General features: G+C 49.0%; 54 protein-coding genes and 5 tRNA genes (1 of these 59 running past the window's edge). 25 read left to right on the top strand and 34 right to left on the bottom strand.

What is annotated here, in order from left to right:
* Positions 1-379 precede the first annotated feature (379 nt).
* The 3 genes from nhaB to AC27IB_RS14570 are packed head-to-tail and all read left to right on the top strand — an operon-like array spanning position 380 to position 3,050.
* Positions 380-1,960, top strand: coding sequence for a sodium/proton antiporter NhaB (nhaB, locus tag AC27IB_RS14580; RefSeq protein WP_487121804.1), 1,581 nt, complete (start codon positions 380-382; stop codon positions 1,958-1,960).
* Between the two features lie 11 nt (positions 1,961-1,971).
* On the top strand, positions 1,972-2,499 hold the full coding sequence (gene dsbB / locus AC27IB_RS14575; protein ID WP_296043723.1) for a disulfide bond formation protein DsbB: 528 nt from the start codon (positions 1,972-1,974) through the stop codon (positions 2,497-2,499).
* Positions 2,496-3,050, top strand: a complete 555-nt coding sequence (locus AC27IB_RS14570; protein ID WP_487121802.1) for a GNAT family N-acetyltransferase — start codon at positions 2,496-2,498, stop codon at positions 3,048-3,050. The genes dsbB and AC27IB_RS14570 overlap by 4 nt, the downstream gene beginning before the upstream one ends.
* A 244-nt stretch (positions 3,051-3,294) precedes the next feature.
* Here AC27IB_RS14570 and AC27IB_RS14565 read toward each other — a convergent pair whose 3' ends face one another.
* The 16 genes from AC27IB_RS14565 to AC27IB_RS14490 all read right to left on the bottom strand — a co-directional run bounded on the left by AC27IB_RS14565 (position 3,295) and on the right by AC27IB_RS14490 (position 18,175).
* On the bottom strand, positions 3,295-4,101 hold the full coding sequence (locus AC27IB_RS14565; RefSeq protein WP_487121800.1) for a DUF2971 domain-containing protein: 807 nt from the start codon (positions 4,099-4,101) through the stop codon (positions 3,295-3,297).
* A gap of 89 nt (positions 4,102-4,190) precedes the next feature.
* Entirely contained in the window at positions 4,191-4,544 is a 354-nt protein-coding gene (locus tag AC27IB_RS14560) for a hypothetical protein (protein ID WP_487121798.1), read from the bottom strand.
* A gap of 437 nt (positions 4,545-4,981) precedes the next feature.
* Entirely contained in the window at positions 4,982-5,215 is a 234-nt protein-coding gene (locus tag AC27IB_RS14555; RefSeq protein WP_296043531.1) for a hypothetical protein, read from the bottom strand.
* An 83-nt stretch (positions 5,216-5,298) separates the two neighbouring features.
* Positions 5,299-5,793 carry a YcgN family cysteine cluster protein gene (locus tag AC27IB_RS14550; protein WP_487121796.1) on the bottom strand — a complete coding sequence of 165 codons (495 nt, stop codon included), beginning with the start codon at positions 5,791-5,793 and terminating at the stop codon, positions 5,299-5,301.
* Position 5,794: 1 nt separating this feature from the next.
* Positions 5,795-6,460: a fumarylacetoacetate hydrolase family protein gene (locus AC27IB_RS14545; protein ID WP_296043538.1), complete on the bottom strand. Its 666-nt coding sequence runs from the start codon at positions 6,458-6,460 to the stop codon at positions 5,795-5,797.
* 1 nt (position 6,461) lies between these two features.
* Positions 6,462-7,448 (bottom strand): lytic murein transglycosylase, encoded by a 987-nt coding sequence (locus AC27IB_RS14540; protein WP_487121794.1) that lies wholly within the window; start codon positions 7,446-7,448, stop codon positions 6,462-6,464.
* Between the two features lie 10 nt (positions 7,449-7,458).
* Entirely contained in the window at positions 7,459-7,752 is a 294-nt protein-coding gene (locus tag AC27IB_RS14535) for a YcgL domain-containing protein (RefSeq protein WP_487121792.1), read from the bottom strand.
* Between the two features lie 5 nt (positions 7,753-7,757).
* The gene (gene rnd, locus AC27IB_RS14530) at positions 7,758-8,915 is read right to left on the bottom strand and encodes a ribonuclease D (RefSeq protein ID WP_487121790.1); all 1,158 of its coding nucleotides are present in this window, start codon (positions 8,913-8,915) and stop codon (positions 7,758-7,760) included.
* Between the two features lie 61 nt (positions 8,916-8,976).
* Positions 8,977-10,629 (bottom strand): long-chain-fatty-acid--CoA ligase FadD, encoded by a 1,653-nt coding sequence (gene fadD, locus AC27IB_RS14525; protein WP_487121788.1) that lies wholly within the window; start codon positions 10,627-10,629, stop codon positions 8,977-8,979.
* A gap of 121 nt (positions 10,630-10,750) precedes the next feature.
* Positions 10,751-11,596 (bottom strand): alpha/beta fold hydrolase, encoded by an 846-nt coding sequence (locus tag AC27IB_RS14520; RefSeq protein ID WP_487121786.1) that lies wholly within the window; start codon positions 11,594-11,596, stop codon positions 10,751-10,753.
* Positions 11,597-11,758: 162 nt separating this feature from the next.
* Complete coding sequence (locus tag AC27IB_RS14515) at positions 11,759-12,454, bottom strand: Slp family lipoprotein (RefSeq protein WP_487121784.1); 696 nt, start codon at positions 12,452-12,454, stop codon at positions 11,759-11,761.
* 279 nt (positions 12,455-12,733) lie between these two features.
* Positions 12,734-13,036: a hypothetical protein gene (locus tag AC27IB_RS14510; RefSeq protein WP_487121782.1), complete on the bottom strand. Its 303-nt coding sequence runs from the start codon at positions 13,034-13,036 to the stop codon at positions 12,734-12,736.
* Positions 13,037-13,137: 101 nt separating this feature from the next.
* Entirely contained in the window at positions 13,138-13,818 is a 681-nt protein-coding gene (gene tsaB / locus AC27IB_RS14505; RefSeq protein WP_487121780.1) for a tRNA (adenosine(37)-N6)-threonylcarbamoyltransferase complex dimerization subunit type 1 TsaB, read from the bottom strand.
* 3 nt (positions 13,819-13,821) lie between these two features.
* On the bottom strand, positions 13,822-15,759 hold the full coding sequence (gene yoaA / locus AC27IB_RS14500) for a DNA repair helicase YoaA (protein ID WP_487121778.1): 1,938 nt from the start codon (positions 15,757-15,759) through the stop codon (positions 13,822-13,824).
* A gap of 65 nt (positions 15,760-15,824) precedes the next feature.
* The gene (locus AC27IB_RS14495) at positions 15,825-17,141 is read right to left on the bottom strand and encodes an alpha-amylase family glycosyl hydrolase (protein WP_296043567.1); all 1,317 of its coding nucleotides are present in this window, start codon (positions 17,139-17,141) and stop codon (positions 15,825-15,827) included.
* 134 nt (positions 17,142-17,275) lie between these two features.
* Entirely contained in the window at positions 17,276-18,175 is a 900-nt protein-coding gene (locus AC27IB_RS14490; protein ID WP_487121776.1) for a sulfite exporter TauE/SafE family protein, read from the bottom strand.
* A gap of 139 nt (positions 18,176-18,314) precedes the next feature.
* Between AC27IB_RS14490 and AC27IB_RS14485 the strand changes: the two genes are divergently transcribed.
* Together AC27IB_RS14485 and AC27IB_RS14480 are read left to right on the top strand one after the other, a co-directional pair.
* On the top strand, positions 18,315-18,809 hold the full coding sequence (locus tag AC27IB_RS14485) for a DUF2244 domain-containing protein (RefSeq protein ID WP_296043574.1): 495 nt from the start codon (positions 18,315-18,317) through the stop codon (positions 18,807-18,809).
* Positions 18,810-18,885: 76 nt separating this feature from the next.
* On the top strand, positions 18,886-19,740 hold the full coding sequence (locus AC27IB_RS14480; RefSeq protein ID WP_487121774.1) for a TraB/GumN family protein: 855 nt from the start codon (positions 18,886-18,888) through the stop codon (positions 19,738-19,740).
* A gap of 9 nt (positions 19,741-19,749) precedes the next feature.
* On the opposite strand, the gene AC27IB_RS14475 is transcribed toward AC27IB_RS14480, so the two are convergent.
* The 8 genes from AC27IB_RS14475 to AC27IB_RS14440 all read right to left on the bottom strand — a co-directional run bounded on the left by AC27IB_RS14475 (position 19,750) and on the right by AC27IB_RS14440 (position 27,103).
* The gene (locus tag AC27IB_RS14475) at positions 19,750-20,688 is read right to left on the bottom strand and encodes a GGDEF domain-containing protein (protein WP_487121772.1); all 939 of its coding nucleotides are present in this window, start codon (positions 20,686-20,688) and stop codon (positions 19,750-19,752) included.
* Complete coding sequence (locus tag AC27IB_RS14470; protein WP_296043582.1) at positions 20,678-21,208, bottom strand: methanogen output domain 1-containing protein; 531 nt, start codon at positions 21,206-21,208, stop codon at positions 20,678-20,680. The genes AC27IB_RS14475 and AC27IB_RS14470 overlap by 11 nt, the downstream gene beginning before the upstream one ends.
* Positions 21,209-21,422: 214 nt before the next feature.
* Positions 21,423-21,668 (bottom strand): hypothetical protein, encoded by a 246-nt coding sequence (locus AC27IB_RS14465; RefSeq protein WP_296043585.1) that lies wholly within the window; start codon positions 21,666-21,668, stop codon positions 21,423-21,425.
* A 203-nt stretch (positions 21,669-21,871) separates the two neighbouring features.
* Entirely contained in the window at positions 21,872-23,959 is a 2,088-nt protein-coding gene (gene fusA, locus AC27IB_RS14460) for an elongation factor G (RefSeq protein WP_487121769.1), read from the bottom strand.
* A gap of 154 nt (positions 23,960-24,113) precedes the next feature.
* The gene (rlmM, locus tag AC27IB_RS14455; RefSeq protein WP_487121767.1) at positions 24,114-25,199 is read right to left on the bottom strand and encodes a 23S rRNA (cytidine(2498)-2'-O)-methyltransferase RlmM; all 1,086 of its coding nucleotides are present in this window, start codon (positions 25,197-25,199) and stop codon (positions 24,114-24,116) included.
* Entirely contained in the window at positions 25,196-25,585 is a 390-nt protein-coding gene (locus AC27IB_RS14450) for a DUF423 domain-containing protein (RefSeq protein ID WP_487121765.1), read from the bottom strand. The genes rlmM and AC27IB_RS14450 overlap by 4 nt, the downstream gene beginning before the upstream one ends.
* A complete protein-coding gene (locus tag AC27IB_RS14445) occupies positions 25,582-26,211 on the bottom strand; it encodes an alpha/beta family hydrolase (RefSeq protein WP_487121763.1) in 630 nt (209 codons plus the stop codon). Before AC27IB_RS14445 ends, AC27IB_RS14450 begins: the two co-directional genes overlap by 4 nt.
* The gene (locus AC27IB_RS14440) at positions 26,204-27,103 is read right to left on the bottom strand and encodes a transcriptional regulator GcvA (protein WP_296043599.1); all 900 of its coding nucleotides are present in this window, start codon (positions 27,101-27,103) and stop codon (positions 26,204-26,206) included. Before AC27IB_RS14440 ends, AC27IB_RS14445 begins: the two co-directional genes overlap by 8 nt.
* 219 nt (positions 27,104-27,322) lie before the next feature.
* On the opposite strand from AC27IB_RS14440, the gene AC27IB_RS14435 reads away from it, so the two are divergent.
* The gene (locus AC27IB_RS14435; RefSeq protein WP_487121762.1) at positions 27,323-27,601 is read left to right on the top strand and encodes a hypothetical protein; all 279 of its coding nucleotides are present in this window, start codon (positions 27,323-27,325) and stop codon (positions 27,599-27,601) included.
* A gap of 79 nt (positions 27,602-27,680) precedes the next feature.
* Here AC27IB_RS14435 and kdsA read toward each other — a convergent pair whose 3' ends face one another.
* The 6 genes from kdsA to hemA are packed head-to-tail and all read right to left on the bottom strand — an operon-like array spanning position 27,681 to position 33,806.
* Positions 27,681-28,532, bottom strand: a complete 852-nt coding sequence (gene kdsA / locus AC27IB_RS14430) for a 3-deoxy-8-phosphooctulonate synthase (protein ID WP_296043604.1) — start codon at positions 28,530-28,532, stop codon at positions 27,681-27,683.
* 14 nt (positions 28,533-28,546) lie between these two features.
* Positions 28,547-28,921 carry a SirB2 family protein gene (locus AC27IB_RS14425; protein WP_296043606.1) on the bottom strand — a complete coding sequence of 125 codons (375 nt, stop codon included), beginning with the start codon at positions 28,919-28,921 and terminating at the stop codon, positions 28,547-28,549.
* A 48-nt stretch (positions 28,922-28,969) separates the two neighbouring features.
* The gene (locus tag AC27IB_RS14420) at positions 28,970-30,511 is read right to left on the bottom strand and encodes a DUF3369 domain-containing protein (protein WP_487121760.1); all 1,542 of its coding nucleotides are present in this window, start codon (positions 30,509-30,511) and stop codon (positions 28,970-28,972) included.
* Positions 30,512-30,564: 53 nt separating this feature from the next.
* Positions 30,565-31,428: a peptide chain release factor N(5)-glutamine methyltransferase gene (prmC, locus tag AC27IB_RS14415; RefSeq protein WP_296043611.1), complete on the bottom strand. Its 864-nt coding sequence runs from the start codon at positions 31,426-31,428 to the stop codon at positions 30,565-30,567.
* A 2-nt stretch (positions 31,429-31,430) separates the two neighbouring features.
* The gene (gene prfA, locus AC27IB_RS14410) at positions 31,431-32,516 is read right to left on the bottom strand and encodes a peptide chain release factor 1 (protein ID WP_296043612.1); all 1,086 of its coding nucleotides are present in this window, start codon (positions 32,514-32,516) and stop codon (positions 31,431-31,433) included.
* A 24-nt stretch (positions 32,517-32,540) separates the two neighbouring features.
* Positions 32,541-33,806 (bottom strand): glutamyl-tRNA reductase, encoded by a 1,266-nt coding sequence (hemA, locus tag AC27IB_RS14405; protein ID WP_487121757.1) that lies wholly within the window; start codon positions 33,804-33,806, stop codon positions 32,541-32,543.
* Between the two features lie 113 nt (positions 33,807-33,919).
* Between hemA and lolB the strand changes: the two genes are divergently transcribed.
* The 6 genes from lolB (at position 33,920) to AC27IB_RS14375 (ending at position 39,626) form a co-directional block, all read left to right on the top strand.
* A complete protein-coding gene (lolB, locus tag AC27IB_RS14400) occupies positions 33,920-34,522 on the top strand; it encodes a lipoprotein insertase outer membrane protein LolB (RefSeq protein WP_296043615.1) in 603 nt (200 codons plus the stop codon).
* Complete coding sequence (gene ispE, locus AC27IB_RS14395) at positions 34,507-35,364, top strand: 4-(cytidine 5'-diphospho)-2-C-methyl-D-erythritol kinase (RefSeq protein WP_487121755.1); 858 nt, start codon at positions 34,507-34,509, stop codon at positions 35,362-35,364. The genes lolB and ispE overlap by 16 nt, the downstream gene beginning before the upstream one ends.
* 20 nt (positions 35,365-35,384) lie before the next feature.
* Positions 35,385-35,460: transfer RNA gene (locus tag AC27IB_RS14390), tRNA-Gln, on the top strand.
* 32 nt (positions 35,461-35,492) lie between these two features.
* A complete protein-coding gene (locus AC27IB_RS14385) occupies positions 35,493-36,440 on the top strand; it encodes a ribose-phosphate pyrophosphokinase (RefSeq protein ID WP_123326992.1) in 948 nt (315 codons plus the stop codon).
* Between the two features lie 128 nt (positions 36,441-36,568).
* Entirely contained in the window at positions 36,569-38,503 is a 1,935-nt protein-coding gene (locus AC27IB_RS14380; RefSeq protein ID WP_487121752.1) for a sensor domain-containing diguanylate cyclase, read from the top strand.
* Between the two features lie 64 nt (positions 38,504-38,567).
* Positions 38,568-39,626 carry a mechanosensitive ion channel family protein gene (locus AC27IB_RS14375; protein ID WP_487121750.1) on the top strand — a complete coding sequence of 353 codons (1,059 nt, stop codon included), beginning with the start codon at positions 38,568-38,570 and terminating at the stop codon, positions 39,624-39,626.
* A gap of 1 nt (position 39,627) precedes the next feature.
* Here the strand turns inward: AC27IB_RS14375 and AC27IB_RS14370 are convergent, their stop codons facing one another.
* The gene (locus tag AC27IB_RS14370; RefSeq protein ID WP_487121748.1) at positions 39,628-40,668 is read right to left on the bottom strand and encodes an alpha/beta fold hydrolase; all 1,041 of its coding nucleotides are present in this window, start codon (positions 40,666-40,668) and stop codon (positions 39,628-39,630) included.
* A 234-nt stretch (positions 40,669-40,902) separates the two neighbouring features.
* Here AC27IB_RS14370 and AC27IB_RS14365 point away from each other — a divergent pair, with 234 nt between their 5' ends.
* From AC27IB_RS14365 to AC27IB_RS14320, 10 genes are all read left to right on the top strand, one after another.
* Positions 40,903-41,295: a hypothetical protein gene (locus tag AC27IB_RS14365; RefSeq protein WP_487121746.1), complete on the top strand. Its 393-nt coding sequence runs from the start codon at positions 40,903-40,905 to the stop codon at positions 41,293-41,295.
* A 158-nt stretch (positions 41,296-41,453) separates the two neighbouring features.
* Positions 41,454-42,089 carry a 50S ribosomal protein L25/general stress protein Ctc gene (locus tag AC27IB_RS14360; RefSeq protein ID WP_487121744.1) on the top strand — a complete coding sequence of 212 codons (636 nt, stop codon included), beginning with the start codon at positions 41,454-41,456 and terminating at the stop codon, positions 42,087-42,089.
* 5 nt (positions 42,090-42,094) lie between these two features.
* The gene (pth, locus tag AC27IB_RS14355) at positions 42,095-42,682 is read left to right on the top strand and encodes an aminoacyl-tRNA hydrolase (RefSeq protein WP_487121742.1); all 588 of its coding nucleotides are present in this window, start codon (positions 42,095-42,097) and stop codon (positions 42,680-42,682) included.
* Positions 42,683-42,706: 24 nt separating this feature from the next.
* A complete protein-coding gene (gene ychF / locus AC27IB_RS14350; protein WP_296043638.1) occupies positions 42,707-43,798 on the top strand; it encodes a redox-regulated ATPase YchF in 1,092 nt (363 codons plus the stop codon).
* Positions 43,799-44,053: 255 nt separating this feature from the next.
* Positions 44,054-44,130: transfer RNA gene (locus tag AC27IB_RS14345), tRNA-Met, on the top strand.
* Positions 44,131-44,176: 46 nt separating this feature from the next.
* Positions 44,177-44,261, top strand: a tRNA-Leu gene (locus AC27IB_RS14340).
* Positions 44,262-44,263: 2 nt separating this feature from the next.
* Positions 44,264-44,339, top strand: a tRNA-Gln gene (locus tag AC27IB_RS14335).
* A gap of 46 nt (positions 44,340-44,385) precedes the next feature.
* Positions 44,386-44,461: transfer RNA gene (locus tag AC27IB_RS14330), tRNA-Gln, on the top strand.
* Between the two features lie 78 nt (positions 44,462-44,539).
* Positions 44,540-45,469: a CE1 family esterase gene (locus AC27IB_RS14325; protein WP_487121740.1), complete on the top strand. Its 930-nt coding sequence runs from the start codon at positions 44,540-44,542 to the stop codon at positions 45,467-45,469.
* Positions 45,470-45,635: 166 nt separating this feature from the next.
* Positions 45,636-47,039, top strand: a complete 1,404-nt coding sequence (locus AC27IB_RS14320) for an alanine/glycine:cation symporter family protein (RefSeq protein ID WP_296043641.1) — start codon at positions 45,636-45,638, stop codon at positions 47,037-47,039.
* Positions 47,040-47,074: 35 nt separating this feature from the next.
* On the opposite strand, the gene AC27IB_RS14315 is transcribed toward AC27IB_RS14320, so the two are convergent.
* Positions 47,075-47,623: a carboxymuconolactone decarboxylase family protein gene (locus tag AC27IB_RS14315; protein WP_296043643.1), complete on the bottom strand. Its 549-nt coding sequence runs from the start codon at positions 47,621-47,623 to the stop codon at positions 47,075-47,077.
* A gap of 108 nt (positions 47,624-47,731) precedes the next feature.
* On the opposite strand from AC27IB_RS14315, the gene AC27IB_RS14310 reads away from it, so the two are divergent.
* Positions 47,732-48,319 carry a TetR/AcrR family transcriptional regulator gene (locus AC27IB_RS14310; RefSeq protein WP_487121737.1) on the top strand — a complete coding sequence of 196 codons (588 nt, stop codon included), beginning with the start codon at positions 47,732-47,734 and terminating at the stop codon, positions 48,317-48,319.
* A 34-nt stretch (positions 48,320-48,353) separates the two neighbouring features.
* On the opposite strand, the gene AC27IB_RS14305 is transcribed toward AC27IB_RS14310, so the two are convergent.
* Both AC27IB_RS14305 and AC27IB_RS14300 read right to left on the bottom strand, forming a co-directional pair.
* Positions 48,354-48,530 (bottom strand): hypothetical protein, encoded by a 177-nt coding sequence (locus tag AC27IB_RS14305; protein ID WP_296043646.1) that lies wholly within the window; start codon positions 48,528-48,530, stop codon positions 48,354-48,356.
* The gene (locus AC27IB_RS14300; protein ID WP_487121735.1) at positions 48,530-49,702 is read right to left on the bottom strand and encodes an FAD-dependent oxidoreductase; all 1,173 of its coding nucleotides are present in this window, start codon (positions 49,700-49,702) and stop codon (positions 48,530-48,532) included. Before AC27IB_RS14300 ends, AC27IB_RS14305 begins: the two co-directional genes overlap by 1 nt.
* Positions 49,703-50,019: 317 nt before the next feature.
* Here AC27IB_RS14300 and miaB point away from each other — a divergent pair, with 317 nt between their 5' ends.
* Positions 50,020-51,456, top strand: a complete 1,437-nt coding sequence (gene miaB, locus AC27IB_RS14295; protein ID WP_296043650.1) for a tRNA (N6-isopentenyl adenosine(37)-C2)-methylthiotransferase MiaB — start codon at positions 50,020-50,022, stop codon at positions 51,454-51,456.
* Positions 51,457-51,472: 16 nt separating this feature from the next.
* Positions 51,473-52,387 carry the 5' portion of a PhoH family protein gene (locus AC27IB_RS14290; RefSeq protein WP_296043652.1) on the top strand. It continues 138 nt past the right edge of the window, so only the first 915 of its 1,053 coding nucleotides appear in the window; its start codon is at positions 51,473-51,475; the stop codon falls past the right edge of the window.

Below are 52,387 nucleotides of genomic sequence, written 5' to 3'. Positions count from 1 at the left end.
TCGCCGCAAACCGGCGAGTCACACCTAACTCAGGGAGTTACGGCTGATTGTAACAGTTTTAAAGGCGAAAACAGCATAAGAAACTAGCCCTAAAGCGATAGTTTTGCCGTTTTGAGCATTTAATTTTGACCAAATCGATAAACAATTTTCAGTTAGCGCACTTTTTAAACAGCTGTGCGCATATGGTCTGAGTTACGTCGCTTTCTACTTCCTGTCGTGATAGTTTTCGGTTAGTCTTTGCAAGCTTAGACGAAAAGTGTCCTAAAAACAGACATTCACATTCAAACTGTCACCCTTGGGGTGACAAAAAATTATAAAACTCGTCTATTATTAGCTGAGAACAACAAATTAAGCCTGTGATAAAAAAGGAAATTACTCCATGCAAACCTCTATGACCATGGCGATCTATAAGAATTTTCTGGGGCATGCGCCAGACTGGTACAAAAAAACCATTATTGGTTGTTTAATTGCTAACCCTCTGATTTTCATGCTCGATCCCTTTCTGGCCGGCTGGTTATTGATTATCGAGTTTATCTTTACTCTCGCCATGGCGTTGAAGTGTTATCCCCTCCAGCCCGGCGGGTTGTTGCTTATTGAAGCGCTTTTTATCGGCATGACAACCCCGCAACATATGATGCATGAGATAGAGGTCAACCTCGAGGTGCTACTGCTGCTGGTGTTTATGGTGGCCGGTATCTACTTTATGAAAGACCTGTTGCTGTTTCTGTTCACCAAGCTGGTGATTCGGGTTCGCAATAAAACCGTGCTCTCACTGGCGTTTATTATTGCCTCGGCCTTTCTTTCGGCGTTCCTCGATGCGCTAACCGTGGTGGCGGTTATCATTGCTGTAGGCCTGGGTTTCTATACCATTTACCACAAGGTGGCATCTGGTAAGGAATTTCATCACGACCACGACCACACCTCCGACGATAGCGTGGCGGATTTAGGCTCAAACGATTTGGACGACTTCCGCGCCTTCCTGCGCAATCTGATGATGCACTCGGCTGTTGGTACCGCACTGGGTGGCGTAATGACCATGGTTGGCGAACCGCAAAACCTGATCATCGCAGATAAAGCCGGTTGGAACTTTGTGGAATTTTTCATCCGTATGTCACCCATCACTATTCCGGTATTCCTGATGGGGATCCTGACGACCGTAATGCTGGAAAAAACCAAAGTGTTTGGCTACGGCGCCAAGCTGCCAGACGCAGTGCGTCAAATTCTGGTGGATTATGATAAGTCGATGGACCAGGCCCGCTCGGTGCGCGATAAAGCTCGTCTTGGTGTACAAGCTCTGATTGGCGTGTGGCTGGTTGTCGGCCTGGCAACGCACATGGCAGCGGTGGGCTTAATCGGCCTCTCGGTTATTGTACTCGCTACCTCCATGAGCGGTGTAATTGAAGAGCACGCACTGGGTAAAGCTTTCGAGGAGGCGTTGCCTTTTACTGCCCTGTTATGCGTATTCTTTGGTGTGGTTGCGGTTATCATTGAACAGGGATTATTTGCGCCGGTTATTCACTGGGTTCTGGATTTTGAGGGAACCACGCAACTGGTCATGTTCTATCTGGCGAACGGCGTACTATCGATGGTCAGTGATAACGTTTTTGTGGGCTCGGTATACATTACTGAAGTGAGCACGGCACTGGCCAATGGCGAAATTACCCGTGACCAGTTTGATTTGCTGGCGGTTGCTATTAACACGGGGACTAACCTGCCCAGTGTTGCCACACCAAATGGACAGGCTGCGTTTCTGTTCCTGCTGACCTCTGCGATTGCACCGTTACTGAGACTGTCTTATGGCCGCATGGTGTTCATGGCACTGCCTTATACCGTTGTGCTGGCAATTGTAGGCTTACTGGCTACTTATTGGGGCTTAGCTGACGCCACCCAGTGGCTTTACGACATGCACCTAATAGAACACCACACTGGTGTTCCCGGTGCCGATAACAGCGGCCACTAGGAGCAGTATAAATAATGGGCTTGTTGAATGGACTAAGTAGCTGGGCAGAACAAAAATCTGCCTGGCTGGTGCTCTTCGCCACCTCACTGGCACTGGAGTTCACAGCGCTGTATTTTCAACACGGCATGGGGCTGGAACCCTGCATAATGTGTATTTATCAACGTACAGCAATGTGGGGCATTGTGCTGGCAGGCCTGCTGGTGTTGCTATTCAACCACCCGCTCACCCGTTTGGTAAGTTATGGATTGTGGGGATACAGTGCAGTAAGAGGCTTTATGATAGCTTCTGAGCACATTGAAATTATCGAGTCGGACGATCCGTTCTTCGGTACCTGCGAAATCTTCCCTAATTTCCCCGAGTGGGCACCACTGCATGAGTGGCTACCTGCCATTTTTGCAGCCCGTGGCGACTGTCTCGAAAACAGCTGGCAGTTCCTGTCGATGGGAATGGCCGAGTGGATGCAAATTATATTCGGCGCTTACTTCGCGGTATTGGTGGTAGTGCTGTTAGCCAGAGTTATCGATAAGAAACTCTTTTGATCGACCTTACTACCCTGCCAGTCAGGCTGGCCCCCATTTTTACCGATGCCGGGCCAGTCAAAATTATTCGCGCTCACCACAAATATGCACTGGCCTTATCTGAAGCCGGCAAACTCGCTTCTTCCTCCGTAAAGCCCTGGATGGGATCTGGTTTAACCCCCACTACCCTGCGTCATGCTGAATCGCTCATCGAGACATTCGAGCAACAACGTAAAATTGGTTACGGCATCACCTACCTGCTGATGTGGAACGAACAGTGCCTGGGAATGGGCCTGCTTAACTATATCCATCCGGTGCATCTCAACGCCAACCTCGGTGTATGGCTGGTTCCTGAGGCCAGAAGCCGGGGCCTGGCGATTAAGCTGTGTGAACGCCTGATAGAAATTGCTCGACAGCCTTTAGGCCTTAACCGGATTGAGTATTTCACCCTGCCCGACAACCAGGCCAGTATTAAACTGGCTCACGCCATTGGCGCCAAAAAAGAAGCCCTGTGTAAACGCCGCATTCTCAATCAGGATGCCCTGCTCTTCAGCCTGTTGCTCAACCACTAGTTTTCGCCAATTCATCCATACACGTAAATAATGACTTCTACTTTGAGCCAAAATCAGTCGGACACCTTATTTTCGTCCGCAAGAGACAAAGAGCGGACGGTTGGGCATATGACACTGGATTTCTGTCATTGGTCAAAAGCGGACATCACTTTTAAATAAGGAGCGATAGCACGTAGGGCATAATAGCGAAGCGGCTCTGCGTGTTAGCATCCCAGCGAGAGGAGCGAGTGCCTTAATTTGATCGTTAGGTAACTAGACCTCGTTCTCGTGCGACTCTATAAGGGATATATGTGAATTCTTCGAACTCAAGTTCGAATTTTGTTTCACTCTTAACTCCTTTCCAATACCTCACGGTTTCATTTTGCCCTTGTAGTATGAGGCAAATTATATCTATGGCCTGTTGTGGGACATTCGAGCCAAAGTACACACCAGTGAGCGCTCTGCTTTCATAAGTCCATTCTGTACCAGCAGTTTCATGTAGGCACCTCCATTCAGCCTCGTATTCCCAAGATTTTGATTTAGTACAATATAAATCAAATAGCTGTTTATATTCATTTTTTAGTAATGCATCAGTAATGCTTATTGTTGGGATTTGGTTCGTATACGTTACTTTTTTTGCTTTATTGAATGGCTCAAACGAAGTATCGAATTCTAAACAAAACCCTCTATTTTTATCTCCATAGTGAGACCACATAAGCAAATCATTGTAATTTTCTGAAAAACACGAGACCCCTTTACCCACAATGCCATTCTGAATAATATTACTAATATTTTTGCTTCCAACACCATGGAGCCAATCACTTACCTCTTTAGCGGTAGCCGAGTCTAAAGCACGTTTAGTTTCATCAGGTAAATCAGGGATAGTCGAATAACGTTTTCTAAATAACTCAGATTCAGCCTCGGTTGGCTTTTCAACCCTCGCAGTTATCTTACAATCAAATGGGTCATTAAAATTAGCTGGTGATCCGAAGTATAAAGTTTGCGATTTTAAATTTGACAAGCTTTGAGTAGAAAAACTTTCGTACTTATACAACTTTCTAGGTAAATCCATTTACAAAACTTCCTTCTGTTACCTAACGCCTACAGCAGAGGCAAACCGCAGCGTAGGTTTGTCCTGCTGGCTGTTTTTGTTAGTGCTTTTCACCATTGGCCTGCAACACGCATCCCAATCGTAAGTACCGCAGCTGTACACAAAAAAACCAAAGTCCATAATACAGGTGGCGCAGCAACACCCTTAACCTTTATGCCCAGAACACTAAATTCAATGCTGCTGCGCGCCCCCCCCCCGAACATAAATACAAGCAAGGTTGCTGGTGCCGCTGAAATTCCGACGATTGTGAGCATTTTGGTAAGCGGACCATCGATGCTTAGTAGTGCCCTTAGTCGAGGGAAATCCGAAATCAGTATGTCATGCGCCAGCGCCATACCCGCCAATGCCAAAATTAATGAAAAACTGATAGCTATTGACCACGCGATTAGGTCTTTTGGTTTCATATTCATAACCCTAACATCTTAGTATAGAGAATTCACAGTAACCCGCAGTCCTACTCATCCCTGAACTTCCAACATAATTTACAGATAACAATACCTTACACCTGTTTATGAGCCAGTTTCCAATGATTTATTTGAGTGTTACTGAGAATTCTCAGTAATTCCGGAAGAAATGAATTTATTTGGTGTCAGCTAATTTGGTGGGATTCAAGTATGAGTTTAGAAGGTCTGCTAGGGGCAATTAACCTTTATTTTAATCGCTAGCTGTTTTCTTCCGCTTTTCGCTCATAGCTGCCATTAGAATTGCAACAAACCAATGGCCGCTTTACGTACAAAGCCGACCGAGAAAAACCATTTTCACGATGACCGCTTTTAACCAATAAGTAAAACTGCTTACAGTAAAGCTAATCAAGTAAATATTAAGAAGTCGTAAGAGGGAGCTATTTTTGAAGCCTGGAGCGTACAAAGCTAACCAGGGTATAGACAACCAGGCCAAAACACATCAGGGCAACAAATCCTGCCGGATAAGCCATCAATAGCATCCCTTTGTCCCAGCCATACACTGCCATGGTGGTACAGATAACAGCCAGCGATAACTCGATTAGCAGGCTTTCCCAGTTCAACCGATAGTCCGAATCGATGGGACGGGCGAAGAAATTAATTTTATAGGGCATAACGACACTCCTTTGTGTTAAAACCAGTGATATCAAATTTAGCCAGCGCCTGCCAGTTTAATCGATAAGCGCCGGGTACAGCCCTAATCCAGATCTTCTAATGGCCAGATTGCAATGTATTCTTCGAAGTTGTCCAGATCAGCCTGTGATTCAGCCACCGTTTTACCCCGCACAGACATCCCTTCGCGATGCATCGCCGATTTCTTGCCGCGATTGAGCAGCGGATGCCAGGAAGGCAACCCACGGCCTTCATGCAGGCGTCGGTAAGCACAACTCGTTGGCATAAAGAAGATGTCCTTGAGATTGTCTTTCGTCAGTTTGACACAATCGGGCACCAGTTCCTGACGTTCAGCATAGCGGGTACAGCTGCAGGTTTTGGTATTGAGTAATTCACACGCGATGTTGGTGTAATGGATGGTTTCGTGGTGCTCCATGTAATCAGTAGGTGCGGCTTCCACTGCATCATCGTCGTCGATGAACTTGTGTAGGCAACACTTGGCGCAGCCATCACAAATGGCTTCCCATTCTTCACGGCTCATGTCATCGAGTGACTTGGTTTCCCAAAAACGGTCTTCCACCTTATTCCCCTACCTTCGTATGAATGTCAAACCACGGCGCCATCTTTAATTGCAGATTATCGCCCTGATGCAAAGGCCCTACGCCTTTCGGGGTGCCGGTAAGCACGATATCGCCGGGTTGCAGTGTAAACACTTCAGAGATGGCGCACAGCAATGATAGTGCATCCCGCATCATCATTTTGGTATTGCCCTGCTGACGAACTTCGCCATTTATTGTCAGGGAAAAATCGAGGTTACCAAGATCGAAAGATGCGTCCAGCGGCGTAAAGCTGCTCACCGGGCATGCCCCGTCAAAAGCCTTGGCGCGCTCCCAGGGCTGACCTTTGTCTTTCAGTTTTTGCTGTACGTCCCGAAGCGTTAAATCGAGCGCCAGACCAACACCATATAATGCATCAGCTGCGGTTTGCTCGCTGCTGCACTGACGCAAAGGCTGAGCGACTAACAACGCGACTTCCAACTCGTTGTGACACTCCCCCATGTCGGCAGGGATAACCAGTGGCTTACTGATCTCACACAACGCCGTCGCTGGCTTCATAAATAACAAGGGTTCAGCCGGGACTTCGTTGTTGAGCTCCTGAATGTGGTCGAGGTAATTGCGTCCCACACACACTACCTTACCCACCGGCAGGTCAATGGGCTCGCCTGATAAGCTGATATGTTGATACATGTTATTCCCCCTGCCTAATGCGCTGTGACAAATAACTGACAGACACTCCAAAATAGCTCGACCGGTTCCACTTCATCAGCGTGTGGAAGTTTTGATACACCAGATAGATACGGCCATTTTTACCGTCGGGCATAATTAGCGAAGCATTAATGTCTACGTTGGGCAAATCTTTACCATTAAACCGACGCACCCCCTGACTCTGCCAGAATGACAACGGTTTAAACTTCGCCCGCTCCAAACCGGCCAGCGAGTAATCAAAATCGCTGTTCACACTTACCTGGCGTCCCCAGGTCTGGTTATCCTGCCAGCCTTCCGAAGCCAGGAAATTGGCTATTGAGGCGAAAACATCTGCTGGCGTGCCCCAAATATCTTTACGGCCATCGCCATCATAATCTACCGCGTATTGCAGAAATGAGGTGGGAATAAACTGGCTTTGCCCCATAGCACCCGCCCAGGAGCCATTGAAGTCTTTGAGCACAATATGGCCTTCCTGCAAAATCGTTAGTGCCGCCATAAACTGTTTTTTAAACAAGGCTTCGCGGCGCCCCTCAAAGGCCAGTGAAGCCAGCGCTGAGAGCACCGGATAACTGCCCTGAATACGCCCGAAATTCGACTCATTGCCCCACAGTGCCACAATAAACCGTGGCTGCACGCCATATTCCTTGCCGATCCGGGTGAGCAACGCCTGATGCTCCTGCATTAACGTTACGGCCTGTTTTACTTTCCAGTCCGGTACCCGGGTTTTGAGGTATTTATCCAGCGTGATCCGGGTTTCCGGCTGGTTTTTGTCGGCTTTAACCACGGTTGCCCGGTAGTAAATGGTGGCAAATACATTTTCGACAAACTGGCGGCCAAATCCGGCGTCAATCGCGTCGCTTTTAAGCTGGGATTTGTATTGTTCAAACTCTTGTTGTTCGTCGGTTTGCTGAGCAAAAACAGGGCTGATAAAGAGCCCCGCACACAACAGAACGGACCATAATTTACGCATACAACGCACCTTAAGATTTCGGTGATGTCGGAGACAGGCCAAGCTCAGTTCGGTGAGTCTCGAGCCAGTTTTCTTCCTTCGGCGGTATTTGCAGATAAAAACCTGGATCATCCATGGCTTCAAGTAGCTTTTGTTTGTCTACGCCGCCCAGTGCCTCGCGTTTTTGTATTGGCAGCATCATCACTAACTGAGGCCATCCGAAGCGGTTCATCAGGGCTTCGGGCACGGCAGAGAAATCATCTTTATTAGGAACGTAAAGGAACATTCCTTCTTTCTTAGCGGTTTTATAAACGGCAATCAACATGGTGGTTATCTGTTATTTTCTTCGTGTAATATTGCTTTAACGACAGGCGCAAATAAAGGTTCACGCCATCCGGTCAGAACGTCAGGTTTTAGCCCCATCAGGCGGCATTCGTCAACGTTAAACCACTGGTATTTTAACAGCTGATTAAGCTGTTTTTTAGAGGCCAGCACTTCTTCTGTTACGCCATGCTCTATCACCATTTCGCTTACCGCCTGCTTAAACCGGGCAAGCGTTTGTTTATAAGCCGGAAAATCTACTAACCGTGCGATGCGCTCAATATGCTCTCCCGGTGGCGTATTGTCGAACTCCTGTAAACCGGCGTTCACTACATTCAGGATCATATCAGGATTTAAGCGGCGCTCCTGTGGCGTTAAACTCTGTATGCGGGCAAGCGCCGTTTTTGACTGCGGCATTCGAAGCGCCAGTTCATACAGATGAGGTTCCTTGAACACAAAGTTTAAGGCCATATTACGTTCTTTCGCCCGGCGAACCCGCCAGGCGGCCAGGTGTTTCAGCACGGTAAGTTGCTGACTGGATAAACGCCATGCATTTTTAATTTGTAAATAAGCAAATTCCGGCGCCAGACTGGCCTTTTTCTTGTCGCTCAGGCTGGCAGATTCCGACAACACCCAGTCAATCTTGCCTTTGGCTTGCACCATCTCATAGAGTTGGTGGAAGGCCGGCAGTAAATAAAGCACGTCATCGGCAGCGTAGCGGCACTGTTTGTCACTCAGTGGCCTGGCTAGCCAATCGGTTCGCGATTCGCCTTTCTCCAGCTCGGTTTCCAGCAGCATTTCAATTAACCGGGCGTAGCCCATGGTGACACCAAGACCAAGCAAGCTGGCAGCAAACTGGGTATCAAATATGGGGGTGGGTACCTGATTAAAGGTCGCGAGGAAGGCTTCTAAATCTTCAGAACAGGAATGCAGAACCTTGATCACATCCGGGTTGATCAGGAGACTGACCAGCGACGACATATCTTCAATAGCCAGTGGATCGATAAGTACCAGCTGATGGCCGTCGTAAAGCTGAACCAGGCCAAGCTCGGGGGTCAGAGTGCGGGTTCTGACAAACTCCGTATCCAGCGCAATTGCCGGTTGACGCGCGGCTCTGGCACAGACCTCATCGAGGGTTTCCTGATCCTGTATATATATATAATCCATAAAATAAAAAAACCGGCGCAAGGCCGGTTATACTCTTAAAAATCGGGCCTGACGACGCGCCCTAATCTCTTAGTTCACGTCGTAAAATTTTACCTACATTGGTTTTCGGTAGTTCTTCTTTAAACTCTACGTGTTTGGGCACTTTATACCCCGTCAGATGCGTACGGCAGTGTGATATCACGGCCTCTGCAGTGAGTGAATCATCTTTTCTGACTATGAAGAGTTTGACCACCTCTCCACTAACATCGTGTGGAACACCAATGGCGGCGACTTCAAGCACAGCGTCATGCATTGCTGCGACTTCTTCAATTTCATTCGGGAATACGTTAAACCCGGATACCAGAATCATATCCTTTTTCCGGTCAACAATGTAGAAATATCCTTCTTCATCGCATCGGGCAATATCGCCGGTAGCAAGCCAGCCGTCTTTGAGGATCTCTTCGCTCGCCTCAGGCCGGTTGAAATAGCCTTTCATCACCTGCGGGCCTTTCACCCATAGCTCTCCAGATTCACCGGCCGGTACTTCATTGCCGTTATCATCCATCAGCATGATATCCGTTGATGGCACAGGCAACCCAATGGCGCCTTTGTAGGCTTCTAACTGAGGAGGGTTCACGGCTACAACCGGTGAACACTCGGTTAAACCATAACCTTCAAGCAACACGGTACCGGTGACTTTTTGCCATTTTTCAGCCACCGGACGTTGCACCGCCATGCCTCCGCCCAAACCAAACTTAAAGTTAGAAAAGTCCAGTTCACTGAATCCGGGCGTATTGAGTAGTCCGTTAAACAGGGTATTCACCCCGGGTAAAATGGCAAACGGGTATTTTTCCAGTTCTTTAACGAAACCTGGCATGTCCTTAGGATTAGTGATCAGCAAATTAGGACAACCAAACTTCAGGAATAACAAGCAGTTAGCTAACAAAGCAAAAATATGATAAAGCGGTAATGCAGTAACCACTAAATCTTTGCCCGGCGTAATAACCGTTGATAACAGCCCAGACACCTGCTCCAGGTTGGCAATCATATTGCGGTGGGTCAGCATGGCGCCTTTCGATACCCCTGTGGTGCCGCCGGTGTATTGCAAAAAGGCCAGGTCTTCGTTGTTAATTTCCGGACGGGTATAAGTCAGTTTTTCACCGGCTTTAAGCGCCGACATAAATGACTTAGCGCCAGACAGACCATAAGCAGGCACCATCTTTTTAACGTGCTTTACAACAAAGTTGACCACCCAGCGCTTGGGCGCTGGTAGCATATCAGCCAGTGAAGTCAGCAGTACTTCTTTGATGCCGGTGTCGGCCACCACTTTGTCCAGGGTATGAGCAAAGTTCTCAACGATGATGATGGCTTTTGCCTGACTGTCATTGAGCTGGTGTTTTAATTCCCGCGCAGTATAAAGAGGGTTTACATTGACTACGGTCATGCCCGCTCGCAGGATCCCAAATAACGCTACGGGGTACTGCAACAGGTTAGGCATCATGATCGCAATAGCGTCGCCGGGCTTAAACCCGTTATTCATCAGATACGCAGCGAATTGCCGGGATAAGCTGTCGAGCTCACTGAAGCTGATTTTCTGGCCCATGTTGATGTAGGCTGTTTTGTCACCATATTTTGCTACAGACTCGTCGAGTATATCGACAATAGAGGCGTAACGGTCCGGGTCAATTTCCGGCGCTACTCTCGAGTCATAATGATTAAGCCAGATTTTTTCCACCAAGCTCTCCTGTCACCTTAAGTCTCTCGATTGTTCTTGTTGTGTGTCACTGCTGGGTCAGCCACTGGTCTGACGTGTTGCATATAGTATAGGATGATCAGCAAAAGATAAACGCTGTTGTTTACATTTCTTCAACAAACCGACAAATCGCTTTGCTAACTGCTGACGGATTAACCATATGGAAGTGATGCCCACCTGAGAATAGTTCAAACCGACTGTTTTTCAACCAGCTTTTTCGTTTTTCATAGGTTGTATCCATTTCCTTGAAGCTATCTGAGGCACCACCGATCCATACCGGGCAATCAATCGCTTCCATCAGGTTTTGTGCCTGAGACTCGGTTAATCGTAAGCATGATTTGGTACGCAAACGCGGATCGCTGCGCCAGCCACTAAGACCATCTTCTCGAATGGTGATATTTCTGCGCAGGATAGTGGCGGCGTGCTCAGCAGTAATGTCGCTCATTTTGCAGCGTGCGGCCACCGCGGCATCCAGATCTACCTCGCGGGGGCTACCCGTGCGGCCAGGCTTGGGCATGCGAGACAGTATTGATGTCCGTAATTGCTCTGTACTGGTTTCAGGAGGCAGTGTTAGCGGCCCGCAGGCATCAATCATAGCAATAGCACTTACCCGATCGGGGAATACGGCGGCGTAAATACTGGCCAGTATACCGCCCATGGAATGACCAACAATCACAAGATCGTGCCAGTCTTCAGACACCACCAGTTCATGCAGGTCCTGTATATAATCCATTTGGTTGTAGTGAGCGCCGGGAGGACGGTGATCGCTCAGGCCATGACCAGGCAGATCGATAGCGATAAACTGATACTGCCCCATCGCCGGGGCCAGACAAGCCATACTGGCGGCATTATCTAAAAAACCGTGTAACGCCAACACGACCTGGCCTTGCTGGCCATTGGTTATACCTCTGATGGTGCCCGACGATATTGAAAACTCACACGCTTGCATTACTACTCCCTGAGGGCATGGCCCGGTGACTCATAGACGTTGAGCAGCAGTTTAGCAGTGACGGCGATAAATGTTGAACCTTTGTTGAAACCGATAGGGCTGCCCGGGGCATGGTATTGCCGTACACCGGGCTAAAAGTTGCCGCAAGCGGCAACTTATTACCTAGGGATCGAGTCGGCGATGCGCTTTATTTCTGGTACTTGGCGGTTGCGGCCGAGGTTGTGGACGCGCGCTCATACTGGGTCGACTGTTGGACGGCGGCCGATAGTTATTCTTACTTCCCGACGAGTAGGCTGGATCCTTGTAAGTGCGGATCATTCGTACACTCGGGCCAAATCGCCACGGACTCCAGTAAGGATGGTAGAACGGTGAATACCAGCCGGAGTAGAAGTCAAAGAACACCGTAGACGTATCGTAGAGTCTCTGACGCCGCCACTTGTAATAGTTGTCGACCGTTAACGATGGGAACATATAAGGCTGCTCGCCTACCATGCCGGCCAGAGGTTTACCCACCTTGCCTATAAAGGTAACCGTCCGCCCTTTTTCAAACATGATGGGATCAACAAACTTATTGATCACAGCTTTAAACCGTCCCGGTGTTTCTTCACTGGCATTTGGCTTGCCATAGTGATTCAGCGGGAAATACACCACCTCAATCAGGGTTTGATCGGGTTTGTTCTCGACGTTAGTAATAATACCGCCCCAACGAGCGCTTTTACCCAGAATGTCATCGCCTGCGACCACGGCCTTGTTATAACCAACCAGGGGCGTGTTTTCTGGTACCTGAAGCGGCTCGGGAATAACTGCACAAGCCGACAGGCCTAATGCAATAATAACGACGAATGCACGAACTAACATAGGGATTCCTTGCTTTAGCTAAACATGTAAGAGCCATCCGGCTCACGGTTCATTTCAACCAAACCAAAAGCCTGCGGCTCCGTGCCTGACTTATCAATCATACTGCTCACATCATATCAACGGATCAGTATGCTCGGGTTCAATCATGAATTACTCATACTCAGTGTAGAAGATTAAACTGAATAGAAACTGAATTCAGGGTGGTTCACCATAATGAATCAACAAGTTACTGATTATGACAATGGTAATCAAGGATAGTTTAATCTGGCATTAGCCTGATTAGGCGTAGAGGTCGACACCCATCATTTCGCGTATAGCTGCCCGCTTGGTTTCACGTTCGTGACTGGAGTAGGCTTCCAACGCCAGGATGGCCGGACCCTGGGGCTGGTCGTAGCCGGAAGTTTGACGAAATGACTCTGCCTGAGCCCTTGATTCGGCATTTCCGGCGCGGGGCAGAACCGCATTAACTGGCGTCTTTTGCTCGGCCTCTACCCGCTCCACACCTGCAGATTTTGCTGCAGGCTTAGGCTGCTGAGCATTACGCTCAACGTTGGGAGTGATTAATTGCTGACGAATTTCCATGAAGCCCGTTGTGCCTGTTGATTGCCAAAATACTGACGACCCGCCTGGCCGTCATAAGGTAAACTCAAAGTACAGCAAATTTCACGCCAGCCGTGGGCAATCTATTCCCGTCCAGGCAGTTTTTTCCAGGTCACCGTATTGCGTAAATATTCCGGTGTAATGGCTTCGGCGCTCATCCCCTTACCTGCTGTCAGAGACTGTTCAGCCAGCGGTAACATAAATCTCGCGTAAGGATAAGAAACCGTCACAGTCTGACCACCGAGCTGTTCATTTAACGCCGGATATGCCTGCCAGCCGGTGCCCGCCACTGCCATAGAAGATATATCAACTAACTGCGCCGCCGTTTCGGGCGCGGTGACCTGCTCTTCCCCTACCAGTGTGGCTATGCCCTGCTGGTTTTGATAATGAGCAAAATACACTTCGCCCATCCGGGCATCGATGGCCACTGCAACATCCTTTACATCACCCGCGTTAATCACCTGCTGCGCCATAGCAGCCAGAGTGCTAACACCAGCCACGGGCAACTGCGCCCCAAGAGCCAGGCCCTGAATAATGCCAGTCGCAATGCGAACCCCGGTAAAACTGCCCGGACCACGCCCAAAGCCAAGACCATCGAGGTCAGCCAGGGTCGCGCCGGCTTCTTTCATCACCGCATCTACCATCGGCAGAATTTTCTGGCTGTGTTGTTGCGGGCACACCTCGTAACGGGTAAACAGTGACTGATTAAACTGCAGCGCCACTGAACAAGCTTCGGTGGCAGTATCGATAGTTAATATGTTCATGAATTATTCTTCTTTAACGTGTTCTGTTTGCTCGATGTTAGCCAGAAATGTTTCAACTTCACTGACATCCCGGGTGCGCTTCATGGGCGGTAAACTGCCAAGGAATGTCTGGGCGTAGGGTTTGGTTACCAGGCGATTATCGCAGATAACCAGCACTCCGGCATCCGCCGGGTCGCGGATAAGTCTGCCTGCGCCCTGCTTAAGGGTAATAACTGCCTGCGGGATCTGAATACTGCCAAACGGGTTACCGCCTTTTTTACGGCACTCCTCCAACCGGGCCTGCAGCAGTGGATCATCCGGTGCAGCAAACGGCAGTTTATCAATCATTACGCACACCAGATCGTTACCGCGCACATCCACACCTTCCCAAAACGCGCCGGTGCCCAGTAATACCGCCGACGGATCGGATAAATAGGCACTCAACAACGCCTGCTTGGACGTACTGCCCTGCACCAGTACCGGATTGTCTATTTGTTCCTGCAGTGCTGCCGCGACTTCCTGCAATGCAGCATGGCTGGTGAATAACAGAAAACAACGCCCGCCGCTGGCTTTAATGAGTTTTTTAGCAATAGTGACCAGCTGTTTACGCATGGTCGGCATGTGCGGCTCGGGTAAGTAACGAGGCACGCACAACATAGCCTGACGTTCATAATCAAACGGACTGTCGAGCATCATGGTTCTGGCTTTTTCAAGCCCCATGCGGCGCTGGAAGTGCGTAAAATCGTTGTCGACTACCAGGGTGGCTGAGGTAAATACCCAGCCGCGATCGTCAGACTCCACAAAGCGGCGGAATTTAGCGGCAATGGATAACGGCGTCATATGCATCACAATATGACGCGGCGTGGTTTCGTACCACAAACTCATCCCGTCATGCTCTTTGGTGGTAAACAGGGCCAGCTTTTCACGGCTCTGCACAATGCGGTCAAACAGATTATCCAAATCCTTATCGCGACCAATATGCAGCTTACAAATATCGTACAGCACGCCCACGGCTGCTTCGAGCCGGCTTACCTGAGTAGCCACTTCCTCGCGCTCCATGGCTTCAAGCCAGTTTCCGCGCTGAGGTTTGTCGGCAAACAATAACCGTAAGTCGGCCGCTTGCATGCGTACTTTCTCACCGGCTTTTTCCAACTGGTCGGCGTCCTTCAGTACCGTGCGGTACAGCAAGGTGATCTCTTTGCTTATCTCGGTTAGTTGACGGGTTGAGATAGCCTCACCAAAATACTCACTGGCGATTTCCGGGATTTGGTGGGCTTCATCAAAGATAATACAATCTGCTTCGGGTATAAGCTCACCAAAGCCGGTGTCACGCAGTGCCATATCAGCGAAAAACAGGTGATGGTTAACCACAACGATATCGGCTTCCATGGCATTTTTACGCGCCTTTACCAGATAACAATCTTCGTAGTCGGGGCAATCACGGCCCAGACAGTTATCCACCGTTGAGGTCACTAAGGGGATCACCCGTGCATCTTCTGGCAAGGTTTTTACCTCGCCCATATCACCGGTTTTGGTAGTATTGGCCCAGGCTCTTACGGTAGATAATTCGTTCAGCACGTCAGACTCCACCAGCGTAGAGTTGCCACCGTGCTGAGCCAGGCGGTGCAGGCAAAGATAATTCGCCCGGCCTTTTAATAATGCAGTTTTACGGTTGCTGGCCAGGGCCTTTTTGATAACCGGCAGATCGCGATGAAACAGCTGTTCCTGAAGGTTTTTGGTGCCTGTAGAAACAATCGCCTTACCTTTAGACAATAACACAGGGGCCAGATAGGCAAAGGTTTTTCCGGTACCGGTGCCGGCCTCAACAATTAAACTGTCGGCATCATTGATAGCACTGGCAACGGCTTTGGCCATGTCGGTTTGCGCCTGCCGGGGATTAAACCCCTGAATCGCCTTTGCGAGCAATCCCGAGCCCGAAAATACATCATCTAAACTGGGCATGTTATTCCTGAATGAATGCAAAAGCGCTATTATGCCAAAGTTTTCTCAGCTCGTCTGTGGGTCTGTTAGATCAGTGGAAAGTTTGCCGAAACAAAGACCCTGAAAGACCAGGGCGATAATTGCAGATTGTCAGTCCGGGTTATTTTGGTACAAGCCTCAGCAAAGACATCTATATATTCATCGCGATACAGGCTTTCGTAAAAGTCCACATCGGCTGGCGCTGCGGATAAATTCAGTACTACAAACACTTTGACATTGTCTTTCATTCTGACAAAACTCAGCACTTGTTGCGGCGCAGAATTGGGCACCTGTATCATGCGTGCGCCAAACTCACCGTTCCAGAGTGCCGGAACACCTCGCTTTAAATGGATAAGCTTTCGGTATAAATCGCCAATAGGGTGAGTTTGCCAGTCAATCGGGTCGCGTTCAAAGAACGCCAGCCGTTTATTTTCACCGGCTTCCTGACCATTATGAATCAACGGCATCCCCTCCCCCAGAACCGACAGCACGATTGCCGCCTCCAGACACTCACCAAACTGTTCATGCTGGGTACCATCCCAGGCATTTTTATCGTGGTTACTAACAAAGGTCATGCGATAGGCAGACTGCGGCCAGGCTCGTTCATTCCATGAATAATACTTTCTTAATCGGTCTACCGGTGCCCGTTCATGGGCAATCTCATGTAGCGCTTCATTCCAGCTCCAGGCATAGGTCATATTAAACCCGTCGCGGTGCAAATCCCGGTCTTCCCACTCAGCCAGTAAGAATACCGGTTTAATGGTGTCCAGCGCGTTGCGTAACTGACACCAGAAATCATTAGGCACATAGCCGGCAACATCACAGCGGTATCCATCGATGTTGAACTCTTTCACCCAATAAGCCATGGCATTTATCATGTATTCCCTGAGGCCCGGCTGGTCGTAATCAAATTCAATAATATCGCTCCAGTCCCACCAGGGGGAAGGGCGAAAATCGCCTTTGTAATCCCGTGCATACCACTCAGGATGTTGCGTTACCAGATGGTTATCCCAGGCACTGTGATTCGGCACCCAATCGAGAATGACTTTAAGCCCCAGCTCATGGGCTTTATTAATCAGCCGTCTGAAACTGTGTTGGTCGCCAAACTCAGGGTTTATCGCAAGGTAGTCTTTAACGGCATAAGGGCTGCCTAACTCGCCTTTGCGATGCTTCTCGCCGATGGGGTGGATGGGCATTAGCCAGAGAATGCGGGCTCCCAGGCCAGCAATGTGTGACAATTCTTCGGTGATGCCGTCGAACGTGCCCGCCTGGCTGAACTGACGGGTATTCACCTGATAAATCACCGCGTCTTTGCTCCACTCTGGCTGTGAAAGCGTGTAAAAATTAGCCGGGGTATATGCCATGAAGTGAGGACCCGTTCACCGGTAAAGAGTATGAATCACCATAGCAGAGTTAAAAGCATAACTTAAAGGCCTAAACCAAAGACTATGGCGATTAATTTACCTGAACCGTATAGTACAAAGAACAGTAAACTGATTTAGAGGATGCTCAGTATCCCCAGCAGCAGCACCCAAATGGCAAAAAACAACTTAACCTGCCTGGGGGAGAAAAACAGCACCACATAGCGTGCCAGACGCCCGCCGATAACAGCTCCTGCACCGGCAAATAACACCACAAACCAGTTTACCGCTTCAGTCACCACAGCAGCATGTACGATAGCCCCCCAGACCGTGACAGCCGAAATGATGACCGCAGAACCAATAGCCATAGTGACATCATAGCGCCTGACAATCAGGTATACGGCCACTAACTCGCCTATGCCTACCGAAAGATAAGCCGTCACCATGCCGCCCAAAAAACTGATTACGCCAAGCCAGTATTTGTCGGTAGTGGTTAGCAGACTGCGAACCTGAGAACTGCTTAATCGTTTCGACGACACCATAATCGCCAGCGCCAATAGAATTGAAAACAGGCCGAACCCAATATGGAGCTGTGATGAAACCGCTGAAAAGCTCAAATGAGGTAAGATGTGGTCAAACCCATACTGCGCCAGCCATAATCCGGCTAATCCAAAAGGAATACAGCGAGACAGCACAGCCGGGAGCAGCTGCCAGTCAGGTTGCTGACTCTTAACATGTCGGTAAAACTGCAGCCAGCTCAGGGAACCGGCAGTCATTCCGCAGCACTGAATGGCAAAACTGGTAGCGATAACCGCCTGGGGAGTAAACGCCAGTTGCTGAAAAAATGGCACAAACACTACCCCACCGCCAGCACCGGTAGCATTGGCAAAGACAGCACCGACAACACCTAACAGTAAGAATCCTCCATACTGAGTAAGCAGTGCTGTTAACGCATTGCCACCTGCTATCAGGACCAGGGATAACCATAATACTGCCAGCAGACTCAGCCAGGGATGGGAAATAAACGTCTTCTTCACTTTTACTATCAATTGATTTTGACCGGCTGCACTTTGCCAGAATCTCCCGTTGAAGTCGAACGACCTTTTTTGAAAACCGACCTTTTTACAACATTTTCCCGCTATACTTAGAGTGAGTCAGTTTGGGTAAGTGCCGCCTATGGTTTCAGTAAAACATCAGCCACATTATAGCCTTATTAGTTTACAACCTAATCGTTCTGCTGACTGGATCCATAATAAATGGCTAATGGCGGGCATGGCAGGCGTTGCCCTGATAATTGCTACCATGTGGGCATTTTTCGGCATATGGATCGTCTTCCCCTTTGCAGGTATCGAAGTCGGTTTACTCTGCTATATGCTTTATCGTGTCAGCAAGAATACTTACCGCACGCAAACCCTGTCGTTCGAGAAAGACTTCGTTCACATACAAAGCAATCACAAAGCGACCCGCCCTATTACGCTCAACCGCAAGGACACCCACCTGGAAATGTCTGAAAGCCCGCGCGACTGGTATTTACCTCAACTGGTACTGGTCACCCCTGACCACCATGTACCCGTGGGGGATTTTTTAAATCAGACCGACCGACATCAGCTTTACGAGGAAATAAAAAAAATGGGGATCCCGGCCTGGCGGCACCATTGGTGGAAACACTAGTACCACAAAACCATTAATCATTGCCGGGTAAGCCCTTAGCAGGTAGATTAACGGTTTTCTCCTAAGGCACCAAAGCATGTTAAAGCATTTATGCTGGCTATTTCTTTTCATTGGCGGATGGGTACAAGCGGCATCAGTATGGCAAGTAAGTAAAGCTGGCAATAGCGTCTACATTGGCGGTACGCTGCATATATTAAGCCCCGACGACTTTCCATTACCTAATGCTTATGGCACGGCATACAATCAGGCTGATAAGCTGGTGTTTGAAACCGACATCGCCGGGCTTAACAGCCCGCGCTTTCAGCAGGACTCTCGGGCCAGACTAACCTATGGTGACGGCACACAACTCCAAAACGTGTTATCAGAAGAGACCTACCAAGCGCTGAAGGCACACTTAACCGCCCGGCATATGGACATAGCTGCCATGGCCAATTATACACCGGCGCTGATTAGCATTACCCTGAGTTTCACCGAACTGCGTTTAATGGGATTAACCAGTCAGGGTGTCGATGAGTTCTATTACTTTAAAGCCATGACCGACGGCAAAGCCCTCGACTGGTTTGAATCGCCGCAACAGCAACTGGAATTTATTGCCGCGCTAGGCGGTGAAGACGAAGATGAGATGATCCGCTATGCACTGGAAGATGTGAAACAACTTCCCCAGGCACTGGGTGAGCTGAAAAAGTACTGGCAAAGCGGTGACATGGAAGGCTTATATCAAAGCCAGGGGAAAGGCTTTCATGATGACTTCCCTGAGATATACCAGCAACTACTGGTGCAACGCAACCTGAACTGGCTGCCCGCCATTGAAACCATGCTGGCGACATCAGAAACCGAATTTGTGCTGGTTGGTACCATGCATTTGTCCGGGCAGGACAGCGTTCTTGATCTGCTCAGACAAAAAGGTTACCACATCACCAGAGTAAATTAGTCCGGTTAATCAGGTGTCAACCTGAACCTGATTACGCCCCATTGATTTGGCCTGATACAAGGCCTTATCTGCTCTGGCAAACACGCTATCAGGTGAGTCATTGGTGAGTAAAGAAGTAATACCAAAACTCGCTGTCACATCCATTTTATGCGATTGATACGCAACCGCGTGCTGCTGGATGAGTGTACGCAGTTCTTCACAGGTGGAGAAGGCACGATGGCCGCAGGTATTGTGCAAAAAGATGACGAACTCTTCGCCGCCCCACCGACACGCTACATCGCTATCGCGTAGCCGGTTTTGTAATCGGCTGGCAACCACTTTTATCACCTCATCGCCGGCATTGTGGCCGAAGATATCGTTGATTCGTTTAAAGTGATCGATATCCACCACGACTAACGTTCCCCCGGTTGACTGACGTTTAATAAGATCACATTCCATCTTCAGAAAATTGTCCATGTAGCGGCGGTTTTTCAAGCCGGTAAGAGGGTCGTGGATCCCATCACGGTGATAATGACGTAAGGCACTCAACTGTTTTTCGACATCCTGATCGAGGGCTAAAAGTCGGTTTTCCCGCTCAACTTTATGATCATCCACCTCCAGTAATACAGCCACAGGCTTATGGGTGAGCTTTGAACTTAACACCGAGAAAAACCCCAACCAGCTACCTTCACCCCGGAGCCCTTTCGCCTGCAGCCGACATGGGTGCAGGCCGCTGACTGAGCGGGCATGATGAATCATCTGGCGCAGAGAACCAAACACACCGGACTCTTCACAAAAGTCGCCTAACAGCTCACCTTCCTGAATATTAGGTAAAAACTGCCGGCACCGGTGATTAATGCGAGCAATCTTTCCCGATAAACTCATTACCAGTGCTGGATTTTTAATACCACTCAATATGGTGCTGGTGCTGATATGTTGATCGATTAAAACACTGACATCAGCTGACATTGAAGAACTCCTTATAACTGCCCTCAGCATTATCCTGCGGATGCAGTAAAATGGTGACCTGACATTGTTCAGCGCCACGGGCTATAGCCTCGTCCACCGATACCGCCGCATAGTTATTGCTTTCAGCAACAACCTTACCAAATACACCGGCGGTCATGTTGCACAGGCTGTTTTTCCCCTTTACTTCCTTACCAAAAGGACAACGTCTGTTACGCAAAACTATCTTCTTACCAGTGATTTCAACAAGGTAAAAGTCTCCTCCGATACGCTGTTTTAAATCAATAAGGAGTCGGGCAAGCTGTGCTGGCGAGTAATGACGACGCCCATGCGCTTCCCGGTAAGCGGTAATAAAGAAATCAGCCAGACGACCGGCGACCAGCCCAACGAAAGCGGCGCTTTCCTCAGAGCCTATTACCTTATCCAGTACATCGTTGAGTTCGAGCAGACACTGGCGGTAAAAACGAGATTGATCGACGTCTAAACGGAGGTTGATAAACTCTCCAGTATCCTTCTGTTCCATAGCTCCTTCCCTTTAAACCGGTTAAGTTTTTATTTAGAAGCAACGTTCCCAGTAACATGTATGCCTGGTGGCGAACGACTACACAGACTTAATTGATTACTGAATACGTATCGAAAACAACGCCGGAAGACCCAGCGCATAACTAAGGTGTATACCAATAAAGCCGCTTTTGCCAGTTATCGGTATTGAAAAGGGAGATTTGTCGACGAAGCAGTTATTTCGCCTGATCAAGGACTTTACGATCTTCTTCCCGCTTGACCAGCACAAAAGTGAGATACATTTTAGTCGGCAGCGAGAGTATCATTCCAATGGCCACCAGACAGGCACTGATAACAATCCCTGTGACCCCCATCTCTTCAATAGTGTCGCTGTACATATGGCAATACACCCCAGCAAGGATCAGGCTGATACCTATGGTCATGATGACTTTAAGCAGCAAAATCAGTTTGTGGTCTGTCATGGGTCACCTCCGTTATATATTTTAAATCTAATATAAATTAGCCGGAAAGGTGTTGATCTGAGTCATCAGTGACGTCGAATACGCCAGGCAGCGATTAGCTGAGGTTATAGTGGTTATCATGTATCGATACTCCCATTTTAAAGCAATAAAAAAACCCGCCGGATGGCGGGTTTTTAAATTTGCTTTAATCAGCAGGTATCGAATTACTTAGCGGCTTTACGCGCTTTCGCTTCTTCGATAACTTTGTCAGCAACGTTTTGCGGACAAGCTGAGTAGTGGCTGAATTCCATTGAGAACTGACCACGACCTGAAGTAATAGTACGCAGGTGACCGATGTAACCGAACATTTCAGACAGAGGTACGTCTGCCTTAATGCGTACACCCGTAGCACCAGCTTCCTGGTCTTTGATCATACCACGACGACGGTTAAGGTCACCGATTACGTCACCAACGTTGTCTTCAGGCGAGAACACATCTACTTTCATGATAGGTTCAAGGATCTGAGGACCCGCTTTTGGCATAGACTGACGGAATGCACCTTTCGCTGCAATTTCGAACGCGATGGCTGATGAGTCAACGGCGTGGAATCCACCGTCATACAGCTCAACTTCTACGTCCAGTACCGGATAACCAGCCATTGGGCCCACATCCATCATAGACTTAAAGCCTTTCTCGATGGCCGGGAAGAATTCTTTCGGTACGTTACCACCAACAACGGTAGAGGTGAACGTAAAGCCAGAATTCGTTTCGCCAGGGCGAATACGGTAATCAATCTTACCAAACTGACCAGAACCACCAGACTGTTTCTTATGCGTATAGCTGTCTTCAACCGCCTGAGTGATAGTTTCACGGTAAGCAACCTGAGGCTGACCCACTTCCAGTTCAACGCCGTAAGTACGCTTCAGAATGTCTACTTTGATGTCTAAGTGCAGCTCACCCATACCTTTCAGGATGGTTTCGCCAGAGTCTTCATCAGTTTCAACCTGGAACGATGGATCTTCTGCAACCAGTTTACCGATAGCAAGAGACATCTTTTCGTTAGCGCCTTTGTCTTTAGGCTTAACGGCAATCGAGATTACCGGCTCAGGGAAGATCATTGGCTCAAGCGTACAAGGGTGCTTCGGATCACACAGAGTGTGACCAGTTTGCACATTCTTCATACCTACAACCGCAATGATGTCACCCGCCTGGGCTGAAGTCAGTTCGGTACGCTCGTCAGCGTGCATTTCAACCATACGACCAACACGCTCAGTTTTACCTGTTGCGCTGTTAAGGATAGTGTCACCCTTGTTCAGTGTACCAGAGTAAACACGGATAAAGGTCAGGGCGCCAAAACGGTCATCCATGATCTTAAACGCTAATGCGCGGAATGGCTCTTCAGTAGAAACTGTCGCTACTTCACCAGTAGGCTCACCGGTTTCTTCGTCAGTCAGATCCTGTGGATCAACTTCGGTAGGTGAAGGCAGGAAGTCAATAACCGCATCCAGTACTAACTGAATACCTTTGTTTTTGAACGCCGAACCACAGTAAGTCGGGAAGAAAGACATATCGCGGGTACCTTTACGGATACAACGCTTCAGGTCTTCTAAAGACGGCTCTTCGCCATCCATGTAAGCCATCATCAGGTCGTCGTCCTGCTCAACAGCAGTTTCAACCATTTGCTCACGGAACTCGTTGGCTTTTTCAACCATGTCTGCAGGAATGTCTACAATCTCGTAGTTCTCTGGCAGGCCAGAGTCATCCCAGATGTACGCTTTCATGTCGAGCAGGTTAACAACACCTGTGAATTCGTCTTCGATACCGATTGGCAGAGTCATTACTAACGGGTTAGCCGCCAGTACTTTCTTAACCTGACCAACAACGCGGTAGAAATCTGCACCCATACGGTCCAGTTTGTTTACGAAGATAACACGTGCAACTTCTGATTCGTTAGCATAACGCCAGTTGGTTTCAGACTGCGGCTCAACACCGCCTGAACCACAGAATACACCGATACCACCGTCGAGTACTTTCAGTGAACGATAAACTTCAACAGTGAAGTCAACGTGTCCTGGAGTATCGATGATGTTCATGCGGTGATCTTTCCAGAAACAGGTGGTTGCAGCAGACTGGATAGTAATACCGCGCTCAGCTTCCTGTTCCATAAAGTCAGTCGTTGACTCACCGTCGTGCACTTCACCGGTTTTATGGATTTTACCGGTAAGTTTCAAAATACGTTCTGTAGTGGTCGTTTTACCCGCGTCTACGTGGGCGAAAATACCAATGTTTCTGTAATGAGATAAGTCTGCCATTAGTTCACTTTCGTTGGTTCAGAGTAAAAAAAACGGCGCGATTATATAGGATTTCCATACCGGATTTATAGTCCTTTATGAAAAAAGACTAAAACTTATCCAGCGAAAACTCGGCCATTTTCAACTAAATTACTGTTTTAAAAGATAAATTACTTTAATTCTCGCGGATCACGGCAACCGTTACCTCATCCCTATTATGGTAGAGGTGACGAATAACCATACGTGCATTGATATTAGCTGACGCTAATTGTGATCCCACCGCGTCAATTGCGGTGCGCACGGTCTCATAGCGGCGTTTCATGGGCAATTTCAAATTAAAAATTGCGTGGGTGGCCCAATTACGGGTTAACCAGTTCGCCATGAGTACCGCCACCCTGTCGGGTTTTTCAATCATATCGCAGACCAGCAACTCAACATGGCCCATCTGCGGACGATACTTAAAACCGTCTTCGGCGCGATAGTCTACCAGACCAGTGGCCATCAGGTCATCTGCCATTTTACCATTATCTACTGCTTCAACATGCATATCTCTGCTAACCAGTTGATAAGTCCAGCCGCCAGGGCATGCACCAAGGTCCACCGCCCGGGCCCCTGGACGACAAATAGCTTCCCGTTGCCCGGCTGTCAGCATAGTCAACAATGCTTCTTCCAGCTTAAGTGTAGAGCGACTTGGTGCTTTGGGCGGAAACTTTAACCGGCAGATGCCGTTTTCAAAAGGACTGCGGCGCTTTGCCTGACTAAGGCCAATAAAGTAATGTTCACCAGAGGTAAAAAACAGATGAAAGGCGGGTAAGTTAAGCTGCTCTTTGCGACTGAGATAATCTTTAGCGCGTAAAGCCTGACGTAAAGGCACTGCGAGTTTGCGACACAGCTTTGCCAGCGTTTTGCCGTCATCAGTATCGGGATATTCTACCCATAATGTACCGCACCGTTCATGCGCTTGCTCATTAAGCGAGTCCAATAGTGGCCCGATGCGATCAGACTTATCCTCGAGCTGAACTTCTCCCAGCAGCAAAAATAATTGGCGAGGAAAGATAGTCTCCTGCACTGGCACGTCGTTAACAAACTTAGCGGCATCTTCTGCGCTATGAAACTGAAAACGAACGTAACCCTCTCCTGGTTTAAACACCGGGAAACCGTATAATTCACGTTCTGTGGCAATAGCCGTCAGCTCATTACCAGTATCCACTTCGTAACCGGCCCGACAATAGGCAATAATACTCTGTGTGGCGACACTCATGATTCAACCTCACCTTGCACTGGCCCTTTTATCAGGCCGATGACCAGCGCCACCCAACCAGCCATAAAACACATACCACCCAGTGGCGTAATGGGCCCGAACCACTTCATACCGGTTAATGCCAGTAAATAAATACTGCCACTGAACAGGACACAGCCGACAATAAAAAGCAGCGCTGCACGCCTACACCAACGCAGGTTTGCCTGCGCTGCCAGTCCGCCCAGCACAATTACCGCGAGCGCATGGTACAACTGGTATCGGACACCCACTTCAAAGGTGGCCAGGGCATTGGCGTCGAGGATATTTTTGAGGCTGTGAGCCCCAAACGCGCCAAGCATCACACCGAGTAAAGCCAGTAAGGCGCCTATTAACAAATACGTTCTCATATTATTGCCTTTATAAACGCCAGACTCAGCACAGCGGCGCTTTGGATATGCTCGCCCTGGGTCAGGCCGCTGGCCTTACGGGGTTTAAAACTGTGGTCGCCATCGGCCAGGTACGCAGTTTGAATTGAAGCAGGCAGCCCGTAGCTTTCCACTTCTTCGCGACGACCAAAGGTATCCCGTTCACCCTGAATAATTAGCAGCGGCTTTTGCAACGGGAGGAGATGTTCAGTGCGGAGCTTTTCAGGCTTGCCCGGTGGATGGAAGGGATACCCTAACGCAATGGCTCCCAGTGCCTCGGATTGTTCCAGGATAAGGGTGGCAACACGCCCTCCCATGCTCTTTCCGCCAATAAATAAAGGCAAATCCGGCCATTTATTTTGCACACTCGCAATCACCGACTGAAAACACGTTTCCAGTTTGGGCATTTTATCCGGCGGCCGTTTTTTACCGGTGGCTTTTATGGTTGCCATATACTCAAAATTAAACCGCACCACATTAATATTCAATGCGGCCAGTTGCGCGGCCATATCGACCATAAACTCTGACTCTGCGCCTGCGCCAGCACCATGAGCTAAAATAATGGTGGCTACCGGTTGCGCGGGCGTATCCACATACCACTCAGACAAAAGCTTGTTCCTCTTTGACTAAATTAACCACCCATTCACGAAAAGCGGCAATCTTACCCATATCACCCTGTCCCTCATGATACACCAGATAATAAGCATCCCGGCTCTCAAGTTTCTCTTCGAAGGGCATAATTAACCGACCTGCATCGAGCTCAGGCTTTGCCAGCACCGAATTTCCCAGGGCGATACCCTGCCCCAACGCCGCCGCCTGCATCACCATCATGGAGTGACTGAACACCGGCCCCTGATTGACATTTACGCCAGCAACACCAAAATGCTGCAGCCACATTTTCCAGATAGCCCGGCTGGAATCATGGAGCAATACATGATGCTTAAGGTCCGACAGCGTTTTCAGCTGCTTTGCGCCCTGAAATAAGCTGGGTGAACAAAGCGGCGTTAGAAATTCGGTATGCAGCTTGTCTGCCTGAATGCCGTTCCATCTGCCGCGCCCATAATAAATAGCGACGTCGATATCATCAGTTAAAAAGCCTTCATCAAAGTCGATAGCCTTCAAACGTACATCAATATCCGGGAACAACTGACTGAACTGACTGATTCTTGGTACCAGCCACTGACTGGCAAAACTCGGCGGTGTTGCTACGGTAATAGCCCCTTTACTGCCTCTGGCAAGCAAACGCTCAGTCGCATCCTGAAGGTTCTTAAAAATATCCTTCAACTCTAAAAAATAAGCCTGCCCTTCTTCAGTGAGCAGCAGGGTGCGGTTACGCCGGATAAATAATTTCAGCGATAAGAAATCTTCTAATGCTTTAATTTGATGGCTCACGGCCGCCTGGGTAACGAACAATTCGTCCGCTGCGCGGGTAAAGCTCAAATGTCGTGCCGCGGCTTCAAAGGCCTTAAGGGCATTTAAGGGGGGTAAACGACGCTGCATCAGGCACCACAACCGGGCTGATGACGCGATGAAATACTCATAAGTTTTTCTAATCCAAATAAGGTAATTTTTTTCATTTTTCAGGACTGCATAAACTGTCTATTATTCACCCGAAATTTGGAAAATCTTCTTTAAAGGCAGAAGGTTAACCAGGTTTAAAAATGTTAATTTTTAACATTTTTAATACAATTAACTTTATTATTTTATTTAGGTGTGAATATGAAAAAACAACTTACAGCAGTATTATTGCTGGCCACTATGGGCTGGTCGGCTACCACTTTAGCAAATGAACTACAGGCATCACAATTACAGCCTGTTAACACTGCCATGGTATTAGTAGAAATCAGTATCGACCAACCGGCTCTCAACATTGAGTTGAGCATTATCAATCAGGTTAATGAAACCCTGCAACAACAGTCAAAAAACAATGGCGCTTTGCTCATCGCCCGCGAGAGCAATTTACTGCCTGACCAGGAAGCAACCACTCGCACTGAGTAATTTCCTGGCCTTCACACCTGACAAATGCTGTGCTGAACTCTTCAGCACAGCATTTCAGGTCTTACCTTAACGAATCTTCCTACTGAGCACTGGTATCCAGCGGCGCAAACTGCTTAACCAGCTCATCGACTGCCTTCATTTGTTCCAGATATCCCTGCAATTTTGATAACGGCAAAGCGCAGGGGCCATCACATTTCGCTACATCCGGATTCGGGTGTGACTCAATAAAGAGACCAGCCAGGCCAAGCGCCATCCCGCTACGCGCTAATTGTGCAGCCTGAGCACGTCTGCCGTCGGCGGATGATTCCCTGCCACCTGGTTTCTGCAAGGCATGCGTGGCGTCGAATATAACCGGCGCATAGTCTTTCATTGCATCCATACCGAGCATATCGACTACCAGGTTGTTATAGCCAAAGCTGGTGCCCCGTTCACATAAGATAATGTTGTCGTTACCCGCTTCACCGAACTTTTTAATAATGTGGCGCATTTCATGTGGCGCCAGAAACTGTGGTTTCTTTACATTAATAACCGCGCCGGTTTCAGCCATGGCAACCACTAAATCAGTTTGTCGGGCCAGGAACGCCGGAAGCTGAATGACGTCAACGACTTCCGCGACAGGCGCTGCCTGAAAAGGCTCATGAACATCGGTAATGATCGGCACATTAAAAGTGCTTTTTATCTCTTCAAAAATCTTCAGGCCATCGTCCATACCCGGCCCCCGATAGGAGTGCACCGAGGACCGATTCGCTTTGTCGAACGACGCCTTAAACACGTACGGAATATTCAGTTTGGCGCACACTTCCACATAGTGCTCGGCAATCTGCATTGCCATATCTCTGGATTCCAGCACATTCATTCCGCCAAACAAAACAAATGGCTTGTCGTTGGCAACCGTAATATCACCCACGGTTACCTGATTAATATTAGTCATAAAACAACTTCCGGTTATAAGAAAAACACCTGTTTGGTAACAGCAACCTTCGCGGTTAACGCCAGCACAATCAGCGCGGCTAAAAAGGCGCCCCACTTTAATGGCGGTGTTTTAGCCCGCTTTAAGGCCATCATCCCCAGGCCAATATAAGCGATCACACCAATCACTTTGAACGTTAGCCAGCCATTAACTACAGGATACTGAGCCAGGATGACACAAAGCCACACGGCACTGAGTAACAAAACGGTATCAATAATATGTGGAACGATCTTAACCCATTTCTTTTGCAAAAAAGCGGGATTCATCTGGCCATATAAAAAGCGGATAACAAATAGCAAAATACTCAGACCCACAGCGGTCAGATGCAGGTGTTTAGCCATCATGTACATAAAACTAGCACTCCTTGATTTCTTGTTGTTATGACCGGCTAACGGGCATCAGCCGGCGTATTGACTCTGAATCACCTCAAACCTGTCGATATGCTTTAAGAACAGATCGACTAACGTCGGGTCAAATTGTTTGCCTGCAGCATTTTTAAGGGTATCCACTGTTTCCTCCAGCGACCAGGCTGGCTTATAACTACGTTTATTGCGCAGCGCATCATAGGCATCCAGAATAGCCAGTATACGGCTTTGCAAGCTAATGTTATTACCGGCCAGACCGTCAGGGTAGCCCATGCCGTCCCACCGTTCGTGGTGATGACGAGCCAGTTGTGCAGCCAGCCTGATTACCGGCCGTTTGGAATCTTTAAAAATTCGGTAGCCAAATTCGGCATGCTTCTGAATCTCGTGGTATTCCTCACTCGTAAGCGGTGCGTCTTTATTCAGCAACGAATACGGCACAAAGGAATTACCCACGTTATGCAGCGGCAAAGCGGTCAGAAGTTGCTGAATTTCAGCCTCGGGCATTCCTGCCAGGCGAGCTAATAACTCGCTCATGTGATTTAAGCGCTGGGCATGGTACTCATCGGTTTCACGGCTGTCCATAGCATCGCCCAGGCGCTGCACAATCTCATGATGAGTTTCGTTCAGCTCGGCACTGTCGAGCAGATTATCAAAGGCTAGCTGCACATTTTCAGTAAACTTTTGCACCAGGCGTTTGTCGATATCGTTTACCGGGCGCGGTAAACCGGTTAAAAATAGCAACGACCCGTGATTTTTATCACTGCGACAATATGCAACCAGATGCTCTTCAGCATACACCACCTGCTGTTGTTGCAGCGCATCCTGGCACAGCTTATATTCAAACTCGTTAAGTGAATCCTTGAGCCGGTAGCCTTCTTTACCGGCATATTCACCGTTACCGGCAAAAATATACATCTCGCCCGCCTGGCTGACGGGTTTAGGCAGTGCCACGGCAGAGGTAATATACGCAGCGTTTTTCGCTCCGCCCAGAATAGAGGCCAGCTGTTGGATCAGGCCTCGCATAAACCCTTCCAGTGAGCGCGAGGAAAATAAGTCGGCCGACGCATCAATGATTTTTTCCAGTCCTGCCCGGGCTTCCTCAATAACAATGATGTCACGATAAGAGCGCAATGCGGCAATGATAACCGTAAAGAGCTTCTGCGCAGTCAGTTCCGTTTTGGATTTATAATCATTGATATCGTAGTTAATTATGACGTCTTTTTCCGGTGCCTGACCAGGCTGACCGGTGCGCAGAATGATCCGGGTAAAATGGTTTTCCAGGTCATTTCGAATGTAATCGGCGACTCTAAGACCAGCATCGTCTGACTCCATCACCACATCGAGGAGCACTACGGCAATATCGTTATGTGCGCGCAGTACCCGCTTGGCTTCTTCGCCATCGAAGGCACTCATAAAGGTCAGCGCTCTGCCGTTCAGCGTAAAGTCGTTTAGCGCCAGTTTGGTAATGGCGTGAACTTCTGGCTCATCATCAACGATTAATACCTTCCAGTAGCCAACTTCGTCCGCCTCAGGTTCATCATCGTCAGCGACAAACAAAAACTCGTCATCGTTCATTCTGCATATCCATCCTGTCTGAGTATTTCAGTTCCCTTAAGCTTATGTAGAAGCTAGGATTTTCGCCACTGAGCCAGTGTAATTCTTGGCAATCCGTTTAAATCGTCTATGCCCTGGCAGCCGCTAAACCCTCGCTCTTCGAAAAGCTCCTTTATCGACTCATGCTGAGTATACCCGTGTTCTATTAACAACCAACCACCTGATGTTAAAAAATCAGGGGCCCGTTGAATAATGTCACGGATATCTTCCAGTCCATCCACACCAGCGGTCAGCGCAGACGCAGGCTCAAACCGCACATCGCCCTGCTGCAAATACTCACTGTCAGATTCTACATACGGAGGATTGGTGACAATCAGGTCAAACTGATTGGCTGGAGCCATGGCATCGAACCAGTGACTAAGCAGCCAGTTAACCGTTAACTGGCCATTCAGCTGCGCATTTGCCGCCGCCAGGTCAAGCGCTTCGGAGATGCGATCCACACCAGTAAGGTGCCAGGCCGGTTTTTCCGTTTTTAAAGCCAGCGCAATTGCTCCCGTCCCGGTGCCCAGATCACAGACGCTGGCAGTATCGGGCAACGCCAGCGCCAGGGCGGTTTCAACCAGCAATTCGGTTTCAGGGCGTGGGATCAGCGTGCTTTCATTGACCTTGAGAGTTAATGACCAAAACTCACGCGTACCGGTAAGATAGGCCACAGGGTGGCCTTCACGACGTCTGGCGATAAGATTTTTAAAGTGGCTATACTGAGATGACGTTAACGACTTATCGGGCCAGGTAAACAGATAGGTGCGCTGGCATTCCAGCACGGCACAGAGTAAAACCCGGCTATCTACGGCAGGTGATTCGCCTTGTTGCAGTTCACTCGTTGCCCAGGCCAGCGCCCGGGCAATCGTAACAGGATCGGTATCCTTTTGGTGCACTGTTAGTCGTCGGCCAGCGAGGCCAGCAGATCAGCCTGATGTTCCTGACGGATAGGTTCAAGCAGCAGACCCAGATTCCCTTCGATAACTTCGTCCAGACGATATAAAGTAAGGTTAATGCGGTGGTCTGTAACCCTGCCCTGGGGAAAGTTATAGGTACGAATTCGTTCAGAGCGGTCTCCGCTGCCCACCAGGTTGCGGCGTGTCGAGGCTTCTTCGGCGGCACGCTTATCTTCTTCAATCTGGTTTAGCCGGGCCGACAGAACAGACATCGCTTTCGCCCGGTTTTTATGCTGCGACCGCTCGTCCTGACATTCAACTACCACGCCTGAAGGCAAGTGCGTAATCCGAATAGCCGAGTCGGTTTTGTTAACGTGCTGACCACCGGCACCGGAAGCTCGAAAGGTATCGATGCGCAGTTCAGCCGGATTGATCTCAATGGCTTCTGATTCCGGTATTTCGGGTAATATTGCCACGGTACAGGCAGAGGTATGAACGCGCCCCTGAGACTCTGTTTCCGGAACACGTTGCACACGGTGACCACCAGACTCAAACTTCAGTACACCATAAGCGCCTTCGCCGGTTACGTTGGCAATCACCTCTTTGAACCCACCATGCTCACCTTCGTTAGCACTGACCATTTCGATACGCCAGCCCTTGGTTTCAGCATAGCGGCTATACATGCGGAACAAGTCGCCGGCAAAAATGGCCGCTTCGTCGCCCCCGGCACCCGCCCGGATTTCGAGGAAGCAATTTCGGTCGTCATTCGGATCGCGGGGTAACAGCAGGATTTGTAAATCGGCTTCCAGACGCTCTATTTCCTGCTTGGCCGCTTTCATTTCTTCCTGCGCCATTTCCCGCATCTCAGCATCATCTTCGGCCATCATTTCTTCGGCAGACGCTAAATCTTCTTCCGCTTGTTTATACGCGTTAAAACCCGCAACAACGTCTTCTAACTGGCTGAATTCTTTTGATAAGGAACGAAATTTATCCTGATCCCCTATTACGCCGGGATCGCTCAACAGCGCTTGTACCTCAGCAAAACGTTCAACCAGGTTTTCCAACTTAATGACAACGGATTCTTTCATACTTTTCCTGAAATAAAATACAGATTATCTGGACTCGTCATTGTCCAGTTCAAACACCCGACTCAGCCACTTTGTGGTGTGCTGTTCAACCTGCGTTGACGCATCCCGCAATGCACGGGTAGGTGCATGTAATAAGTTATTGGTTAACTTGTAAGCCAGCTCTTCAACTACCGTCTCGGCCGCTTTGCCTTCCTGCAGTTGTTTTAATGCTTTGTCGACCAGTTCCTGACGCTGCAGATTGCCGCGATCGCGGTATTGTTTAACCAAATCCACCGTTTGCCGGGACTGTTGCCACTGTAAGTAGCTAATGACCTGCTGCTGGATAATTTTAACAGCTTCTTCAGCGGCCTGCTCACGGGAAGCCATATTTTGTTGCACAATGTGCTGCAAGTCATCCACAGTGTACAGGTAGGCGTCGCCTAATTCGTTGACCTGGGCTTCTATATCCCTGGGCACGGCCAGGTCAACCATAAACATCGGCAGGTTACGGCGCTGTTTGAGCGCATCCTCTACCATCCCCTTACCAATTAGCGGCAGCTGACTAGCGGTTGAACTGATCACAATATCAAATTTGTGCAATGTTTCCGGTAGCTGACTCAGGGTCATAACCTCAGCACCCAGCGTGCCTGCAAGGTTCTCCGCACGGGCCCGGGTGCGATTCGCAACGGCCAGTTTCTGAACGCCCTGTTCTTTAAGGTGCTGGGCAACCAGTTCAATGGTTTCTCCGGCACCCACCAATAATACTGAGCGCTCAGGTAAACGGGCGAAAATGTGTTTTGCCAGTTGCACCGCGGCAAAAGCCACCGAGACCGCATTCGCACCAATCTCGGTTTCGGTTCTAACCCGCTTGGCTACGGCAAAGGTATGCTGAAACAATTTATCAAACTGAGTATTCACCATGCCAGAGTGCTTGGCATTATTGTAAGCCTGTTTAATTTGGCCCAGAATTTGCGGTTCACCAAGAACCAGTGAGTCCAGCCCACTGGCCACTTTCATCACATGTTCAATGGCGGCAGCCTGTTCATAAATGTAGGCATTCGCACTTAACTGGCTGGCATCAACATTATGAAAATCTGCCAGCCATTCAATGAGTTGGTCGGCACAGCTCGATTCGGAAGACACATAAACTTCGGTGCGATTACAGGTAGACACAATCACCGACTCTTCAACGCCATTCAGGTGGTTTAATGACGACAACGCCTCAACCAGCGAATCCGGTGTGAACGCTACTTTTTCGCGCAACTCAACCGGAGCAGTTTTGTGGTTAATTCCGAGGGCAATCAGGGTCATGGGGTTCGTTTACGGCTACAATGGAGCGGCATTGTACGAAAAAGCCAAAATGATTGAAAGTGTCGATAGTTCTATGTTCAACTATCAACCCGATAGATTTTATAGGTTAGCCCGTGTTTCGTCAGGTATTTATCTTTCTGTTTGTAATCCTTCTCAGTGCCTGTGCAACACGTCCGCAGGCCCCCCAGGGGCAGATTAACTTACCGGCTCAGCTGATCAAGCTTGACGCCATTAAGCATTGGAATATTAATGGTAAGTTGGCTTTAAAAGAGCCGGAAAAATCGGTCAGTGCCACACTTCGCTGGCAGGTGACGGACCCCTTATTTACCTTCAGACTCAGTAACTTTTTAGGTGTTACCCTGGTCGATATGCAACAAAGCGAGGATGGGGCACGGCTGGAGGCTGACGATGAAATATACACCGATCCTTCGGCGACCGCCCTGCTCTACCAGACTACCGGCTGGGACATTCCACTAGAGCAGTTATTAAGCTGGGTGAAAGGCGTGCCCCGGGCCGGCGATAATTATACCCTGAACGAAAACGGCCTGTTAAAACAGCTCAAGCCTGGCTGTCGCCAGTGCGCCGGCTGGCAGGTAGACTATGCGCAGTACGGGCAGGTAGATGACGTTTTCCTGCCTCACAATATAAAACTGACCAATACGGCTCAGCCTGAACAGTGGATAAAAATAAGAATCTCGCAATGGACACTCAATTAAGTCGCGACTGGTGGCCGAGCCCGGCCAAACTCAATTTGTTTTTACATATCCTGGGCCGCAACGAGAAAGGTTATCACCTGCTGCAAACCCTTTTCCAAATGCTCGATGTGGGTGACGCACTGGCGTTTGAAGCCAATCACACCGGCATCATCAGGCTGGCAACCCCCATTTCCGGGGTTAATACTGAAGATAACTTAATTTACCGTGCCGCCAGGTTGTTGCAAAACCATACCAACACATCCCAAGGGTGCGACATTTACATTGAAAAACAATTACCTATGGGTGGTGGCATTGGCGGAGGCTCGTCTAACGCCGCGACCACTTTGGTGGCTCTGAATCATATTTGGCAGTGTGGTCTGTCCACTGAGGCTTTGGCTGAACTGGGTCTGGAACTGGGTGCAGATGTACCGATTTTTGTACACGGGAAAACGGCTTTCGCCGCGGGTGTAGGCGAGCAGATACATCCTGTCAGCCTCGATGACAGCTGGTATCTGGTGGTGTTCCCCGGGGTGAATATAAGCACTGCAGAGGTGTTTTCACATCCAGATTTACCGCGCGATACCCCAGCAATGAACTGGCAGCATTATACTTTTGATGCAACGCAAAATGATTGTCAGAAAATTGTCTGTAAAAGCCAACCGGAAGTTGCAAAATTATTACAGTGGTTGTTACACTACGCACCGTCGAGGATGACAGGCACAGGCGCGTGCGTATTTGCTACATTTAGTGACCCGGATCAGGCAAAGGCAGTGCAGCAAGCGCTTCCTGAAAACTGGTACGGATTCGTTGCCAAAGGCGTAAATACCTCACCGCTTCAATTAAAATTACAACAGGTGTCCTGAGCCAGAACGACTAACATTGATGGGGTATAGCCAAGTTGGTAAGGCAGCGGGTTTTGATCCCGCCATCCGTAGGTTCGAGTCCTGCTACCCCAGCCACCTCCTACTTAAAATGCACTGAGGAAACACTTGTGCCAGACATGAAGCTCTTTGCAGGTAACGCTGTTCCTGAACTAGCCCAGAAAGTTGCCAATCGCCTCTATACCAAACTTGGAAATGCCACAGTTGGCCGTTTTAGCGACGGCGAGATAGCAGTAGAAATTCATGAAAACGTCCGTGGTTCGGACGTTTTTATTATCCAGTCTACCTGTGCACCTACCAATGATAACCTGATGGAGCTTATTGTGATGATTGACGCCCTGCGTCGTGCATCAGCTGGCCGAATCACTGCGGTTATTCCTTACTTTGGTTATGCGCGCCAGGATCGCCGGGTGCGTTCGGCCCGGGTGCCGATTACGGCCAAAGTGGTTGCTGACTTTCTGTCTAACGTAGGCGTTGACCGCGTATTAACCATCGACCTGCACGCCGAGCAAATCCAGGGGTTCTTTGACGTACCGGTAGACAACGCGTTCGGAACACCAATCCTGTTAAACGATATGTTTCAGCGTGATTTCGTTGAGCCCATCGTGGTTTCGCCAGATATTGGCGGTGTAGTGCGGGCTCGCGCTACAGCTAAACTCCTTAACGATACCGATCTGGCTATTATCGATAAACGCCGTCCGAAAGCTAACGTAGCCCAGGTAATGAACATTATCGGTGACGTTAAGGATCGCGACTGTATTATCGTTGATGACATGATCGACACCGGCGGTACCCTGGCGAAAGCGGCGGAAGCCCTGAAAGCCCATGGTGCACGTAAGGTTTATGCCTATGCTACCCACGCTATTTTCTCGGGCAACGCAGCCAACAACCTTAAAGAATCTGTGATTGATGAGATTATTGTTACTGACAGTATTCCATTGAGCACTGACATGGCGGCGATTGGTAAAGTCAAACAACTTACGCTGTCTGAGATGCTCGCTGAAACAATCCGTCGTATCAGCAATGAAGAGTCAATTTCTGCAATGTTTGAATACTAAGCACTGATAATTCGTTTTCAAAAGCCAGCATTGCTGGCTTTTTTATTGCCTGCCTGTTGCGCTGTTCAGGCAAATCAGTGAGCTGTTGCTATAGTTAAAGAATGATGGTGAACCGGCCTCTTCTTTTCATGACATCCTTTCGAGCACAGGTAAGTATCTTTCTGTTTTGTCTGATGCTTTTTCCCTGTATTGGTGCCGAAAACAGCCCGGTTTCCGACCAGCCCCAACACGTTAATACCTTAACAGCCGGTACTGACCACGTGCATTTAAACGGAGGTATGTATTACTTCGAAGCTTTCAGTAAAATGTCCCTCAAACAAATTCGGGGATTACCCGATAAGGACTGGCAGTTTCATCACAGTTCATCGCTTTTTTTAGGTTCTGGCCAGTCGTATATCTGGGTTAAGATCCCGCTTCAAAGAATGCCGGGAGCACCATCATCGTGGGTAATGACGCTTGACTGGCCGCTGGTGAAATCCATCGAATGGTTTCACTACAATGAATCCGCTAACGCAGTGATAGCATCAGGCCAGTTTACGGACTGGCAAATTCCGCCTGATTCTGCCGATGAGTTCCCCTTTGCGATAACCCTGTCACTGAGAAGCGATAGCGTTAACATCCTGTACCTGCGAATGCTACCGTCAGAAAAAGCTTTACTGCCGATAACCCTGTGGCCAGAGGAAAGCTTTCGCGACCACCAGCTACAGCGAAACTGGTATCTCGGGTTATTTTACGGCGTGTTGTTTGCCATGTTTGGCTACAATTTATCGCTTTTTCTATTCCTGCGTCACAAAGCGTTTGCCGCCTACTGTTTTTATGTCGCTACCATGGCGGCTTATACCCTGATAATGAATGGTGCCGGGGTCGCCTGGCTATGGTCAGACTATCCGGCATTTCTTGCCTACGCATACCGGCTTCTTGTGCCACTTGGCTTTTTTGCAGCATTAATGTTCATCCGGCAGTTTCTGCTGCTTAAACACCGTGGTGTGTTTCTTAATCTAAGCAGTCAGATTGTCTGTTATCTGTGGCTGGCAATACTGCTACTGGCGCCGGTTGTCCCCGCGGCGATAGTCATTCCCATAATCGATATATTCGGGCTTATAAACTGTTTGTTTGCCATTGGTGTGTCTGGCTATCTGTGGATGAAAGGCGACAAATCAGCCAAGTACCTCACACTGTCCTGGTCGGTACTTATCGCCAGCACAATCATCTTAATTCTCGGCCTCAATGATGTTATTCCCTACGTTATCGAACTGCATTATTTACAAAATATAGGCGTGACAATTGAAGTGCTGTTGCTGTCTATGGCCCTGGCCGAGCGCATAAACCGGGATCGCAAGATGCGTTCTGAAGCACAGAATATCGCCTTGCAAATGTCCAATGAAGCAGCCAAAGCCAAAGTAAGTGAGGTTGCGGCTCAGCAGCGTCTGCTCGGTATCGAACGGCGAGTCAAAGAAGAACTGTCACTGAAAGTCAACGAGCAGACCAGAGAATTGAAAGTTGCCATGCAGAAGTTGCAGATCATGAACAAGGAGTTGGAGCGCTTAAGCTTAACTGATCCCTTAACCGGCCTTGCCAACCGGCGCTACTTTGACAAGCGGTTTAGTGAAGAAATCCAGCGCGCCAGACGTAACCAGTCTCTTATCGGTGTGCTGATGCTGGATATCGATCACTTCAAACAGATCAATGACACACTGGGCCATCAGGCAGGCGACCATGTCATTCAGTCTCTTTCAGCACTGATCCAGCGCGTCAGTGGCCGCGCCAGCGATCTCCCGGCCCGTATAGGTGGTGAAGAATTTTGCCTGCTGGTTTGTAATGAATCAAAAGGCCGTATCGCCACCCTTGCCGAATCGTTACGAGAGAGTGCCGCCTCAGTACCGGTTAAATACCGCAACGAGATAATTAGCTACACCATAAGTGTGGGTGTATGCAGTGTAATCCCAACGACCAGCACCAACCCTTCTGCGCTTTTAAAATTAGCCGATGACGCCCTTTACCAGGCAAAAAAGGAAGGTCGTAACCGGGTAGTGATTGCCAGTGACCAAGCCATCGACAGCTAAGTTGCGCAGTGGCTGATAAACCGCTAATGTAGTTTCATATTTTCGCTGCACCAGAGACCTTCGTTTGCTGCCCCAGTCCATCGCCTTATTCTGGCCACTGTTAGTCAGTCTGGTATTAGTCACGCTTTTTCTCTCCCTGTTAAACTGGCTGTTATTAAAACGCCACTCACATCTGAGCGGTGAAAAAAAACTCCCCCGACAACTCACCCTGTTGGTTGCTAACATTGTAGGCGTTATTGCTATCGTCCTGACCCTGCCGGTCAGTGAAGCAATTCAAAACCAAATCCTCGCTCTGATCGGTATTTTACTCTCGGGTATGGTGGCTTTCTCTTCTACATCCATTATGACCAATGTCATGGCCGGTTTAGTCTTACGTTTCAATAAGCCTTTCCGGATTGGGGATTTTGTCAGGGTAAATGGCTTCTTTGGCCGCGTGGCGGAGATGGGGCTGCTGGACACCGAAATTCAAACCGAAACCCGGGAGCTAATTTCATTTGCGAATTCAACCCTCGTTAACAGCCCGTTGACGGTGGTGCGTTCCTCAGGGGCTATTATCTCGGTTGAACTGAGCCTGGGTTACGAAATACACCATGCTAAAGTAGAGAAACACTTACTGGTGGCCGCCGCAGAATGCGGCCTGGAAGACAGCTTTGTGCAAGTTATTGCGTTAGGGGATTTTTCGGTTTCTTATCGTATTGCCGGCTTGCTCACTGATGTTAAAAGTATGCTTAGCGCGCGCTCAAAGTTACATAAAGCGGTGCTCGACAGTCTCCATCAGGCAGGAATTGAAATAGTCTCTCCGGCCTTTACCAATACCCGGCCCCAGGAGCCGGGCAACGTTATGATCCCTACGGCGCCCAAAAAAGCAAAAACCCCGGAGCCGGAGCAAAGCCGCCCTGAAGCGGTTATTTTTGATAAGGCTGAAGAAGCCGAAGCCGTACAGCAAGACAGGGTTGCGCTGGAATCGCAAATTACAGCGCTGCAGGCCGCCATAAAAGAGGCCGACAGCGAAGAAAAATCACTGCTAAAAGAGCAATTGGATTTTACCAGGGCAAAGCTCGATGAATTAAATACAACGGTGGCTAAAGAAGAAGGCAGTGCAACACCGCCTGCATCCCGTTAGGCTATTGGTCGAATAAAGGAATGAAAGCCGCCTTAAAACGTGTCCAGTCTTCAAACTGCGGCATATGCCCTAATCCATCGAGTTCGATGAGCGTGCCTTTTTGTAGCGTATCGGCAACTTTTTTACCCAGCACCTGATACTGCCCAAGCTTATAAGTCACGCCGGGTTTCTTAAACGCTCTGCCCGGACCGGTTCGGTCCCGGGTGCCAATGATCAGGGTTACTGGCACCGTTAGCTGGGGTAGATCATTCACAATGGGTTCGCTGAATATGGGGTTATAAGTTAACGCATTATTCATCGCAACACGTGGGTAGTCAGGGTGTTTCAACTGGCCGATATGCGGTTCAAGCAACTCCTGATAGGCTGGCCGCCATTTACCGTCATAGTAGTTTTTCTGCTGATAACGGCGAAGACTCTCTGGTGTTTTTTTAAGTTCATTGGCCAGAAACACCTGCGGGTCCTGGTAATCTACCCATTTAAGATAGTCTTCCAGTCCGATGGGGTTAATTAAAATAACTCGTGCAGTTTTATCTTTTACATACTTAGCGAATTTTACCGCCAGCATACCGCCCATGGAGTGACCAACAATTATCGCCTGCTCAACCTCAATGTGCTCCAGCAGTTGCCTGGTATTATTAGCCAGACCCGCAAACGAATACTGGTAGTGTTCAGGTTTGCTGGATTTACCAAACCCTATCTGGTCTGGCACAATCACCCGGTACGACCTGGCCACTAATTCACGGGCCACGCGCTCCCAGTAAAAACCAGCAAAATTTTTGCCATGCAGCAACACGACGGTTCCTGTCACTTTTTCTGGTTTTATATCCATATAAGCCATCGACAGAGTTTGTCCCTGGCTGGTAAAAGAGAATCTGGCAACGTCAAAGGGGTATTCGAAATTATCGAGCGTCGCATTATAAGGCGCTATATCGTCACTTTGCTGCGCGGCACTCAGCGGCGACATAACGCTTAGCAAGCAGATAAAGCCAGCCATAAACTTATGAAAATAGTGCATCCAGTCTTCCTTAATTGTGTCTGACATTGGCAATAGCATTACGTGGCAGATGAACCTGACCAGCAATCCCCTGCTCACTAACGCTGAGTGTTAAGTTCTAACATACTGCCTTTTAGCAGAGCCAGGCGTCTGCCGTGTGCTGTGGGTTTAACAGGGTCAGCCGCACCTTTTCGCTCCCCTTTGGGTAATTCATTGCCCGTTCAGGCTAAGCCCTGCATACTGTAATTTTGAGGCACTAACGAAACTAACAGGTAATCAAAAATGCGAACCTTAAGTGCAGTACTTTTAATCATTGCCATGGCAGACGGGCTTTGGGCCTGTGCTGACAGTAAGGAGTCATCGCCAGTGAACAAAGAAAATGCCATGAGTTCTGCTCAGGCCACTACGGTTTTTACCGGTACTATTGTGTATAAACAGTTTGAAGGTGGTTTTTTTGCGCTGCTGACCAACGATAATCAGCGTTATACCCTGCGACATTTGCCCACCGCCTATCGCCTTGACGGCCTGGTGGTTGAAATCAACGGCAGTGTCAATAAAGACATCATTACCACCACCCAGTTTGGCGAATTACTCGAAGTCGATACGGTGAAAGTACTCGATGACAGCCATGCCTCGCCACCGAAGACAGGCCCGCGTAAATTAAAATCCCTTTGAGGTTTGTATCTTCTGGCATCGGGTGGTAGAATTCGCCGCCTTTTAATTTAGGGCAAGGTAATTATTTTACGCTTTTAACGGCTGAATTACCTTTTCATGGCAGATTTTGGTCGCAAAAATCTGTGAACAATCATTTTTTATTATTTTGGAGACATCTGATGTCTGATGCGATTTTTAATCTGGATGCAGAAGTCCGTACTGACCTGGGGAAAGGTGCGAGCCGCCGCCTTCGTCATGCTGACAAAGTACCTGCGATCCTTTACGGTGGCGAAGAAGCGCCAGTATCTTTAACTCTTGACCACAACAAAGTAATCAACGCTGCTGATTTTGAAGCGTTTTACTCACATGTTCTGAAACTGAACATCGATGGTAAGCAAGTTGATGCACTGCTGAAAGACGTACAACGTCACCCGTTCAAGCCTAAGATTACTCACCTGGATTTCCAACGTGTAATCGCTGGTCAGGACGTACACACTTCTGTTCCAATTCACTTCATCAACGAAGAACAGTGCCAGGCCGTTAAAGACGGTGGTATTGCTGAACACCACGTAAACGAAGTTGAAATCACTTGTCTGCCTAAAGACCTGCCTGAGTTCATCGAAGTAGACATGGCTAACGTTGAAATGGATCAAACCCTGCACCTGTCAGATCTGACTCTGCCAGCAGGCGTTTCTTCTGTAGAACTGGCTAAAGAAGACGAAGCACACGACCTTGCTGTGGTAACTATCAAGCCAGCGCCAAAAGCGCCAGCCGCTGACGAAGCAGAAGGTGAAGAAGACGCTACTGAGGAATAATTCCCTTGGCAGACATTCGTCTTATTGTGGGCCTGGGTAATCCAGGCCCCGAATACGAACAAACACGCCACAATGCGGGAGCGTGGTTTTTACAAGAACTCGCATCGACGTTTAATACCTCTCTTTCTCCTGAAAGCAAATTCTTTGGCAAAACTGCCCGAATTACCCTTGCTGGTCAGGACATCCGTTTGCTCTACCCCACAACGTTTATGAATAAAAGCGGGCAGTCTGTTGCCGCGCTGGCGAACTTTTATCGTATAGAGCCCTCACAAATGCTGGTTGCTTTTGATGAGCTGGATTTACCGCCAGGCGTTGCCAAGTTTAAAGTGGGTGGCAGCTCAAGTCAGAACGGCATTCGGGATATCGTCTCGCGGATGGGCAATAATCGTGACTTTTTACGCTTGCGCATTGGCATTGGCCATCCGGGCCATAAAAGCAAAGTCACCGGCCACGTGCTGGGTAAACCTGCGCAACAAGAAAGAGAAGCAATTGAACAAGCGATTGATGAGGCAGTTCGTTGTACTGAAATTTTACTTAAAAACGATCTGAAAATGGCGCAAAATCGCCTTCATAGTTTTAAAGCAGATAATTAACTTCAAATTTTCAAGGGCTCCATTATGGGATTTAAATGTGGCATTGTCGGCCTGCCGAACGTCGGTAAGTCAACGTTATTCAATGCATTAACCAAAGCGGGTATCGAGGCTGCAAACTTTCCGTTCTGTACCATTGAACCCAATACCGGTGTGGTACCGGTGCCGGATCTGCGCTTAGATAAGCTGGCAGAAATCGTTAATCCCCAGCGCGTTATCCCCACTACTATGGAGTTCGTGGATATTGCGGGCCTGGTTGAAGGTGCCTCTAAAGGTGAAGGTCTGGGTAATAAATTCCTGGCCAATATCCGTGAAACCGACGCGATTGGTCATGTGGTACGCTGCTTTGACAATGAAAACATTGTACACGTTGCCGGTAAAGTCAGCCCACAGGACGATATTGATATTATTAATACCGAACTGGCACTGGCAGACCTGGAAACTACTGAAAAAGCCATTCATCGTGTCGCTAAACGGGCTAAAGGTGGTGATGCCGATGCGAAGTTTGAGCTGAAAGTACTGGAAAAAATTAAACCTACACTGGATGAAGGCCATCTGCTGCGCTCACTGGAATTGAGTAAAGAAGAACTGGCGGCTATCAGCTACATGAACATGCTGACCCTTAAGCCCACCATGTACATTGCCAACGTAAATGAAGACGGCTTTGAAAATAATCCTTATCTGGATCAGGTACGGGCCATTGCTGAAGGTGAAAATGCCGTGGTGGTTGCCGTTTGTGCCGCCATTGAGTCAGACATTGCCGAACTGGACGATGAAGACCGCGAAGAGTTTATGGCCGATATGGGTCTGGAAGAGCCGGGACTGAATCGTGTCATCCGCGCTGGTTATAACCTGCTGACGCTGCAAACCTATTTCACCGCAGGTGTTAAAGAAGTGCGCGCCTGGACCTTCCCTGAAGGCTCTACTGCGCCACAGGCGGCTGGAAAAATTCATACCGATTTTGAAAAAGGCTTTATTCGCGCTGAAATCGTTGGCTACGACGCTTTTGTTGAGTTTAATGGCGAGCAAGGTGCCAAGGATGCCGGTAAATGGCGTTTGGAAGGTAAAGATTACATCGTTAAAGACGGCGACGTGATCCACTTCCGCTTTAATGTCTAAGCATTTGACTAGCAAATAACCAGGCCCTCAGCGATGAGGGCTTTTTTATTTCCGTTAGATGGTGCTATCGTTGCCATGCTAAAAACACATTAATTCGCACAAAAACACGCCATCCGCGGCTGTTTTGGCTGAATTTCCAGCGCTGACGCACAGATATTAAGCAGTTGAACAAATGAGTTAAAAAAGGGGTTGACGACCCCAGTTCATATACGCATAATACGCGCCACTTCCTGAGAGGGAAGTAAAACAATCGGAGGCTACGTAGCTCAGTTGGTTAGAGCACATCACTCATAATGATGGGGTCGCAAGTTCGAATCTCGCCGTAGCCACCAACCTCGCAAACCCAGTTTATGGTTTTTTTAATGTGCGAGACACTGCGCGGAAGTGGTGGAATTGGTAGACACGCTGGATTTAGGTTCCAGTGCTTCACGGCGTGAGAGTTCAAGTCTCTCCTTCCGCACCATTTGGGGTATAGCCAAGTTGGTAAGGCAGCGGGTTTTGATCCCGCCATCCGTAGGTTCGAGTCCTGCTACCCCAGCCATTTTTTCGTTACGTTGATTTAATATCAGCTAACACACCCAGTTGATTGGGGTATAGCCAAGTTGGTAAGGCAGCGGGTTTTGATCCCGCCATCCGTAGGTTCGAGTCCTGCTACCCCAGCCATATTAAGAACGCCAGTCGCATGACTGGCGTTTTTGTTTTCAGACTTCCCACCTTTTACTGCTGCGGTATGGTACATTTTTGCCATCACCCACTAAAGATGTCTGTGCAATGCCTAACAACCTGTCTGCAACACTCATTAAACTGTTATCCCCTTTTTTGTTATTGCTAGCCTCAGCGGCAATATCAGAGCCTGTAGAGCAAACAGCAGAGCTTGATGGACAGTCGCGCAGTTGGCGACTGTTTGTGCCGGACAATATCGGTAGCGGGGCTCCCTTGCCTGTCGTATTCAACTTTCATGGTACCGGCTCCACACCAAAACAGATTGCCGAGCTGAATGAATTGGAAAGCCTGGCAGAACAGCATAAGTTTATTGTCGTCGCCCCCAAAGCCGAATTCAGCTATGAGCCTGGTGGTCGCCAAACCTGGAATGTTGAGCAACTGGATAGCCCGTACAATGATGTGGCCTTTATTAAAGGGCTGATTGCTCATCTGGCGCAGCACTACCCCATCGATGCTTCTCGTATTTATGCTGCCGGCTTTTCTGGTGGTGCGCGTATGAGCAGCCGTCTGGCCTGCGATCTGGCAGATACCTTTGCCGCTATCGCTCCCATTGCCGGTGTACGCTTTGCCGATAATTGCGAGCCAGCCAGCGCCATGCCGGTGCTCACCTACCACGGCACGCAGGATCCGGTTAATCACTATCAGCATCAGGCCGATTCGCCGCGTTACTGGCACGAGGGCGTAGAGCCGGCAATTGAGGACTGGGTTAAGTTTAATGGCTGTGAGAACACCACTACCACTGCTATTCGTGCAGGCATTACTAAAACCGTCTGGTCTGACTGCCGTGACGACGTAGAAGTGATTTTTTACCGCTCAGAACAGGCAGGCCATACCTGGCCTGGCAGCCCTAAAGCAGACATCCTGGCGAAGTATGGTCTGGGCAGCACCGATGACTTACCCATGTCCGAAATCATCTGGGCATTTTTAAAGCAATATCAGCGCCAGTAACATCACTCCGTTTCGCTAAGTCACCGAAGTCCGTGTTGTTTTTACTTTACAGTATACGTTCAGACCGGCACACTGATATGCGTGTCTTGTTACGGTTAACGCAATCATCCGTAACAAGACGATGGTGTAACCTCCTTCCACATAATAATTAAACAGGATTTCTTCAGTGCTCAACGACATCGTTGCGTTTATTAATAATATTCTCTGGGGTAACGGCCAGGTTCTTATTTATATGCTGCTCATATGCGGCATATGGTTTACCGTCAAGCTCGGCGGTGTGCAAATTAAACACTTTGGCCATATGTTCAGTCTGCTGAAAGGCAGCACCACCAGCAATAAAGAAGGGATAAGTTCATTCCAGGCACTGTGTACCAGCCTCTCAGCACGCGTAGGTACAGGGAATCTGGCGGGCGTTGCGGTAGCCATTTCGCTGGGCGGCGCTGGCAGTATCTTCTGGATGTGGGTCATTGCTCTTCTCGGCATGGCAACCGGTTTTGCCGAAAGTGTGCTGGGCCAGTTGTACAAGGTTAAAGACGATCATGGCGAGTTTCGCGGTGGACCGGCCTATTATATTAAGCAGGGGCTCAATAAAACCTGGCTTGCCGTAGCGTTTTCATTGTGCTTATTTCTGGGTTATGGCTTTATTTTTTCTGCCGTTCAGGCCAATACTATTACCGATGCACTGAACGCCGCCTACGACATACCCACCAGCTATTCGGGTATGGCGATTATTGCCCTGGCAGCGCTGATTGTGGTGGGTGGTTTACGGGGTATTGCCCGGTTTGCTGAGTGGGTTGTGCCGTTCATGGGCATTAGTTATGTACTCGCCGCGTTACTGGTTTGTGCAATCAATATCACCGAGTTACCGGCCATGCTGATGAATATTATTCAATCGGCATTTGGTCTTCAGGAAGCCGGTGCAGGCGCTATGGGTGCCGCCGTGAAAAATGGTATTCAACGTGGTTTATACTCCAACGAAGCAGGTTCTGGTAGCGTGCCTCATGCTGCAGCGAGTGCAGCGCCCAACCCTAACCACCCGGTTTCTCAGGGGTATATTCAAATGCTGGGCGTTTTCCTCGACACCATGGTGCTGTGTACCGCTACGGCATTTATTATTTTACTGGCCGGTGGCTCCAGCAGCGATCAGATGGAAGGCATCCGCCTGACCCAGTCAGCTATGGAAACGCACATTGGTGCCGGCGGTGCTGACTTTGTTGCCGCTGCCATTTGCTTCTTCTCGTTCACCTCGGTGGTGGCCAACTATGCTTACGGCGAAAGTAACCTGCATATGTTCAAGCTCGATAATAAAATGGGCCGAATAGCCTACACCTGCGGTTATCTTGCCATGATATTCTGGGGCTCCATGGCGGCTTTACCCGAGGTCTGGGCGGCCGCCGATATGGCGCTGGGTTTGATGTCTGTCATCAATATTATTGCCATCATGTGGATGACACCCACTATTGTCAGTATCAGCAAAGATTACTTTAATAAACGCGAACGCGGTGAAACACCGGAGTACAAAACCGGTGACTGTGAGATTCAGGGCAAAACCGAAGACGGCATCTGGTAACTAAACAGGGCCTGACTCATCAGGCCCTGTTTTATTCAGGCTGGATGCCACTCATACTTTGCAAACGCTTTATCCACGGGCGTATCGGCCAGGTGATTGATGTAATTGCTCATCACCTTCTGCGCCAGGATCAAAATAATTTCCAGTAGTTGCTGCTTGGTGTAACCCACTTCGAAGAATGCAGCGAGTTGTACCGCATCAGGGTTACCCCGGTCTACCAGAATGGCTTTAGTGGTTTCGCGCAGCACCTCGAGCTTGCCCGGCAGCGGGGTTTTATTGCGCAGAGCATCGGTGATGCTATCGTCTACTTTCATACTTTTGGCAATACCGGTGTGTGCGGGTACGCAGTAGTGACAAGCGTGTTCAACATTTGCGGTTTGCCACACAACAGTGAGCTCTTCTGCACTGAATGACGTATTCTGTGCCTGAGTATGTAAAAATTTATAGCTCAGCAACACCGACGGTGACTCTGCCATGATCCCATGTAAATTGGGGATCATGCCAAATGAAGCAATGGAGTCTTCCAGTAACGGCTGGGAAGCCTCAGGTGCGGTGTTCATTGTGTGAATGGTAAAATCTGTCATAGCTGTCCTTTATTTTTGACGGGTGAAGTTTTACCATAGCGCCTGAATGAACGATCGTTCAAGCTATATTTGAGCGATCGTTCAAATCATATGTTATAAGGTAGATGAATGGGTTATCCACGGGAACAAAGTATTCAACAGGCAACTGAGGTTTTTTGGCTTAAAGGCTATCTGGGCACCGGCATGCGCGACTTGCAGACAGCGCTGGATAAACGGCCCGGCAGCATTTATTCGGCTTTCGGCAGTAAAGAGGGTCTTTATCTTGAAGTCCTCAACCACTATACCGACGTATTGCATGGGCAGATTATGGCGGTGGCAAACAGTGATAATACCCTGCAACAGCTGCGTGAATTTCTGCGCTCCCCTTTAACAGTGGACGACAGCGCCGCCCACAAAATTCAGTGTTTAATAGTCAAAACTCAGGCCGACTGGGCAGAATTGCCCGAAGGGGTTAAAAATGCGCTGCAAACGGCGCTGGCAAATTTACGCGAAGCCTTTAAGGCGGTCATTATCAAAGCGCAAAGTGTGGGCGAATTGCCCCGGGAACTGCCTGAAGAAAGAGTGGCTATGTGGTTACAGGGCCAGTTTATTGCCCTGCGGACACTGGCAACCAGTGTGGCGTTACCAGCAAGCCTGACCTGGATGGCCGATAAAATTGTTTCTGACCTAACCGGAGACTGGGCACAGTCACAGTAAGCGCCCAATCTCAGTGTCCGTATCCACAGCCGGTTTAAGTTACCAGCATCTTGATCAGTTGAGCAACCAGCAAAATCATCAACAATGGCCAGAACCAGCGGGTCAGTTTCGACATGTCCTCACCACTCATCCGCCATTTGGATTTTTCCAGCAATGGCACAATAACCACCAGTGCCAGAAATAAAATGCCAATAATATAAAGTATGGTCATTAAGCTAATCCCATTGCGTATTTGAGAACCTGAGCCTTCACCGGCCCGGTATGTTGCGCCACTTTTAGCAAGCCATTACGCAGCCATTTAAGCGGCGCATGATCATTACTGAACGCGGTATAAAAGCCATCCATTGCCGACATCATCAGCCCGTTGTCACGCTGGCGTGGTCGCTGGTATTCTGTCCGCAGCCGGTCGGTAAACCCTTCACTACCCGCCTGCCCATTAGCCGTTTGAGCCAGTAAACAAGCCACATCCTTAAAGCCCAGATTGACGCCCTGCCCGGCCAACGGATTGATGGTATGCGCGGCGTCACCCACCAGAATAATGCCGGGCATAATGTAGTCACTGGCATGTCTTCTAATGAGGGTGAAAGCGGCTTTATTCAATACCGTAAAGTCATCGCCCAAGGGCGGGAAGTCCTCTTCAATCGCTTGTTTCAGCTGTACCGAGGATAATTTTGACAATGCAGCCAGACGCTGCGGACTGTCATACCAGATAAGTGACGCATAATTGTCATGCATAGGTAATAAAGCGCGGGGGCCAAGAGGCGTGAATTGTTGCCAGGTGCGGTCGGCTACCGGTTCGGTAAATTCAACAATAATCCCCATGGCTTGCTGCGCATACTGCCAGCCTGATATGCCAATACCGCTAAGCTGACGTACCTGGGATTCGGCCCCATCGGCACCAATCAGCCATTTTGCACAAATTTCTTCACCGCCTTCCAGGGTAATGGCCACCGGCTCATTATCATTCGCCGGGCGAGCTAACGCACTGATGTGCGCCGGCGAAAACCAACTGACATTACTAAACGCTTTTAACGCTTGATGGCATCCCAGTTGGACCAGGCGGTTTTCCACAAAATACCCCAGGCGCTCAAAACCGGCGTCACTGGCTATAAAGTCGGTACGGCAATCCGGCCGTTCCCATACTGATAACTCGCTGTAGGAACGCACCCGCATGGCTTCAATGTGCTGCCAGGCTCCGAGCGCCTTCAGCAAGTCTACGGATGCCACGCTGATGGCCGACATGCGCAGATCCGGCGGTTGCCCGGCAGCGAAAGGCTGCGGCGGACGCTGTTCTATAATCGCGACCTGATAACCCTGCTGTGCCAGGCCCAAAGCGGTGGCCGCGCCAACCATGCCAGCGCCATTAATACAAAAATCAAACATATAGGAACCCTGTTTATGTTCAGCGATTATGCCCGAACTCGCGGGCTAATTCTAATACCAATCCGTATAGGCAATTGTTACACAAGCGCGTTATATCAGTGTGTTAGCAATAAATCATGGATTTTAAACTGTTACGTAAACTTGCCTTGGGCTGGATCGAAAAAGCGCTAAAATCCCACTCAGACCGGCTCACAAGGGTAGCGATCGGGGTTTATAACAGTTAAAATACGCGGCTATTTTGACCAAAATCGCTGCGCGCCGTGGATTGCCCTATGCAAACCCCTTTTTGCGCCAGCCTAACGTGATTATTAAATGCTATGAGTAAAAAGCTGTACATCAAAACCTGGGGTTGCCAGATGAATGAGTATGATTCGGAAAAAATGGCCGATCTGCTCGATTCAACTCACGGGTATACGCTGGCTGAAGAAGCGGAGCAGGCCGATGTTATTTTGCTCAACACCTGCTCTATCCGCGAAAAAGCTCAGGAAAAAGTGTTTCATCAACTGGGCCGCTGGAAGAATCTGAAAAAGACTAACCCGGATCTGATCATTGGTGTGGGCGGCTGTGTGGCCTCACAGGAAGGCGATCATATTCGTCAGCGTGCGCCTTTTGTTGATGTGATTTTCGGTCCGCAAACCCTGCATCGTTTGCCCGAGATGATTAATCAAATCCAGGCTGGCGAAACGGCTGTTGTGGATGTCAGCTTCCCCGAAATCGAAAAATTCGACCGCCTGCCAGAGCCCCGCGCAGAAGGTCCAACCGCATTCGTATCCATTATGGAAGGCTGTTCCAAGTACTGCAGTTTTTGTGTGGTGCCTTATACCCGCGGCGAAGAAGTCAGCCGCCCGGTGGATGACGTGTTGCTGGAAGTCGCCCAACTGGCGGAACAAGGCGTACGGGAAGTCAATCTGCTTGGCCAGAATGTGAATGCTTTCCGTGGTGAACACCACGACGGCAGTGTTTGCCGTTTTGCAGAATTGCTGGAATTGATTGCTGCCATTGATGGTATCGACCGAATTCGATACACCACGTCGCATCCGGTGGAATTTACCGACGATATTATTGCGGTTTACGAAACGGTGCCAGAGCTGGTTGATCACCTGCACCTGCCGGTGCAAAGTGGCTCAGACCGTATTCTGAATTTAATGAAACGTGGTCACACGGCCCTTGAATATAAATCAAAGATCCGCAAATTACGTAAAGTGCGCCCGAATATCAGCATGTCATCAGACTTTATTATCGGCTTTCCCGGTGAAACCGATGCTGACTTTGAAGCCACGATGGATTTAATTCAGGCGGTCGATTATGACCTGAGTTTCAGCTTTATTTACTCGGCGCGTCCAGGGACACCGGCGGCGGATGCGGTGGACGATGTAAGTGAAGATGCCAAAAAACAACGTCTTTATTTATTGCAGCAACGTATTAATCAGCAGGCACTGCGCATTGCCCGCAACATGCTGGATACCGAGCAACGCATTCTGGTGGAAGGCCCATCGAAAAAAGACATAATGGAGTTACAGGGGCGTACCGAAAATAACCGTGTGGTTAACTTCCCGGGCACGCCGGATATGATAGGTGAGTTTGTGGATGTCAAAATCACCGATGTATTCAGTAACTCATTGCGTGGTGAAGTGGTTCGTCGTGAGGCCGATATGGGCCTGCGCGTTGCCGTATCACCACAAAGTATATTAGCCAGGCATCAGGCAGAGTTACCTGATGAACTTGGCGTAACCCAATTTCAACCTTCAATTTAAGAGGCAGTAAAGCAACTTGAGTAAACTGGTAAGTAATGAAGTAGTCCTGGAACCGGAAGATAATAAACGGTTGTCCAGTTTGTGCGGCCCGTTTGACGACAATATCAAGCAAATTGAACGTCGTCTGGGCGTCGAGATCACCTACCGCAACAACTTCTTTAAGATTGTTGGGGAGCCTCAACAAACCAATGGGGCTGTTGAATTACTCAAGTTACTGTATATCGAGACACAGCCGGTGAAAGGCCTGGTGCCGGATTTACCGCCCGAGCAGGTTCATCTTGCCATTCAGGAAGCCAATTGCCTGGAACGTGAGGAATCCGGCCAGTACGGCAGGGAAATTAATATCAAAACCAAGCGTGGCGTGATCAAACCACGTAATCCGCATCAGGCGCAATATGTAGCCAATGTGGTTAATCACGATATTACCTTTGGCATTGGACCGGCGGGAACCGGCAAAACCTACCTTGCAGTTGCTTGTGCAGTAGACGCCCTGGAGCGTCAGGAAGTGCGTCGTATTCTGCTCACCCGCCCGGCAGTAGAAGCCGGCGAGAAACTCGGTTTCCTGCCTGGCGATCTCTCTCAGAAGGTCGACCCCTACCTGCGCCCCCTTTACGATGCCCTGTTTGAAATGATGGGTTTCGAAAAAGTAGAAAAGCTCATGGAACGTAACGTTATTGAAGTAGCTCCGCTGGCATACATGCGCGGCCGTACGCTCAATGATGCGTTTATTATTCTAGATGAAAGCCAGAATACCACCGTGGAACAGATGAAAATGTTTCTGACGCGTATCGGCTTTAACTCTCAGGCGGTTATTACCGGCGATATCACCCAGGTAGATTTACCCCGAGGTGCACGCTCAGGTCTACGCCACGCGATTAATGTACTGCAGGATGTGAATGATATCTCGTTTAACTTCTTCACCGCTGGCGAT

This window comes from Alteromonas sp. 4NH20-0104 (assembly GCF_057547795.1).
Note: the sequence above shows the minus strand (reverse complement) of the source record. Positions and strands in the feature narration are given on the sequence as shown.

Excerpts from the sequence above, each read along its gene's own strand:
- nhaB (WP_487121804.1), top strand. The coding sequence starts at position 380 with ATGCAAACCTCTATGACCATGGCGATCTATAAGAATTTTCTGGGGCAT.
- AC27IB_RS14565 (WP_487121800.1), bottom strand. The coding sequence starts at position 4,101 with ATGGATTTACCTAGAAAGTTGTATAAGTACGAAAGTTTTTCTACTCAA.
- AC27IB_RS14560 (WP_487121798.1), bottom strand. The coding sequence starts at position 4,544 with ATGAAACCAAAAGACCTAATCGCGTGGTCAATAGCTATCAGTTTTTCA.
- AC27IB_RS14555 (WP_296043531.1), bottom strand. The coding sequence starts at position 5,215 with ATGCCCTATAAAATTAATTTCTTCGCCCGTCCCATCGATTCGGACTAT.
- AC27IB_RS14545 (WP_296043538.1), bottom strand. The coding sequence starts at position 6,460 with ATGTATCAACATATCAGCTTATCAGGCGAGCCCATTGACCTGCCGGTG.
- AC27IB_RS14540 (WP_487121794.1), bottom strand. The coding sequence starts at position 7,448 with ATGCGTAAATTATGGTCCGTTCTGTTGTGTGCGGGGCTCTTTATCAGC.
- AC27IB_RS14535 (WP_487121792.1), bottom strand. The coding sequence starts at position 7,752 with ATGTTGATTGCCGTTTATAAAACCGCTAAGAAAGAAGGAATGTTCCTT.
- rnd (WP_487121790.1), bottom strand. The coding sequence starts at position 8,915 with ATGGATTATATATATATACAGGATCAGGAAACCCTCGATGAGGTCTGT.
- AC27IB_RS14520 (WP_487121786.1), bottom strand. The coding sequence starts at position 11,596 with ATGCAAGCGTGTGAGTTTTCAATATCGTCGGGCACCATCAGAGGTATA.
- AC27IB_RS14515 (WP_487121784.1), bottom strand. The coding sequence starts at position 12,454 with ATGTTAGTTCGTGCATTCGTCGTTATTATTGCATTAGGCCTGTCGGCT.
- AC27IB_RS14510 (WP_487121782.1), bottom strand. The coding sequence starts at position 13,036 with ATGGAAATTCGTCAGCAATTAATCACTCCCAACGTTGAGCGTAATGCT.
- tsaB (WP_487121780.1), bottom strand. The coding sequence starts at position 13,818 with ATGAACATATTAACTATCGATACTGCCACCGAAGCTTGTTCAGTGGCG.
- yoaA (WP_487121778.1), bottom strand. The coding sequence starts at position 15,759 with ATGCCCAGTTTAGATGATGTATTTTCGGGCTCGGGATTGCTCGCAAAG.
- AC27IB_RS14495 (WP_296043567.1), bottom strand. The coding sequence starts at position 17,141 with ATGGCATATACCCCGGCTAATTTTTACACGCTTTCACAGCCAGAGTGG.
- AC27IB_RS14485 (WP_296043574.1), top strand. The coding sequence starts at position 18,315 with ATGGTTTCAGTAAAACATCAGCCACATTATAGCCTTATTAGTTTACAA.
- AC27IB_RS14480 (WP_487121774.1), top strand. The coding sequence starts at position 18,886 with ATGTTAAAGCATTTATGCTGGCTATTTCTTTTCATTGGCGGATGGGTA.
- AC27IB_RS14475 (WP_487121772.1), bottom strand. The coding sequence starts at position 20,688 with ATGTCAGCTGATGTCAGTGTTTTAATCGATCAACATATCAGCACCAGC.
- AC27IB_RS14470 (WP_296043582.1), bottom strand. The coding sequence starts at position 21,208 with ATGGAACAGAAGGATACTGGAGAGTTTATCAACCTCCGTTTAGACGTC.
- AC27IB_RS14465 (WP_296043585.1), bottom strand. The coding sequence starts at position 21,668 with ATGACAGACCACAAACTGATTTTGCTGCTTAAAGTCATCATGACCATA.
- fusA (WP_487121769.1), bottom strand. The coding sequence starts at position 23,959 with ATGGCAGACTTATCTCATTACAGAAACATTGGTATTTTCGCCCACGTA.
- rlmM (WP_487121767.1), bottom strand. The coding sequence starts at position 25,199 with ATGAGTGTCGCCACACAGAGTATTATTGCCTATTGTCGGGCCGGTTAC.
- AC27IB_RS14450 (WP_487121765.1), bottom strand. The coding sequence starts at position 25,585 with ATGAGAACGTATTTGTTAATAGGCGCCTTACTGGCTTTACTCGGTGTG.
- AC27IB_RS14440 (WP_296043599.1), bottom strand. The coding sequence starts at position 27,103 with ATGCAGCGTCGTTTACCCCCCTTAAATGCCCTTAAGGCCTTTGAAGCC.
- AC27IB_RS14435 (WP_487121762.1), top strand. The coding sequence starts at position 27,323 with ATGAAAAAACAACTTACAGCAGTATTATTGCTGGCCACTATGGGCTGG.
- kdsA (WP_296043604.1), bottom strand. The coding sequence starts at position 28,532 with ATGACTAATATTAATCAGGTAACCGTGGGTGATATTACGGTTGCCAAC.
- AC27IB_RS14425 (WP_296043606.1), bottom strand. The coding sequence starts at position 28,921 with ATGTACATGATGGCTAAACACCTGCATCTGACCGCTGTGGGTCTGAGT.
- AC27IB_RS14420 (WP_487121760.1), bottom strand. The coding sequence starts at position 30,511 with ATGAACGATGACGAGTTTTTGTTTGTCGCTGACGATGATGAACCTGAG.
- prfA (WP_296043612.1), bottom strand. The coding sequence starts at position 32,516 with ATGAAAGAATCCGTTGTCATTAAGTTGGAAAACCTGGTTGAACGTTTT.
- hemA (WP_487121757.1), bottom strand. The coding sequence starts at position 33,806 with ATGACCCTGATTGCCCTCGGAATTAACCACAAAACTGCTCCGGTTGAG.
- ispE (WP_487121755.1), top strand. The coding sequence starts at position 34,507 with ATGGACACTCAATTAAGTCGCGACTGGTGGCCGAGCCCGGCCAAACTC.
- AC27IB_RS14380 (WP_487121752.1), top strand. The coding sequence starts at position 36,569 with ATGACATCCTTTCGAGCACAGGTAAGTATCTTTCTGTTTTGTCTGATG.
- AC27IB_RS14370 (WP_487121748.1), bottom strand. The coding sequence starts at position 40,668 with ATGTCAGACACAATTAAGGAAGACTGGATGCACTATTTTCATAAGTTT.
- AC27IB_RS14365 (WP_487121746.1), top strand. The coding sequence starts at position 40,903 with ATGCGAACCTTAAGTGCAGTACTTTTAATCATTGCCATGGCAGACGGG.
- AC27IB_RS14360 (WP_487121744.1), top strand. The coding sequence starts at position 41,454 with ATGTCTGATGCGATTTTTAATCTGGATGCAGAAGTCCGTACTGACCTG.
- ychF (WP_296043638.1), top strand. The coding sequence starts at position 42,707 with ATGGGATTTAAATGTGGCATTGTCGGCCTGCCGAACGTCGGTAAGTCA.
- AC27IB_RS14315 (WP_296043643.1), bottom strand. The coding sequence starts at position 47,623 with ATGACAGATTTTACCATTCACACAATGAACACCGCACCTGAGGCTTCC.
- AC27IB_RS14310 (WP_487121737.1), top strand. The coding sequence starts at position 47,732 with ATGGGTTATCCACGGGAACAAAGTATTCAACAGGCAACTGAGGTTTTT.
- AC27IB_RS14305 (WP_296043646.1), bottom strand. The coding sequence starts at position 48,530 with ATGACCATACTTTATATTATTGGCATTTTATTTCTGGCACTGGTGGTT.
- AC27IB_RS14300 (WP_487121735.1), bottom strand. The coding sequence starts at position 49,702 with ATGTTTGATTTTTGTATTAATGGCGCTGGCATGGTTGGCGCGGCCACC.
- miaB (WP_296043650.1), top strand. The coding sequence starts at position 50,020 with ATGAGTAAAAAGCTGTACATCAAAACCTGGGGTTGCCAGATGAATGAG.